The following is a 56247-nucleotide window of genomic DNA, read 5'->3' on the forward strand; positions in this document are numbered from 1 at the left end:
CGCCCCGCCTGGCTGCCCGCTCGCTGCGTCAGAGGCCCCTCCCAAACCTGGATCATCCGGCCTTGGCCGCCTTCCTCCCGGGCCAACCCCCTGATTCCTGGGGGCTTTCGTCCCGGGCGGAAATCCGGCACTTCGCCGCGACGCGTCACCCAGCGGTCGAGAAGATTTCTTCCAGAGCGGCCGGGAGGCTGGTCTGCCACGCGGGGTAATTATGGCCCCCGCTGTAGGGCCGGTAGGTGGCGCGGTGCCCGGCGGCCTGGAGGACGGGCAGGATGCGCTCGTTGCCGTCCTGGAGCCCTTCGAAGCGGCCGCAGTCCATCCAGACATGGAGGGGCGGCTGGCCCGCGCGGCGGGCCAGGTCGAAGACGACCATGTCGGTGCCCTCGATGGCGAAGGCGCCGGACTGGGACAGCACGCGGCCGAAGACGTGGGGCAGGCGCTGGGCCGCGTAGAGCGCCATGAGGCCGCCCAGCGACGAGCCCAGCACCGCGTGCGCGCCCGGCGTGCGCTGCTCGTCCACCAGGGACAGGTGCTCGCGGGCCAGGGGGAACACGCGCTGGTGGAGGAAGGCCACGGTGGCCTCGCTGCACGCGTACTCGGCGGTGCGGGCCGGGCCGCCGTTGGACACGAAGGCCATGGCCACCGGGCGCATGCGGCCCGCGGCGATGAGGTTGTCCACCACCGTGGGCAGCTGCACGCGCTTCAGGTAGTCGTCGCCGTCCAGCACCACCATCAGCGGCACGGGGCCCTTCACGGGCGGCGCGTAGAGGGACACCGCGCGCTTCCTCCCGACGACCCACTCGTGCGTCTCCAGCTGGTGGCGCGTCACGCGGCCCCTGGGCACGTTGCGCACGCGCTTGCCCAGCGGCGTGGCTTCGCCCCTGGGCATCCAGAAGCAGTGGTTGAAGCCGCCGAAGCCGTTGTCGGAGCGGCGCGGGTTGAGGACGTCGCGCACGCGCCGGCCCTTGGCGTCCTGGAGCGCGTATTCGACGTAGGCGTCCTCGGGCAGCGCCAGCGAGCGCGCCCACAGCCCCTTGCCCACGCGCTCCAGCGGCAGGGGCGTGCCGCGCCAGTCCTGGAAGTCTCCCTGGAGGAAGACGGGGCGGGGGCCCTTCCACACGAAGGTGGCGGTGTCTCCGTCGATGAGCGGCGTGCCCTCCTTGCGCGCGCGGGCTTCCAGCGTCCGGGTGTCATCCATGCGTGGCTCGCTCCACGGGAGGGGACAGCAGGTCTCGCAGCGCTCCGGTCAGGTCGGGGTAGCGGAACTGGAAGCCCGCCTCCAGCGCGCGCCGGGGCATCACCCGCTGGCCCTCCAGCGCCACGCGCGCCATCTCTCCGAAGCGCGCCTTGAGGACCAGCCCCGGCACCGTCAGCGCCGCGGGCCGCTCCAGCACCGCGCCCAGCGTGTGCGCGAAGGTCGCGTTGGTGACGGGCTCCGGCGACGTGGCGTTCACCGGGCCGGACAGGGTGGGGTGCTCCAGCGCGAAGCGCATCAGCCCGAAGAGGTCTTCCCTGTGGACCCAGCTGACGTACTGCTGGCCGTTGCCCACCTTCGCGCCCGCGCCCATCCGGAACACCGGCAGCATCCGGTGCAGTACGCCGCCCGCCGGGTGCAGCACCACGCCAATGCGCAGGCGCACCGTGCGGATGCCCGCTTCCTCCGCGCGCACGGACTCCCTCTCCCAGTCCTGGCACACGTGGGCGAGGAAGTCGTCGCCGGGCGGGTCCTCCTCCGTCAGCGTCTGCCCCGCGCGGTGGCCGCCGTAGAAGCCCACCGCCGACGCGCAGACGAAGTGCCGCACGCACCCGGCCTGCTTCATGGCCTCCACCAGCACGCGCGTGCCCTCCGCGCGGCTCTGATGGATGCGGTGCTTCGCCTCATGCGTCCAACGTTGGTCCACCGGCTCTCCGGCCAGGTGCACCACCCCCTCCGCCCCCGCGAGCGCGTCCGGGGACAGCGGGGTGCTCCCATCGAAGTAGGAGCCCGTCACCCCGGAGGGCAGCCGGCCCAGCGCGTGCTCCACGCTCCGGCTGAGCACGTGCACCGTGTGGCCGGCCTCCAACAAACCTTGAACAAGGCCTGGACCGAGGAAGCCGGTGGCACCGGTGCACGTCACCCTCACGGTGGGTCCCCCGCGACGCCGGCCGAGGTCGTCAGGTCCTGGCCCACCAGCTGGCTCAGGGCGACGAAGAAGCGCTCCTGCTCCTCCGGCTTCATGCGGCCGGAGTGGCGGTAGACGGGCGTGCCCTCCGCGTCCAGCAGCATCACCGTGGACGTCTTCGTGGGCAGCTTCAGGGGCGCCTGGCCCAGGGTGCCCTTCAGGTCCACCAGGATGGGCACGCCAGCCTTCTTCTCCTCGTCACGCACGTACGACAGGGCGATCTCCCGCGCGGGAAAGAAGTCGTATTTCTCCAGATTGGCCACGGCGACCACGAACGCACTTTGAAGAAGGCCGCGCTCCCGTCCCCGGGTGAACAGCTCCGTCTTCAAGGGGGCGTTGAGTGTCGTGGAGTCCTTGTCCTCGTAGAAGAGGATGACGGGTTTCCCACGCCAGCGCGCCAGTTGGATCCGGTCCCCGCTGGAGGTGCTTAACGTCGCGTCCACCGGCTCCGGTTCGGGGGAGGCGCCGCTCGCGCTCCCTGCCGCCAGGGTCACCGTCAACGCACCTGTGATCCACGCCTTCATCGGGAGCCTCCTGTGTACAAGGTTTTTACAAACCTTAGACATAGTCTTGACAATCTCTGGACGCAAACGCTACCTCTAGGTGCGAAGGCTGCCGCCGCCGTGCTCCCGACTTCGGAGATCCGCTGTATGGCCACCCTGCTTCCCAACGTGCAGCAGACCTCCGCCGGAGCCGCGCCCCCTGAGCACGCCTGGCTGCAGCTCGTGCAGGCGCAGGTGGAGTCCGCGCTCGCCCAGCTCTTCGAGCTGCCGGACGAGCAGGGCCTGGACGCACGTTGGACACAGGCGGCGGCGCAGGCCCGGGCCTATGCGCTGCGGCCGGCGAAGCGGCTGAGGCCGGCGCTGGTGCTGGCGGGGCACGGGCTGGCGCGCGGAAGCACCTCCGTGCCGCAGGGACTGTGGCGCTTCGCCGCGGGGCTGGAGCTGCTGCACACGTTCCTGCTCATCCACGACGACGTGGCGGATCAGGCGGAGCTGCGGCGGGGCGGGCCGGTGCTGCACCGGATGCTGGCCCCGGGCCGTCCGGGCGAGGACCTGGCGGTGGTGATGGGCGACCACCTCTTCGCGCGCTCGCTGGAGGCGATGCTGGAGTCCGGGCTGCCGGGCGCCTCGCGCGTGGCGCGCTACTACCTGGGCGTGTGCCGGCACACGGCGGCGGGGCAGTACCTGGACCTGGACCTGGCGCGCGTGCCGCTGGCGGAGGTGACGCTCTTCCAGACGCTGCGCGTGGCGCACCTCAAGACGGCGCGCTACGGCTTCTGCGCCCCGCTGGTGTGCGGCGCCATGCTGGGCGGCGCGGACGAGGCGCTGCAGCAGGGGCTGGAGCGGGTGGGGCGCTCGGTGGGGCTCGCGTACCAGCTGCGCGACGACCTCATTGGCCTGTTTGGCGACGCGGCCGTGGCGGGCAAGGCGTCCGACGGCGACTTCATGCAGGCCAAGCGCACCTTCCCGGTGGTGGCCGCGTACGTGCGCGCCACGCCCGAGGGCCGCGAGGAGCTGGAGCGGCTGTGGGCGCTGCCGGTGGAGTGCAAGGACGACGCGGCGCTGGCCCGCGCGCGGGAGCTGGTGGAGCACTTCGGCGGCCGGGCGGCGTGTGAGCGCGCGGTGGAGCGGGCGTCGCGCGCGGCGCGGCGGAGCCTGCAGACGCTGCCCAACCCCCATGGCCTGAGGGACCTGCTGGACGCCCTCATCACCCGGCTGTCGCGTCGCGCTTCCTGAGGACACCGTCATGAGCGCACAGGGCAAGCGGGTGGTGGTGGTGGGCGCGGGGGTGGGAGGACTGGCCGCGGCGGCGAGGCTCGCGCGGCAGGGCTTCGACGTCCAGGTCTTCGAGAAGACGCACGGCCCGGGAGGCCGCTGCAACCAGCTGAAGGTGGACGGCTTCACCTGGGACGTGGGCCCCACCGTCGTGCTGATGCCGGAGGTGTTCGAGGAGACCTTCCGCGCGCTGGGCCGCCGCATCGAGGACTACCTCACGCTGGTGCGGTGCGACCCGAACTACCGGGTGCACTTCCGCGACGGCTCCGACGTCACCTTCACGTCCGAGCTGTGCACCATGGGCCGCGAGCTGGAGCGCATCGAGCCGGGCTGCTTCCAGCGCTACCTGGCCTTCATGGCCCAGGGCCGCGAGCAGTACCGCATCAGCCTGGACCACTTCGTGGGCCGCAACTTCAACGGGGTGAGCGACTACTTCTCCCCGGGCGTGCTGGCCAGGATTTTCAAGGCGCGCGCGCACCGCCGCATGTACGCGGACGTCAGCCGCTTCTTCCAGGACGACCGGCTGCGCGCGGCGATGACGTTCCAGACCATGTACCTGGGCGTGTCTCCCTTTGAATCGCCCGCGGTGTATGGCCTGCTGCCCTTCACCGAGCTGGGCGTGGGCATCTGGTTCCCGAAGGGCGGCCTGTATGCCATTCCGCTCGCGCTGGAGCGGCTGGCGCGCGAGGAGGGCGTGACGCTGCACTACGGCCGCGCGGTGGAGCGCATCCTCACCGGGGGCGGGCGCACCACGGGCGTGCGGCTGGAAGGCGGCGAAGTGGTGTCCGCGGATGCCGTCCTGTGCAACGCGGACCTGCCGTACGCGTACGAGAAGCTGCTGGACCCGAAGGACGCGCCGTTCAAGCGCGGGGAGAAGCTCCGCTTCACGTCCAGCGGCTACATGCTCTACCTGGGCATGAAGAAGCAGGTGCCGGGCCTGCTGCATCACAACGTGATGTTCGGCCGGGACTACGCGGGCTCGTTCGACGACATCTTCCAGCGCTTCCGCGTGCCGGAGGACCCCAGCTTCTACATCAACGTGCCCACGCGCACGGATCCGTCGCTGGCGCCGGAGGGAAAGGACTCGCTCTACGTGCTGGTCCCGGTGCCGCATCAGCACGCGGAGCTGGACTGGAAGGTGGAGGGCCCCAAGGTGCGCGCGAAGGTGTTCCAGCGCATGGCGGAGCTGGGCCACCCGGACCTGGAGGCGGACATCGAGGTGGAGCGCGTGTTCACCCCGGATGACTGGGCGGGCACGTACAACCTGGCGCGCGGGAGCGCGTTCGGGCTGGCGCAGAACTTCTTCCAGATTGGCCCCTTCCGTCCGGCCAACGTGGACCCTCGCGTGAAGAACCTCTTCTTCGTCGGGGCCTCCACGCAGCCGGGCACGGGGCTGCCCACGGTGCTCATCTCCGCGCGGCTCGTCACCGAGCGGCTGACGGCGTGGGCGCGCAAGCAGGGCGTGACGCTGTCTCCGCGCGCGGGCGCTCCGGTGGAGGTGGCGGCATGAGCGTCACCGCCTCGCCAGCGCTGATTGAGCAGGGCTACCAGCGGGCCCGCGTCGTCACCCGCCACCACGCCAAGAGCTTCTTCTTCGCGTCGTATCTCCTCTTCGGGCAGCGGAAGAAGGCGGCCTTCGCGCTGTATGCCTTCTGCCGGCGGCTGGACGACCTGGTGGACGCGGGCGAGAGCGCGCTGCCGGGCGAGGCGCCCATGGACCTGGCGACGCGCCTGGCCCGGGCTCGCGAGCGCGTGGCGGAGGTGTACCTGCCGCTGCCGGAGCTGGCGTCGAAGGAGCTGGGCCCGCCGTCCGCGCGTCAGCCGTCCGCGGACGCGCCGTCGCCCTGGGACGTGAGCGAGTTCGCGGCGCTGCGCCACTCCATCCACCACTACCGGATTCCGGAGCAGCCCTTCCAGGACCTCATCTCCGGCATGGAGATGGACCTGACGAAGGTGCGCTACGACACGTGGGCGGAGCTGGACCTGTACTGCTACCGGGTCGCGGGTGTCGTCGGGTTGATGCTGACGCCGGTGCTGGGCTGCGAGGACGCCCGGGCGGTGGAGCCCGCGGCGGACCTGGGCCGCGCGATGCAGCTCACCAACATCCTGCGCGACGTGCGCGAGGATCTGGAGCGCGGCCGGGTGTACCTGCCCTCGGAGGAGCTGCGGGCCTTTGGCATCACCGGGGACGACCTTCGCGCGGGCCGGGTGGACGCGAAGTGGCGCGACTTCATGCGCTTCCAAATCCAGCGCGCGCGGGCGTACTACGCGCGGGCGGCGGCCGGCGTGCACTACCTCACCGGCTTTGGCAGCCAGCGCATGGTGCGGCTGATGGGCTCCATCTATGGCGACATCCTGCGCGACATCGAAGCGCGGGACTACGACGTGTTCAGTGGCCGCGCGCACACGACGACGGGTCGCAAGCTGGCGCTGACGGCGAAGGTGTTCCTGAACCCCCGCGCCGCGCTGCCGGAGGCCGCCATCGCGCTGCCTGCGTCACCCGCGCCGGTGCCGCTCTTGCCCACGGGCACGGGAGGCTCGCCGTGAAGACCTCTCGCGTGGCGGTGATTGGCGGAGGCATTGGAGGGCTGACGGCCGCGGGCCTGCTGGCGAAGGAGGGCCACGCGGTGACGCTGTTCGAGGGCGGCCCGTCGCTGGGGGGCAAGGCGCAGGCGGTGACGGTGGAGGGGCTCACGCTGGACACGGGGCCCACGCTGCTCACGTTGCCGGCGCTGGTGCGCGGCACCTTCGAGCAGCTGGACGCGCTGGACCTGTTGCCGCCGTTCACGGAGCTGGAGCCGCAGTGCACCTACCACTTCGCGGACGGGTGCGGCTTCACGGCGTACAAGGACCTGGAGCGCATGGCGGAGAGCGCGGCGGAGCTGCGCCCCGTGGAGCGCAAGGGCGTGCACTCCTTCTACGCGGAGGCCGCGGCCATCTGGCGCGCGGCGGGCGAGCCCTACCTGGAGGCCCCCTTCGAGGGCATGGCCGGCTTCATGACGCGCGTGGCCCGCCGGGGCATTGGCGCGATGCTGGCGGGGATGAAGCTGGACACGCTTCACCAGCTGGCGGCGAAGCACTTCCAGACCTACCACCTGCGGCAGTACGTGGGCCGCTTCGCCACCTACGCGGGCGGGTCTCCATACGCGTCCAGCGCGGCGTTCGCGCTCATCCCGCACATCGAGCATGCGTACGGTGTGCACCACGTGCGCGGTGGCATTGGCGCGCTGGTGGATGCGCTGGGGCAGGCGGTGCGGCGGCTGGGCGTGACGGTGCACCTGGACACGCGCGCCCGCTACGAGCGCATCGCCGGCGGCTACCGCGTGGAGCCCGTGGGCGAGGTGTTCGACAGCGTGGTGGTGAACGCGGATCCGCTGGCGTCGCTGCGCCGCGAATCGGAGCCGCTGTCGCTGTCCGGGTTCGTGCTGCTGCTGGAGGTCGAGGGACGCACGGCGGTGCCGCACCACACGGTGCTGTTCGGCGGGGACTACCGGAAGGAGTTCGATGAGCTCTTCGCGGGTCAGCTGGCCACGGACCCCACGGTGTACGTGTGCAACCCGTCCGCCACGGATTCGAGCATGGCGACGCCGGGCCGCACGGGGCTGTTCGTGATGGTGAACGCCCCGGCGATGCCGGTGGAGCAGGGCGCGGCGGAGCAGGCCCGGCGCGAGTGGGAGTCCGGAGCGGCGCGCGTGCGTGAGCAGATGTTCGAGAAGCTCCTGCGGTACTACCCGGCATTGAAGGGTCGCGTGCGGGTGGTGGGGCAGCGCTCGCCGGTGGACCTGGCGGCGCGCGGGGCTCCGGGCGGCTCCATCTACGGCTTCCTGCCGCACGGCCGCTTCGGTCCGTTCCGCAGGCCGCGCATCCGGGGCGGCACGCCGGGGCTGTTCTACGCGGGTGGTGGCACGCATCCGGGCGGCGGGGTGCCGCTGGTGATGCTGTCGGGCCGGTTCGCGGCGCGGATGGCGTCCGACCACCTGAGGGAGGGCGCATGAAGTCCGTGCTCGCGCAGAGTGTCCTGCCGGAGGTGGTGGAGTCGTGCGCGCTGCCCGCGCTGCCGGACGCGGCGGGGGCGTACCGCTGGTTCTACGCGGACGTGACCGCTGGCCCATACAGCGCGGTGTGCATCTTCATGCTGGGGTCGCTGTTCTCGCCGCGCTATTCCGTCGCGGCGCGGCGCGGAGGGCATCCGCTGGCGTACAGCGCGGTGAACTTCGCGCTCTACCATCAGGGTGTGCGCAAGTTGTGGGTGCTGAGCGAGTACCCGAGCGTGGACCTGCAGGGGCCGGGACGGCTGCGGATTGGCCGCTCCACGTTGACGCACGCGGTGGACGGCACGGTGCGCATGGACGTGGACGACGGCACGGCGCCGTGGGGCCGCCCGGTGCGCGCCAGCCTGACGCTGCGGCCGCTGACGGGGCGGGGCGCGGAGGTGCAGCTCATGCCGGGCCTGCCGCACTACTGGCAGCCCCTGGCGCCCCGGTCGGAGGCCCGGCTGGAGGTGTCCACGCTGGGCGTGACGGCGGAGGGCATGGGCTACCACGACACGAACCACGGCCAGGAGCTGCTGGGCGCGCGGCTGTCCGGCTGGCACTGGGCGCGCACGCACCACGCGAACCAGACGGTGGTGGACTACCACCTGCCGGACGGCGTGGCGCCGGTGCGCATGGTGGCGGGGGCGAACGGCGTGGTGTGCGAGCGCGGCCCGGCTCCGGAGACGCGTCCCACGAACCTGACGGGCTGGGGCCTGCGGGTCCCCGCGAGGCTGCACACGGGCAACGAGGTGGTGGGCGAGCCGCGCCTGCTGGAGTCGTCGCCCTTCTACGCGCGGCTGGAGTCGAGGCGGGACACGCTCGACACGATGGGCGAGGTGGCGGACTTCCGCCGCTTCCATTCCCCGTTCATCCGCTGGATGGCGCACTTCCGCACGCGCATGGGGAGGACGGCATGAACGCGCTCGGCTTCTTCACGCTCGGGTGGACGGTGATGGCCGGTGGCTTCAGCGCGGTGGCCCTGGCGCGGCTGCATCGCCGTGCGTCCGTGACGACGGGGGGCTCGCTGCCCTCCGTGCTGCTCCTGCGCCCCGTGGACGCACCGACGCCACTGGAGCTGGAGAACCTGGCGCGGACCATCGACTACGCGGGACCGCTGGAGCAGGTGGTGCTGTCTCCATACCGTCCTCGCCTGGCCGAGGGCGTGCGCTGGCTTCCGAGCGACCCCGTGTGCCCCAACCGGAAGGTCGGCCACCTGCTCTACGCACTGGAGACGCTGGACGTCCGGGGGCGCGTGGTGCTCGCGGTGGACGCGGACGTGGCGGTGACGGGCGCGCTGGTGGAGGGACTCGCCGCTCCGCTCGCGGCCGGTGCCGCCTTGAGCACCGCGGCTCCCACGCCCGTGGGCGCGGTGGACGCGGCCGGCCGCGCGATGGCGGGGCTGCTTCGCTACACGCACCACAGCTTCCGCGCGCTGCATGCGATGAGCGCGGGCGCGCAGGCCGTGTGTGGCAAGGCCCTGGGGCTGTCACCGCGCGCGGCGGAGGAGCTGGCCGGGCTGTCGGACCACATCGGCGAGGACCTGGAGCTGGCGAAGCGGCTGCACGCGCACGGCCTGGACGTGGCGCTGAGCCCCGCGCCCGCGTGGGTGCCCGTCGCGCACGGCACGTCCTGGCGCGTGCCGCTGGAGCGCTTCACGCGCTGGATGCAGGTGCTCGCGAGCCACCGGCCCGGCCTGTATCCCACCGTGCCGCTGCTCTTCACGCCCACCGTGCCGCTGCTGCTGCTGGCCGCGTGGCTCCATGAGGGCGCCGTATGGCTCGCGGTGGCGGCGCTCGTCGCCGTGCGCACGCTCTTGTCGCTGCGCCTCGCCGCGCTCAGCCGCGTGCCCGAGGAGACGGACACGGGCCACGCGCTGACGGACTGGTTGCAGGGGGAATTGCTGCTGCTCGCGGCCTTCGTGGCTTCGCTGACGCGGCAGGGACGGGTGACCTGGCGCGGCCATACCTACGCGCTGGAAGCCGGGGGACGCATGGTGCGCGTGACGCCGCAATGGAGTGGAGGCCCGGGATGACCTACGCGCGCTTCCTGGGCCTCTTCGTCGTGCTGCCCATCCTGTTCCTGCTCGTGCGCTACCGCCGCACGCTGTCGTGGCGGGGGCTGGCGCCCATGGGCCTCTTGCTCATCATCGTCTACGCGGCCACGTCGCCGTGGGACAACATGGCCGTGAAGTGGGGCCTGTGGGGCTTCGACCCGGAGCGCATCTGGGGCGTGAAGCTGGGCTGGCTGCCATTGGAGGAGTACCTCTTCTTCGGCCTCCAGACGCTGCTCGTGGGCCTGTGGGCGCGCGACCGGCTGGAGCGCGTGCTGGCCCGGAAGCCCGTGCTCCAGGAACAGAAGCCCGTCCCCGTGAAACGGACCCTGGGGCCTCGCGAGGTGTCGCCATGATGGAGACGCGCTGGGCGTACCTCATCCACCTGCTGGCGTGGACGCTGCCGGTCATCGCCCTCCAGCTGGCGGCGCTCGTGATGCACTACAAGTCCCGCTCGGGCGAGGTGCTGCGCGCGGTGCTGCCGCCCGCGTTCGTCATCGGCGTGTACCTGTCCATCGCGGACCACCTGGCCATCTCCACCGGCATCTGGAACTTCGGCGAGGGCCGCCACGTGGGCGTGTACATCGGCGCCGTTCCGCTGGAGGAGGTCCTCTTCTTCCTCATCACGAGTGTGCTGGTGTCGCTGGGGCTCGCGCTGTTCACGGCGCTCCTGCGGCGCAGGGAGGCCCGGGCGTCTTGATTCGCGCGGCCAAGGGTGGGCCCTTCGGGTGGGCGGTGGACCGGTACATCGGGTGGAAGGTCCGCTCGACGTTCCGCGGCCTGTGGGTGCGCGGCGAGCTGCCCTCCGACGGCGTGGGCCGGCTCGTCTACCTGAACCACTCCAACTGGTGGGACGGCTTCGTGCTGCACCAGCTCTGCCAGGTGGCGGGCTGGGACGGCTACTGCCTCATGGACGAGGACAACCTGCGCCGCTACCCCTTCCACACGAAGATGGGGGCCTTCAGCATCCGCAAGCAGGACGCGATGTCGTCCCTGTCCTCGCTGCGGTACGCGAAGGAGCTCTTGCGCAAGCCGGGCGCCGCAGTGTGTGTCTTTCCGGAGGGCGAGCACCGGCCCTTCGGCCAGCTGCCACTGAAGCTGGAGCGCGGCGTGGAGCTGCTGGCCCGCGCGGCGAAGGCGGAGTGCGTGCCCATCGCCATCCGCTACGCCTTCTTCGAGCACGAGCGGCCGGACGTCCTGCTGGAGGTGGGCACCGTCCACGAGGCCGGGCCGCTGGAGCGCTTCCAGGGCAACCTGGAGGCCCTGGTGCGGCGGGTGTCCGGGGCCACGAGCCTGGAGGGCTTCACGCAGAAGCTGGCGGGGGCGCGAGGCGTGGCGGAGCGCTGGGACCGCGCGCGAGGCCTGGCCCCATGAGCCTGCGCATCCGCACCATCGCCCGGCTCACCGGCATCCGCGAGGCCACGCTGCGCGCCTGGGAGCGGCGCCACGGCTTCCCGCGCCCGGAGCGCAGCGAGAACAACTACCGCGTGTATTCACGCGACGAGGTGGAGGCCGTCCGCCGGGTGGCGAAGCTCATCGAGGAGGGCCTGTCGGTGAGTGAGGCCATCGCCCAGGTGCGCGACGAGCCCCGGCCCTCCGTGTCTCCCCGGCTGCGAGGGGTGGAGCGCTTCTGGGCGGCGGTGATGGCGCTGGACGAGGAGGCCGCGGACGCGGCGCTCACCGAGGCCCTGGTGGGGCTTGACGCCCTTGCCTGTTGCGACACGGTCCTGGTCCCGCTGCTGCGGGAGATGGCCTCGCGCCTGGACGTGGCGCGCGAACACCTGGCCTCCGCGCTGGTGCGGCAGCGGCTGCGCATCCTGCTGGCGGGGATGGAGCGCGTGGGCGAGGGCCCCCGGGGGCTCCTGGCGTGCCCGTCGAAGGACCACCACGAAGGGGGGCTCCTGGCGCTGGGCGTGCATCTCAAGGCGCGGGGTTGGCGGGTGACGCTGCTGGGCGCGGACACGCCGTCAGAGGCGTTGCAGGGGGCGTGCATGCAGGTACGCCCGGACGTGGTGGCGCTGTCGTTCATCCGCCGCCGGGATGCGGAGGACTTCGTCGCGGTGTTGTCCGATGCGATGCACGCGTGCGCGCCGGCGCCGGTGGTGGTAGGCGGGCCCGGAGCGCGGGAGCACCTGAAGACGCTGTTCACCCTGGGCGCGCAGTACGCGGAGTCCGCGGAGGAGCTCATCGCCGTCTGGCAGCAGGCGCGGAACGCGCAGAACCGACCATGAAGCACTATCGCATCCACATCGCCGCGGAGCTGTCAGGCGTCCGCGTGGAGCTCATCCGGGCCTGGGAGCGCCGCTACGGGGTGCTCGCGCCGGAGCGCACGCCCGCGGGCTACCGCGTCTACACCGACCGGGACGTGGCCCTGCTCAAGCGGCTCAAGGCGCTGACGGACGAAGGCGTGTCCATCAGCGAGGCGGCGAAGCTGCTGCCCCAGCTGCGAGCGGAGATGGACGCGGCGCCGCTCCCGGTCCCCCAGGGCGCCGAGGAGCAGACGGGGTCGCAGCCGGAGGCGTGGCGCGCGGCGGTGATGGCCGCGGCGGAGGCCTATGATCAGCCCCGGGTCGCGAGGGTCCTGGACGAGGTGCTGGCGGCGCTGCCGCCGCTGAAGGCCTTCGAGGACGTGCTGGTGCCGGTGCAGCGCGAGGTGGGGGAGCGCTGGCACGCGGGGACGTTGACGGTCGCGCAGGAGCACCTGGTGACGCAGGTGGTGCGCGAGCGGCTGGTGAGCCTGCTGCACGGCGCGCCCCGGGGAGGGCGCAGGCACGCGGTGCTGGCGTGTTTCCCGGAGGAGGAGCACGAGATTGGCTTGCTGGGCGCTGCGCTGCGGCTGCGCCACTCGGGCGTGCGAGTGACGCTGTTGGGGCAGCGCGTGCCGGCGGAAGGTCTGGGCGAGATGGTGGCCCGGGCAAAGCCAGACGTGGTGGGCCTGTCGGCGGTGACGAACCGGGGCGCCACGGTGTTCGAGGACGTCCTCACGCGCATCCGGGATGCGCTGCCCAAGGGGATGTCCGTCTGGGTGGGAGGCCCCGCCGCGCAGTCGCACGCGGAAGTCTGCGAGCGCCTGGGCGTGAGGCTCTTCGCCCACGAGGACGACTGGACGCGGATGGCGGGCTGAGCGCCCGCTATTCCGGATCCAGGCTCCAGGCGCCTTCGTCCCAGCGTTTCAAGGTCTGCCCCGCCTTGAACGGCACGAGTCCTTCGCCTCGGGCCGCCTCCATCAAGACCTCGCGTGCCTCATGCGTCCGGTAGCGAAGCAGGTAGGCCGCGGCCATGACCCGCACATCCATCCTGGGATGCCGGAAGAGCACCGTGAGCGCTTCGCGGCCGGCATCCCCATGCGCCCGGAGTTGCTCGAAAGCGGAGATGTACTTCCTCGCGCGTCGGTTTCCGGCCTTCGCGTCGCCCTGCCAGATGGCATTGGTCTGGGCGGCGACGTTCTCCGCGAATTGACTGACAAGTACATGCAAGCTCACGCCGGCCCCTTTCCTGGTGCTCCCAAGACAGTTCTATTCAACCGGAGGAAGGGTTCCGTTCTTCCAAGCATCAAGAGTCATGGCAGCACTCACGCTAAGCAGCGTCGGCGGAGGTTCCGCCAACAGGGCACGCGCACATTCTGCCTCGCTGGGGGCAAATCCCAGGGCGGCCGTCGCGGCCCAATACCGCGTCCCAGGCTCCGGATCAGTCAGCAATACCAGCAGGCATTTCTCCGCATCGGGCCCACGGGTACGCAGTTCTTTCCTGACAGCTGCCGCGAGAAGGTAGTCCTTGTTGGCAGCCCGGGTGTCGCGCGCATTCAGCAAGCGCCCGTGCCTGGCTGAAACCTCGCGAAAGCGCGAAAGCAACTCCTCTGTCCCTAGCGCCTTGAGATCACGTGTCTTCATGCTCAAGCCGAACGCTTATCCCGGATCCAGGTCCCAGACTCCTTCGTCCCAGCCTTTCAACGTCTGTCGGGCGCCAAAGGCAACCAGTTCTTCGCCTCTTGCTGCCTCCTCCAGCACCGCTCTCGCTTCTGTCGTGCGGTAGCGGAGGAGGAAGGCCGCCGCCGTGGCCTTTACGTCCATCCTGGGATGTTTCAGGAGGACACATAGCGCCTCCCTTCCCGCGTTACCTTGGGCACGGAGTTCATCGAAAGCCGCGAGGTATCGGTCGCCATGCCTGTCTTCAGGAGCCGCGCCCACCTGGAAGATCGCGTCCGTCTGTGCCGCGACATTTTCTGCAAACTCCCTGACCAGGCCCTCCAGCGTCATCGCCAGGGTCCTTGGAGGCACTTCAGCCCTCTGGCCGTGGAGCGCTCATTCACGGTGTGCCCTGAGGCCCCGTCACGCGCTCGAAATTCACTCCCAGGTTCCCGACTTCCTCCAGCGCACGCTTCAACTCGGCCGATACGATGAGCGCGGAGGTATATCGTTGGATGCGAAAGATCCGGGCGCCTTCTGTCCTGGCAGGGTTGATACGCAGGCCGTAAATCGCGCGGTACGTTCCGGCTCTCTCGGGTGCAACTCCATCTGAAGGGTAGATTTGAACTTCCCTGGAGTTCTTTTCATCAACACAGCTGAAACATCTGGTTGCGTTGATGATGTAGAAGTCTCTGTTTTCCCCTTCAATTTTGATGGGGAATACCTGGATGTCGTCGGGCGCCAATCTTCGAAAGACATTTGCGGCCCGCTCATCTGCGATGGGGGTTCTTCCCGAATTCGCCACCGAGAAGGAGCGCCGCGGCCCTTCATGGAAGGGCCTGCTCTTGAGCGGCCCTGGATCTGGCAGGAGCCTTCCGTCCCCGAACATCCAGGGGTCGTCGAGTTCACCTCCAGATGCCGGAGCAGGCAGCTCCAGGGCCCACTGAGGAACGTCCGCAATCCCTATGTCGTAGAAATTCTCGTCGGTCATCCGCTAACCCTTTCCTGGCGCGATGAGGAGTCGTAGCTCGGAACCCGGCGTCAGCAGGTCATTCGCGATCTTCGCAAGTTCTTCGAGCAATCGCCCGCGGCAGACGTCTTTGCTCCTGCATTTTCCAAGCGCATCATTCAGCCTTCGCAGAACATCCTCGTGGTACTTGCTCGGATGTGGCCCCTGATGTCCACTCAGACGTATCTTGTTGGCGACATCGTCCAAGGACAGCCCAGCACGGGAGAAGATCTCCTCGCACACGGGTGTCCAAGGCCCTCCGGACGCAGAGGAGATTGAGTTCTTGTTCGTGCAGATGTGATGAACCGGCCCCTCGGCGTCACCTGGAATCTGGCCGTTCGAGTACATCGCGAGCGCCGCCGCTGCTCCAGGAGCCAACGCGACGTTGAGCACGCCAGCAGCAGGCAGCGCGATGGACGTCACACCCCCATTCAGCGCGGTCCCAAGCTGAAACCCTGCTTCAGCTTGTCCCCGGAGCGCGGCCTGGGGGAAGCCCGGGAGCTTGGGGCCCTGGGCCGCCATCGCGTTCCTTCCGCCGAGCGCCGCCGTGACGAGCAGCACCAGGACTCGCGTGCCGTTCGTGCCGAGCACCTTTCCGAACCGGTGGCCGATGTCCTGCAATTCGATGACGCTCGTCGCCGTCCCTGCATCGTCCCAGAGCCGCACGAAGCCCCGTCCCATCTCCCAGACCGGCACGATTCCCAGATAGGCCACCAGGGCGGCTGTCAGCGCCACGGCGATGACCTTGGTGACGGGCTCGGGCAGCGTCATCGTGAGAAGCACGCTCAGCGCGGCCGACGTCACCATGGCCTTGAGCGCCGCCGGGTTCAGCAGCTTGCCTAACTCCGCCTCGACGCTTTCCCAGACGCCATCGAGTGCGAAGGACAAGGCCATGAGCGTCCGGTCCTTGCGTGAGAACGGCAGCCCCGTCCCGCCCACCAGGGACAGGCAGTCCTCCGCCTCGGGGCAGAGGCGCGCGTACAAGGACTCAGGCGAACTCCGCGAACCGGAATCCGCCAGCCCCTCCGAGGAGGCGAGCAGCGTCCTGGAGCGCACCCACCCTCGCGCATCCGCCGCTTCCGTCTCACGGAAGGTCACGTCCATGCGCATGTCCAGGATGAGCCGCGTGAGGGCGGACCTGAACGCGTCCTCGCCCACCTGGACCGGGGCCGCCTCCACCGGCTCGTGGACGACCCGCTGCCCGCTCCCGGTATCGATGTGGACGACGCGACGGGTCGCGCACCCCGTCGCGAGCAGCAGCAACAGCGAGACAGCTCCGGCCAGCTTCATGACACCCTCAAGAGCAGGAGGCGCGGCATCCTGGCCTTGGGGGACGGTGACTTCAACGGCTCCTCAGTGCGTCAGCGCCTCCAGGGCCTTCGCCTGCGCGTCGATGAAGTGCCCGTAGTCCGACTCCACCTGATCCGAATAGGCACAGGCGAACTCGGTGACGGCTTCGTCGAAGTGGTCCTTGGTGCCCAGGTATCCGGCGATGAGCGCGGCGTCTCCGGTGCGCGCGTGGGCTCGGGCCAGGGTGGCGCCGCAGGCGTCCGCGTAGTCCTGGAACACCGGCGCCTCCATCTTCTCCGCGTCCAGCGAGCCCTTCATGTCACGCAGCTGGCGCACGTAGAAGGCACCCATGCCCTCCACCTCCGTCCAGCCGAGGAACAGGTCGGAGAAGGCCTGCATGCGCCGCTGCCCCACCACCACGCGCTCTCCCGCGCTGTGGAACTCGCTGGGGCCCAGGTAGGGCTCCAACACGGACGCCTTGGCCTCCTTGAGCTGCAACACCAGCGGATCCTCCCCGCCGTTGCCCTCGCACAGCACGACGTAGGCCTGCAGCCCCACGCTGCCCACGCCCACGACCTTGAAGCCCCACTCCTTGCGCTGGTAGCGCAGGCACAAGTCCCTCACCGCGCCGTCCAGCGACTCCAGGTAGCCCACCGTGAGCCGCTTGATGCGCCGCTCCAGCTCCGCCGGAGACACGTCCATCTTCACCGCGCTCAAGGGGAAGAGCAGGGGCGGCTGGTAGGCCAGGTGCCGCTGTCCGTTGCGCTCCACGGTGAGCTTCTCCACCGCGTGCGCGCTGGTGTGGCGCTTCGCCTTCTCCACCGCCTCCGCGGCGAGCTTCGCCGTGTCGTCGGAGTCGGAGTTCTTCAGCTCCTTCGCGTCCACGTGCAGCGACCAGACCTCCAGCAGGCTCCGGGTGGTCAGCTCGTGCATGGTGAGCCGGTAGGACTCCACGGCCTTGCGCGCGGCCTTCCTGCCGCAGCGGGCGCCCAGGCCGTTCTGCTTCGCGGCCACGACGAAGCTCGCGGCCAGTCGCTTCACGTCCCATTCGAAGGGCCCGGGCAGCGTCTCGTCGAAGTCGTTGAGGTCGAAGACGAGGTTGCGCTCGGGCGTGCCGAAGAGGCCGAAGTTGGCCAGGTGCGCGTCGCCGCAAATCTGGCTGCGCAGGCCGCTGTGCGGCGTGTGGGCCAGGTCGCGCGCCATGACGAAGGGCGTGCCGCGCAGGAAGGCGAACGGAGACTCCGACATGCGCTCATGTCGCACGGGCACCAGCCACGGCAGCCGCGTGGCGTCGGACTCCTTCAGCTGCGCGAGCGGATCCCTTCCCCGGAAGGCCTTCCACTTCGCGTGGCTGCTTCGGGGACAGCGCTTGCGAAACGCGCGGCCCGCCTCCATGCGCTCCTCCACGGAGCGGAAGTCCACGGCCTGCAGCCGCGAGGGCTTCAGCTTCCGGGGCGCGCGCCGCGTGCGCTGCTGTTTCTGGTTGGATACGAGGGGAACCTTCGCGGCTCCCAGCTCGGAAGTACCGTCCGCATCCATGGGGTGTGTGACTCCTCGCCTCAAAGGTGAGGCCGCCCCCTGGAAACGGGAAGCGTCCGGGGCTGGAAACTCCCCCGCCCCTGGAACCCTGGCCGGATGCAGTGTTCACCCGTAAGCGCGCTTCAGGCCGCGGCCAGCAGGTCCCGCAGGATGTCCCGCGCGCGCGTCCACAGCAGCGAGCCGCCCTCGTCCGGCAGGAAGTGGCGGACCGCGCGGGGAAAGCGCGTCGCGAGCAGCGCGCCTCCATCCGGCGAGTGCACCGGACTGGTGTCCTTCCCGCCGTACCAGAGCCGCACGGGCACGGGGATGGCTTCGGGCGGCACGGGCCACCGGCCCATGGCCAGCGTGAGGTCTCGCGCGTAGCCGCTGGCGCCTTGCGCGAAGCCCTCGCGCAGCGCCTGGCGATACGCGGACGCGAAGGCGGGCTCGCGGTAGCGGGCGCGGTCCTCCGGGCCGCTCATGCCGTCGACGAGCGCCCACATGCCGTCCGCGTCCGCGCGCGCCGCGAAGCCGGCCTCGATGCCCGCGCGGTCCGCCTCGATGGCGGCGACCATGCCCGCGACCTCCGGAGGCAGCAGGGCACGGGTCGCGGGGTGGGCGAGCTCGTCCTGGCCCGCCACGAGCGCCATCGCGGACACCCGTCCTGCCCCCGCCAGGGCCACCGCGAACGGAGCGCCCTGGGAGAAGCCCACCACGGCGGGCCGCGACAGGCGCAAGGACTCCAGCACCGCCGCGACGTCCGCCGTCCAGCGGGAGAAGTCCTTGAGCGGATCCGGCTGGGACAGGCCCAGCCCCGCACGGTCCACGCAGAGCAGCCGCACGCCCAGCTCGCGCACCGCCTCCGCGCCAAAGCCCAGCGAGCTGCTCGTCGCAGCTCCGGTGCAGAAGAGGACCGGCACGCCGTCGGGCGCGCCCCACTCCGTCCAACCCACCCGCCGCCCGTGCTCCCGCTCCAGGTGGCCACTGCGCTCCGGTTCCGTCAGGACAAGCGTCATGGGCGCAAGCCTGCGAAACGCCAGGGATGGAGTCCAGCCGGACATGACGCGGGCATCTGCTTCGTCCTCTGGGTAGAGTTCCGCTTCATGCAGCGCAAACTTGCAGCCCTCGCAGGAGCGCTGATCCTGACCGCATGCTCCGAAACGCCATTCCCTGTCTCCGCGACCCAGCCCGTCCGCAAATGGGTAGGGCCCCAGGTGAATGTGCCAGGCGGGGGCCAGTTCCGGACCGTCATCTACTATGGACCGTGGCAGTGCAGCTCTCAGCTCATGACCTACTGCCAGGAGAAGTGCGCCGGAAGTGGGCATGTGCTTCAGGGCTGTATGTGGTTGGCGGACGTGAAGATGGACTTCGCGGGCACCCTGGTCAGGGCTGGGAGCCGCTTTGGCATGGCGCACTGCTGCTGCAACTTCGGGACGCTCAGTTCGCGGCAGACGGAAGTCGCCCGGAGTCGTTGGAAGAACGGACGCGAGGGGTTCCGCGAACAGTGGGCGGAGCGCTTCGGGGCGTGGCCCACCGAGGCCAACGGGAAGCCCTTCGAGGGGCACCACATCCGCGACCTCTGGCATGGCGGCAATCCCACGGATTGGGACAACGTCCTCCCGTTCCCCAAGGACATCCACCAGGACCTCTTCGGTCTCTATAACCAGTGCTACGCGAACGAGCCTCCTTGGACCCAGGTGGGCCCGGACCATCCCTATGGAGAGTAGGCCCATGTCGATGAGGGAGATGCTCGAAGAGGTGTCACGCCTCCACCACGCGCGCCCGCCCGCGACGCCGGAGCAAATCGAAGCATTCGAGCGAAGCGTGGGATGGCGCTTGGATCCGGACCTGCGCGCCTTCTATCTGTACTGCGACGGTGCGGACCTGTTTGACCCGGTCGACCCTGCCTTCTCCTTCCTTCCCTTGAATCGGATTCGCCGGGCGCGAGTGGTAATGCGCAAGGACGACACCGACCGCGCGGGGCCCGCGTCCTGGTACACCATCGCTGAAGTGCAGGACAGCAACTACATCCTGCTCGACGTGGGGCAGCAGCAGGACGGCAGGTATCTCATCCGCGATGGCTACAACGAAGCGTTCCCGAACCCGGACTACTGCCGTGAAATCGCCAATTCGTTCTCCGAGTTTCTCGGCGGAGCGCTCCGCTCCAATGGGCGCTGGTTCTGGCTCCGCGAGGACGCGTAGGCGCCTCTGGCGCTAAACCGTCCGTGGCGTGAGCGGGATGCCGCCCTTCGGGCGCAGGGTGATGGCGGGCAGCACCTCCGGCGCGGGGCCTGGCGCGGCGTCGAAGTGGAAGCGCTGGAGCACCGTGGCCAGCACCAGGCGGAGCACCATCAGCGCGGAGCCCGCGCCAATGCAGAGCCGGGGACCTCCTCCGAAGGGACAGTACGCGAAGCGCGGGATGCGCCGCTCCAGCCCGTCCGCCCAGCGCTCGGGACGGAAGGCCTCCGGCTCCGGAAAGTGTCTCGCGTCCCGGTGCAGCGCCCACTGGGACCACGCGACCACCGTCCCGGCGGGCACGAGGACGCCGTCCATCCGGTCGTCTGCCTCCGCCACCCGGCTCATGCCCCACGCGGGCGGATACAGACGCAGCGACTCCTTCACCACCTGCTCGCAGTAGGGCAGTGAAGGCAGGTCTTCCACCGTGGGCTCGCGGCCTCCCAGCACCGTGGCCAGCTCCCTTCGCAGCGTGGCCTCCGCCTCCGGATGGCGCGCCAGCAACCACAGGCTGAGCGCCAGCGCGGCGGCCGTCGTCTCGTGCCCGGCGATCATCAATGTCAGACATTCATCGCGCAGCTGCGCGTCCGTCAGGTGCTCGCCGTCCTCGGCCTGCGCCTCCAGCATCAGGCCCAGCAGGTCCTCTCCCGGCGCTCCCTGCCTCCTGCGGCGCTCCACCACGTCGTCCACGACGGCGTGCAGGGTGCGCAGGGCGGCCTGGAACCGCCGCTGCCCGGGCGTGGGCAGCCAGGCTGGCAGCGGGAGGGGCGTGGCGAAGAGGAACTGGGCATGCAGCATCACCGCCTCCATGGCCCGCCCCAGCTCCCGCGCCTGCGCGGAGAGGTCCGCGCCGAAGAGCGTCCCGGCCACCACGTCCAGCGTCAGTGACATCATCTCCGGGTACGCGTCGAAGGACTCTCCTTCGCGCCGGGACGCCAGCCAGGTGTTCGCGGCCCGCACCGCCACGCGCCCGTGCGCGGCCAGCAGGTTCTTGTGGAAGGCCGGCTGCATCATCCGCCGCCGCCGCATCCAGAAGTCGCCGTGGCTGGTGAACAGGCCGTGGCCCACCACCGCCTCCAGGGCGCGCTTCTGGAAGGCGTCCTTCGGGTAGTTGCGGAAGTGCTTCACCAGCACGTGCTCGATGCCCTCCGACGTGTTGAGCAGGTAGACGTCCGTCCCCACGAAGCGCGTGCGCACCACCGCGCCCCGGTCCGCGTAGCGCAGGAAGAAGCCCAGCGGATCCTTGCGGTACTCCAGCCCCTGGCCCACCCACGGCAACCCCGAGGGAAGCCGGGGCGGAAGGACCGCGGAGTCAGAAGAGGCGGAGGGCATGCGGGGCGTGAGTGTAGCCGAGACGCCCTCCGTGACGGCTCACCAGGGCTGGAAGAGGGAGTGGTCTCCGCTGTCCTCGTCGTACTGGCCGAGGGTCGCGGCGGCCCACCGCAGGTAGTTGAGGAGGAAGGCCCAGGCCTCCGCGCCCGCGGCGACGGAGAGCGTCATCAGCCGGGGGGCCTCGGTGGGGATGAAGCCCGCGACGCCCTCGGCGACCATGCCGCCGAAGCTCAGCACGTTGGCGCCGAACTTCTCCGTGTCCCAGAAGTAGGAGTGGTACGGCACCTCGGGCGACTTCTCACGCGCCAGCTCCAGCACGTAGCTGGTGAGGGACAACACGAGGCCGCAGATGCCCGTGACCCCGAGCAGCCCGCTGTCCACCTTCTCCATTCCCCTCGCGAACCCCGTCGCCTCCGTGTCCGCCTTGCGGGTCCAGCTGCAGAGCGCCACGAGCCCCGTGGCCACGGCCTCCAGCGCGGTGAGGAACCACAGCATGCGGTCCAGGTCCTGCTGGGCCGGAGCCTCGTCGAAGGGGAAGGTCCCCGCCACCGTCACCCACGTCGCGGCGGTCTGGCCCGTGGCGAGCAGCCGCTTCGTGACAGGGCTCTTCGCTTCAATCCCTATCGCCAGGAGCAGCGTGTAGAGGATGGACGACACGGTGGACATCACTCCGCCCACGATGGAGTAGTGATACGCCTGCGGGCCAATCACGTTGCGCTCGATGGACGTCTTCGCCAGCACCAGCGTGGGGGAGGCCCGCCAGGGCAGCTGCTCCGGCTGGAGCCGGGCCTGCTGCTTCTGGGCCGGAGCCTCGTTGGGGAAGGGCGCCTCGCCGGTGAGCAGCTTGAAGACGATGGTGGCCGGGATGGCCACGAGCAGGGAGAGCGCACCCAGCATCGTCAGGGAGTCCTCACCCGTGAGCTTCTTGTACAGCCAGCTCAGCACCGGGATGTTGAACGGGCGCAGGAGCACCTCCTCCAGCAGCGCCTCGCTCACGTCGGCGATGATCTCACACATGCCCACGAGCAGGTCCCTCGCGGCGGCGAGCAGGGCCTTCGCCGCTTCGCCCGCCAGCACCTGGATGATGGAGTGCAGGCTGGCGGTGCCCTGCTGGAACAGCGTCTGGAGGTCCTTGCACAGCGACACCACGCTGGCTTCGACGTCCGACAGAATCTTCCCCACCGTCTGGATGAAGTCGGTGATGGCCTGCGCCACCGGCGTGCCGGACTCGTCGGACGTGCTGTCCGCGAAGCCGCCGTGGGACACCTGGTAGGTGGAGAAGGTCGCGCCCGGGCTGGTGGTGAGGCAGTCGTAGCCGGACTGCTGCTCCGGCGTCTCCGCCGCCTGCGTCTGGGACACCACCTGCTGTGTCGTCACGTCCGGCATGCCCAGGGCCTGCTGGCAGACGCCGTCCCACTTCGCGATGAGGTCGTCGAAGAACGTCGTGATGGACGCCTCCATGCCCTTCATGCGGCCCGCGAGCGCGCGGACCACGTCCTGGGTCATCGCCTCCATGGCGCGCTGGGTGGCCAGGATGTCATCCCAGGCGAAGAGGAAGCCCAGGAACGCGATGATGTCTTCAATCAGCACCTTCAGCTGCTGGAACAGCCAGCTGATGAGCTGGAGTGCTTCCTTGAGGGTCCGGATGACGAACGTCACCACCTGCTCGCCAATCTTCACGAAGAACTGGAGCAGCGTCTTCGTGCCGCTGACGATGGGCTGGATGACGTACTCGTAGACGGCGCCCGCGGCGCTCTTGAGCGCCTGGAGCACGTCTCCCGCCGCCGTCTCGATGGCGTTCGTCACGGTGCCCAGCACCTTGAAGGACGTCTGGGTCTTGGCCATCGCCGTCGGCGCCGTCGTGGCCGCCGGCTCCACGGGCGCCGCCGAGCCGTCCGAGGGCAGGCTGCCCATGTTGTCCATCAGCTGCTGGAGTGACGCCTGCACCTGCGCCACCAGGTCCGGGTCGGCACCGGGGGGCACCACGGGCGTGCCGTCCGGCTTCTTCCACTGGGACAGGTCCTGGCCCTTCAGCTTCGCGGCCAGGTTCGCGCGCAGCTCCGCGCTGGGGTCCGCCGTCACGTCCTGGGCAAGGAACGGCGCGCTGAAGCGGAACACGGGCGTGCCCACGTCGGACACCTTGTTGATGAGCGTCACGGTGCCGCTGGCGTCTGTCTTCACCTCCACGCGGGTGGAGGTGTCCAGGTCCGTCCAGTAGCCGTTCACCATCACGCGCGACCACTCGGAGGCGTTTACCTGCACCGCCTGGCCCGCCAGGGGCTTGCCCTGCGCGTCCGAGAAGCGCACCACCGTGGTGTAGCTGGGGAACTCCTGCCCGTTGGCCAGCGCGGGCAGCACCATGTCCGTGTTCTGCCAGGCCGTGGTGTCCGGGTCCTGCCACAGGTACGTGATGAGGCTGTTGTCCGTGGAGGTCACGAACAGCTCGCCCGTGGAGCGCTTCTGGTTGCGGCGCGGCGCCAGCCGGGCCACGTGCTCGCGCTGCTGGAGCGGCGCGGACCAGCCGCCCGTGGCGCCTACCGCGTTGTTCAATGTGAACAGCCGCTGGCTGCCGTCCACCGCCCACACGCTGACGCGCTGGGAGTCCTGCTGCGCCAGCACGGAGGTGACTCCGGGCAGCACGTCCGCGGACGCGATGGACAGCGCGGTGCTCTTCGCATTCTTCAGGCCGGAGGAGGGGAACCACGACAGCCCGTCACCGCCCACGTACAGCGCGCTCAGCCCCTGGTTCCGCCGGTCCTCCAGCGCCCACAGGCAGCGGGCCCCCGCGGGCGCCGTCACCGACAGCGAGTGCGTGGTGCTGGTGGCCGGGTCCAGGAGGCTGGTGAAGGTGAGGCACCGCTTGCCGGTGTTGTCGTCGTACAGCGACCAGGTGCCCCGGTAGGAGATGCCGGTGATGGAGGCGCGCGCCACCACCACGTCGTGCAGCGTCTGCATGTCCTTGGGCGGCGCCCAGTTCACCCATGCGTTCGCCGTGCTGCTCGTGGACGCGTCCACGAAGTAGCGGCCGGTGGTGCCGTTCGTGTTCTTCACCTCCGCCACCAGCAGCGGCGCCTCGCTGGCGCTGACGAAGTCACCCAGCAAGAGCCGCTGCACGGGCATGCCCGTGGGAGCGCCGTTGCGCTGGACCCACGCGGTGTTGAGCGTGTTCCACGGCGCCCCGTCCTGCGTGGGCGTGAGCGGCGGGGAGACGAACACGCGGCTGCCTCCCGCGCCGTCGTCCATGGCCACCGCGATGATGACCTGGCCCGAGGGGGCCTGGACCACCGCGTAGCCCTGCACGTCGTGGTTGGAGTCCGGGCTGAGCTCGACCTGGCGCCAGCCGGTCGTCACCGTGGTGTCGCGCAACATCACCCACAGCGTCTTGCGCGCGGTGTTCGCGGCGGACGCGCCCACGCTGAACACCAGCGGCGAGCCGCCGGTGTCCTCCGCGGAGGCGAGGGGATAGGCGGCGTCCACGGAGGTCGCGGCCAGGTAGTTGTACATCAGGCTGGAGGAGACGGTCGCCGAGGCAGTCTGGGAAGTCTGGGACATGATGGATGGATTCCTGGGAGGTCTTTGGGAGGGATTGACGCTTCAGCCGGGGAACGACACGTCCACCTGGACGGCGCCTTCCTTGTTGAAGACGAACTGGCTGTAGTCGTGCGCGGAGCCCGTGGGCAGCACGACGCAGTCCTCGACGTCCAGCGACATGGAGGCGTTGTCGCGGAAGGACGCGGCCAGGGCGTTGGCGAAGTCATTCGCCTTCTGCGTGATTTCGTCCTGCGGCGACGTGGAGGACCAGTTGAACAGCTTGTTGATGGCGTTGAAGACCCAGCCATCCAGGGTCTTGTCCACGTCCGGCGCCGGGGCCTTGCCCAGCACGATGCTCACGGACGTCACCAGCCTGCCGCCGTTGCCGGCCGCGATGGTGATGGTGCCCGTCCAGGGCTGCACGTAGGTGGCCTTGCCCAGCACGTCCTTCATGCCCAGGCCGATGAAGTCGAGCGGATACTGGCTGACCTCGATGTTCACCTGGAACTGACCCGACAGCGACAGCGTGCAGCGGTCCGTCTGCGTGAGGTTGGGCTGGACGGTGAAGACGATGCCCTCCGTGCCGGCCACGTACTGGTCGAAGCCGTTGTTCACCTGGACGAACTCGCCGCGTCCGCCGTTCTTGCTGGAGTTGTTCTTCGTGCCGACGCACTGGTACGTCAGCGGCGCCAGCCGGAGGGTGGAGGTGCCGGGGATGCCGGAGGCCCTCAGGATGGCGGGCAGCACCGTCGGCTTGAGGTAGCCCTCGCCCAGTGTGTCCTGGCTGAGGAACAGCCGCGCGCGGGCCTCCGCCGGGCTGCCGTCCGGGTTGGTGGTGGCGGCCAGCGGCGCGGTGAAGCCGAAGCGCGAGTTCCACGCCGGCTCCTTCCGGCCCCGGCTCATCATGCACACGTTGAGCGTGCTGAAGTTCCCGTTGGTGCTGTAGCGGGTCGTGCGCTCCTTCGCGAACGTGGGGACGATGCTCGCGGGTTTGCCCGGCGCCTGCGTCGTGTACGCCACGTCCATGTGGCCCACGCCGGCCAGCGTGGCCTGGAGCGCGCTCTGCGCGGCCTGGCTGAGCGCCACGGTCTGGTTGCTCGCGTTCACCACCTGGAGCGCGCGGAACAGCGACGGGTTGGCCAGGTCCAGGAAGAGCCGGTAGACGGAGTAGTTGAGCGACTGGAGCCCCTGGATGTGCTGCTTCGCCTCCGACGTGGCGGCCAGCGTGTTCGGGTCCGTCACCTGCGCCTGCGACAGGTCCAGCGACACGATGACCGTCATCCCCGACAGGTCCTGCGTCTTCGTCGCGCCGCCTTCCACGTACTGGAGGGTCGCGGTGGCGAAGGGCAGGTGCACGTCCAGGTGGGTCGTCTGGTCGTCGGGCACCGACACGGCCGGGTCGTTCATGGCCGTCACGCTGAGCTGCGCGCCGCCGCTGGCGGTCTGCGTGAAGGCGGACGGGATGAGCTGGTAGTAGCGCAGCGCGTGCAGCTGCTTGTTGATGAGCCCCACGGACAGCGCCCACACCAGGTCCCACTCGTGCGGCGCGCGCGGCTTGAAGTCCACCCGGTACGTGGTCGCGTGGTGGTCTCCGCTCTTGTCCGTCTGGGTGATGACCACCGGCGCGAGGCTGGAGTTGGTGGTGGCGGTGTAGTGCTCCTCGTGCGCCGGGCCGCTGGCGAAGTCCCAGTAGAAGGAGAGGGGCACCTGCTCGTTCCCCGTCTCCAGCGTGTACGTCACCGTGCCTTCAGGACCTGGGGAGACGGAGTTCTTCTGCTCGATCTTGAAGGTCGTGCTGGAGCCCGCCGCGATGCTGGTGGCGGGGGCGGATCCGCTGAGCGCGCCGTCCTTGTAGTCCGGGGTGCCCCGGTTATCGATGGGGCAGCCGGAGTTGTTCTGGATGGTGAGGGTCGTGGAGATCGTCATGGCAGGACCTGGCGGGTGGGGGACATGCGCCGTGAAACAGGACCTGCTTCACGGACACGCCTGCTCCAACTGCAAGGCCAGGACCAGACCGCAACCTCGCGTGATCACATCCAGGGCTCGCGCACGCCCGCGAAACTGCGTGCTGACTGGACGCGCCTGCGTCGTGCCGCGCGCTACTCGCCCAGCGCCGGCCGGAGCTGGCCGCTGTTGATGGCCAGGGACAGGTTGCGCTCCATCGCCTCCACCTCTTCGCGCGGGCCGGCGTTGAGGGCCTGGTGGAAGCGGCGGTGATCATCGTCCGTCCAGCGGCCCCGTGAGTGTGAGCTCCTTCAGTCAACGTCTGAAGGGGTTACGCCGGGGAGCGCGGTTATTTCCGCGTGGCTTTTCGGTATCGTCCGGGGACATCCCCTTCGTCAGGAGCGTCCGCATGGGCAGCTATCTGGACTTCTACCGCCGCTCCATTGAAGCGCCGGAGGCGTTCTGGGCGGAGCAGGCGCGCCTCATCGACTGGGAGCGGCCGTTCGACGCCGTGCTGGACGGCTCGCGGCCGCCCTTCGCGAAGTGGTTCGCCGGCGGGCGCACCAACCTGTGCCACAACGCCGTGGACCGGCACCTGGCCACCCGCGCGGAGCAGCTGGCGCTCGTCTTCGAGTCCACGGAAACGGACCAGCGCCGCACGTACACCTATGCGCGGCTGCACGCGGAGGTGAACCGGACGGCGGCCATGCTGCGCTCGCTGGGCGTGAAGCGCGGTGACCGCGTCATCATCTACATGCCCATGGTGCCCGAGGCCGTCTTCGTGCTGCTCGCCTGCACGCGGCTGGGGGCCATCCACTCCGTGGTGTTCGGCGGCTTCGCGGCGCACAGCCTGGCCATGCGCATCGACGACGCGAAGCCCGTCCTGCTGGTGACGGCGGACGCGGGCATGCGCGCGGGCCGCGTCGTCCCCTACAAGCCGCTGGTGGATGAGGCCCTCACGCTCGCGAAGCATCCGCCCGCGCGCGTGCTGGTGCTGGACCGGGGGCTCGTCCCCAACAGCCCCGTCACCCCGGGGCGCGACGTGGACTTCGCCACGCTGGGCCGCGAGCACGAAGGGGCCCAGGTGCCGGTGGAGTGGCTGGAGTCCTCCGAGCCCAGCTACATCCTCTACACGTCCGGCACCACCGGGAAGCCGAAAGGCGTCCAGCGCGACACGGGCGGCCAAGCGGTGGCGCTGGCCGCGTCCATGCGCCACATCTACACGGGCCAGCCTGGCGAGGTGATGTTCACCGCCTCCGACATCGGCTGGGTGGTGGGGCACTCGTACATCGTCTATGGCCCGCTGTTGAACGGCATGACGACGGTGCTCTACGAAGGGCTGCCCATCCGGCCGGATGCCGCCGTCTGGTGGAGGCTCATCGAGCAGTACCAGGTGAGCGTGATGTTCACGTCGCCCACCGCCATCCGCATCCTGAAGAAGCAGGACGCGGCGTTCCTGAAGCGCCACGACACGTCCAGCCTGCGCTACCTGTTCCTCGCGGGAGAGCCGCTGGACGCGCCCACGCACGCGTGGATTTCAGACGCGCTGCCGTCCACGCAGGTGTTGGACAACTACTGGCAGACGGAGACGGGCTGGCCCATCCTGGGACCCGTCCCCGGCGTGGAGCCGCGCAAGCGCAAGCTGGGCTCACCGGGCGCGGCCATCTACGGCTACCGCGTGAAGCTGGTGGACGGGCTGAGCGGCGAGGAGGTCGCGGCGCCGAACCAGAAGGGCGTGCTGGTGATTGAGCCGCCGCTGCCGCCGGGCTGCCTGTCCACGGTGTGGGGCGACGACGCGCGCTTCGTGTCCACGTACTTCGAAAGCTTCGACACGCCCCTCTACAACACCTTCGACTGGGCCACGCGCGACGAGGACGGGGACTACTTCATCCTGGGCCGCACGGACGACGTCATCAACGTGGCGGGTCACCGGCTGGGCACGCGTGAGATTGAGGAGGCCATCAGCGGCCACCCGGCCATCGCGGAGGTGGCGGTGGTGGGCGTGAAGGACGAACTCAAGGGCCAGGTGGTGATGGCCTTCGCCGTGCCCAGGGACCCCGCGCGCCTGCAACGCGAGGAGGACCGGGACGCGCTCTCACGCGAGGTGATGGACACGGTGGGCCGGACGCTGGGCGCCGTGGCCCGCCCCGCGGCGGTGTACGTGGTGGCGAACCTGCCCAAGACGCGCTCCGGGAAGCTGCTTCGCAGAAGCATCCAGGCCGTGGCGGAGGACCGCGAGCCGGGAGACCTCACCACCATCGAGGACCCCGGCGCGCTGGAGGGCATCCAGGCCGCGCTCAAGGCGCGGCCTTCGAAGGCTTGAAGCGGAAGGGAAAAACCCGGCGCGGCCCCAGGGCCGTGGAGGCCGCGCCGGCCTTGCGACGATGGGTGACGGATGCGCAGGGAAGACCCGGGTTCCCGTGAAGCGGCCACCGCGGGAGGTTCAGCCCTTCCGCGGCTTCGCTTCGCGCTTCACACCGGGTGCTGCCGGGTCCCTGGGCAGGTGCCTCAATCCCATCCATCCGAGCGCCGCGACATGGCGGGCCACGTTCTCCGTGGAGAAGGCCTTGCCCTCCGCGGCCCACCAGTGGCCCACCTGCGTCACCATGCCCACCAGCGCGTTGGCGTAGATGGGCGCCACCTTGGGCGGGTAGCCGGCGCGCTCGAACTCGCTGCGGAAGACGTCGCTCACGCGCTGGGCCAGGTCGTCGATGACGCGCGTCAGCCCACGCCGCGCCGCCGCCGTGGGCGAGTCCCGCGTGAGCACCGCGAAGCCCGCCGGCTCCTCCTTCACGTACGCCATGAACGCCAGCACCGCGTCCTCGAAGCGCTGCCGGGGCGTGCCCTGCGCGATGCTCGCGGACACGCGCGTCACCAGGTCCTCCAGCTCCCGGTCCACGATGGCCGCGTACAGCCCCTCCTTCGCGCCGAAGTGTTCGTAGACAATGGGCTTGGACACGCCTGCCTGATGGGCAACCTCTTCAATCGAGGTCGCCTCGTAGCCCTTCGAGGCGAAGACCGACCGGCCAATCTCCATCAACTGGATCCGGCGTTCCGCGCCCGTGAGCCGCTGTTTCTTCTTCAAGTTGACCTCGAACCTACCCGACAGTAACTTACTGAATCGAAACCTACCGTACCGTAGGTAGAACCAGGAACCGGCACCGTCATGAAATGCTTCGCTTCAAGATGTGTCGAGTCCACTGCGGAGCGCGGATGAGCGCGGCGGTGCCGGGCATGGAGAAGCCGAAGCTGCGGGGCGTGCTGCACCAGTGGGCGGCGCCGTTCGCGGTGGGGGCGGGCGTGGTGCTGGTGGCCATGGCGCCCACGCAGCGCACGTCGGTGGCGTCCGCGCTGTACGCGCTGAGCCTGGTGGGGCTGTTCACCATCAGCGCGACGTACCACCGGGTGAACTGGTCGCCGAAGGCCCGCGCGTGGATGCGCCGGGCGGACCACGCGGCCATCTTCCTGCTCATCGCGGGGACGTACACGCCGGTCATCCTGCTGGGGTTGCCGCCCGAGGTGGGCAACCCGCTGATGGCGTGGCTCTATGCAGGCGCGCTGCTGGGCATCCTGCAGTCGCTGTTCTGGGTGGGCGCGCCCAAGTGGGTGACGGCGGCGCTGGCCATCGGGGTGGGGTGGACGATGATGCCGTACTTCGGCGACGTCTTCCGCGCGGTGGGCCCGGCCGCGACCGTGCTCATCATCGCCGGAGGCCTGGCGTACACGCTGGGGGCGCTCGCGTATGCCTTCAAGCGGCCCAACCCCCTGCCCGGCGTCTTCGGCTACCACGAAGTGTTCCACGCGATGACGCTGGTGGGCGCGGCGCTGCACTTCGCGCTGGTGCTGCGCATGGTGCGCGCGGCGGGGTAGGGCGCGGCTCTTTAGCCGTCGTAGGTCTTGTGCCGGGCCACGGTTCCCTTTTCGTGCGTATGGGCGGAAATCCGGCGATGAGGTCTTCTACGCGGGCTCCATCGCGAGGCCCGGCACGGGCTCCGAGCTGCACGTGCACTGGGAGCTGATGTTCACGCGCGCGCTCTACGACGCGGATCCGCTCTCCCAGCAGCGGCTGCTGGACACGGTGGCGGACCTGGTGGAGGCGGGGACGCTGCGGACCACGATGACCCAGGACTTCGGGCCGCTCACGGCCGCGAACCTCCGGCGCGCGCACGCGGCGGTGGAGACGGGCCGCACGCTGGGCAAGATCGTCCTCAGCGGCTTTCCCTGAGCGCTCCCGCTGGGGCTTCGGGTGGCCGTGAGGATGACCCGCCCGGCGGGGGTGGCCCTTGCCTGCACGGCCGGTCGCGAGCCAGCGGGACGGTGCACATCTTCGCCCCGGGTGAAGGGAGCGATGGCGCATGAAGAAGACGGTGGCGGACCAGTTCGTGGAGGTCCTCGCGCTCGCGGGGGTGAAGCGCATCTATGGGGTGGTGGGCGACAGCCTCAACGCCCTCACCGAATCGCTTCGCCGGCGCGGCGACATCGAATGGGTGCCCATGCGCAACGAGGAGGCCGCCGCCTTCGCCGCGGGCGCGGAGGCGCACCTCACCGGGCAGCTCGCCGTGTGCGCGGGGAGCTGCGGCCCCGGCAACCTGCACCTCATCAACGGCCTGTATGACTGCCACCGCAGCCGGGCGCCGGTGCTGGCCATCGCCGCGCAGATTCCCTCCATGGAGCTGGGCACCGGCTACTTCCAGGAGACCCATCCCGAGTCCCTCTTCAAGGAATGCAGCCACTACTGCGAGCTGGTCTCCGGCCCCAACCAGATGCAGCGCACGGCGGAGATCGCCGTCCGCAACGCGGTGGGCAAGGGCGGCGTGGCCGTGGTGGTGCTCCCCGGCGACATCGCCATGCAGAAGGCGGAGGACGCGCGCGCCCCCACGCCGGAGTCGCTGCGCCCCTCCCAGTCCCAGCTGATGCCCGCCTCCGAACAGGTGGAGCAGATGGCCGCGCTGCTCAACCGCGGCGGACGCGTGACGCTGCTGTGCGGCGCGGGCTGCGAAGGCGCGAGCGCCCAGGTGGTGGAGCTGGCGAAGCGGCTCCAGGCGCCCGTCGTCTCCGCGCTCCGGGGCAAGGAGTTCCTGGAGAAGGACAACCCCCACTTCGTCGGGCTCACGGGGCTCATCGGCTACGCGTCCGGATACTGGGCGATGATCGACTGCGACGTGCTCCTGATGCTGGGCACGGACTTCCCCTACCGGCAGTTCTATCCAGACAGCGCCGACACCCGCATCATCCAGGTGGACGTGCGCGCGGAGAACATCGGCAAGCGCACGCGCGTGGACCTGGGCGTGGTGGGCAGCGTGTCCGCCACCGTCCAGGCGCTGCTGCCCCGCATCGAGCCGAAGCGCGACGCGAAGCACCTGGAGCAGGCGCTCGCGCACTACCGCAAGACGCGCGAGGAATTGGATTCGCTGGGGCAGGGCACCGTGGGCCGCAAGCCCATCCACCCGCCGCAGGTGGCCCGCGCGTTCGACCTCCAGGCGGCGGACGACGCCATCTTCACCTGCGACGTGGGCCTGCCCACGGTGTGGGCCGCGCGCTACGCGACCATGAGGGGCGGCCGGCGGCTGGTGGGGTCCTTCAACCACGGCTCCATGGCCAGTGCGCTCGCGCAGGCCATTGGCGCGCAGAAGGCCTTCCCGGAACGGCAGGTCATCGCCTTCTCCGGCGACGGCGGCTTCACGATGTTGATGGGGGACTTCCTCGGCCTGGTGCAGCTGGGGCTGCCCATCAAGGTCGTGGTGTTCAACAACAGCTCGCTGGGCTTCGTGGCCATGGAGCAGCAGGTGGGCGGCATGCTCGACACGGGCACGGCGCTCCAGAACCCGAACTTCGCCGCGCTGGCGGAGGCCGTGGGCGTCAAGGGCCTGCGCGTGGAGGACCCGGGGCAGGTGGATGAGGCCGTCCAGCTGGCGCTCGCGACGCCGGGCCCCGTGCTGGTGGACGCCGTGGTCAGCAAGGCGGAGCTGGTGATGCCTCCCCGCATCACCGCATCCATGGCCGCGGGCTTCACCCTGTTCGGCATCAAGGCCCTGCTCAACGGCCGCACCACCGAGGTGCTGGAGCTGGCGCGCACCAACCTCTGGCGCTGAAAACCCCCTGGCCTTCCCAGGGGGGTGATGTCCCTCCACCTGACCGCGGAGCCTTCCGCGGCGCTACGTACCAGGTGCTGCGGCTGCGCGGCCGGGCGTACGGCCATGTAGGCGGGCTGCCTCACCGCTAAAAAGCGCGGGGCCTGTCGATTCATAGGGGCCTGATTCGACGTGGGGTAGAAGGCCCGCGATTTTCGACTGAACGGAGCACGCCATGGACGCCACCCTCTCTTCCTCCACCGCCGTGGAGGCCACCCCGAAGAAGAAGTCACTTGCCCGCTTCGCGCCGACGGCGGCCCGCGTCTTCATGGGGCTGGTGTTCTTCGTCTTTGGCCTGAACGGCTTCCTGGAGTTCATTCCCATGCCCAAGGACCTGGACCCGGCGGACCCGGCGGTGGCCTTTGGCGTCGCGATGAAGGCAACGGGCTTCCTGTTCGCGCTGGTGAAGGGCACGGAGACGGTGGTGGGCCTGCTGCTGCTGGCCAACCGCTTCGTCCCGCTGGCGCTGGCGCTCATCGCGCCGGTCATCGTGAACATCTTCCTGACGCACGCCTTCCTGGCGCCGTCAGGCCTGGGCATGGCGGTGATGCTCCTGGCGGCGGAGCTCTTCCTCGCCTGGTCCTACCGGGCGGCGTACCGCCCGATGCTCGCGATGAAGGTCAACCCAGGCTCTTGAGGCCGATGACGAAGCGGTACTTCACGTCGCCCTTCTCCAGCCGCGCCCAGGTGTCACCCGCGTTCCGCGCCTTCCTCGACGTGGCCCGCGAGGTGACGGCCGGAAGGGCGTGAGGCTCAGTCGCGCGGCGGGCCGCGGCGGCGGTCCACCACGCCCGTGGTGAACGGCAGCTCCGTGGAGGCCTTCGTGCTCTGGACGCGCAGGCTCATGGCCCCGGCGCTCTCCGCGGGCAGCCCCGCCCAGGTGCGCAGCCGCTCCAGCGCCAGGGCCTGATCCGCCTCCGGCAGCGCCTGGATGTAGGAGCCGTGGTTGCCGCCCGGCTGGAAGAACCGGTACGAGTCGTTGCGCGCGCTCACGCTGAACGCGCCCGTGGACCACGGGTCGTTCTCTCCGTAGACGAGCAGGATGCGCTCGCCGAACGCCTTCACCCAGCCCTCCACGAGCGGCATGGCGAACGGGTTGAAGGGATACGGCCGCATGTCGAAGGGCACGAGCGCCCGCGGGGTGTAGCCCCCGGGATAGCGCTGCACGCCGCGCAGGTGGCTCTCGTCGGAGTCGTAGCTGCCCAGCTGCGTGGCCGCCTGGAAGTCGTAGGGCGCGTAGTAGTCCAGGTCGGCGTCGCTCGTGTACGTGATGCCGACGACCTCATCCATGAAGTCCACCAGCGCCTGCGCGGGGCCCCCCGGCGGCGGAATCACGTCGCACAACGACGCGTCGCCGTACTGCCAGAACGCGAAGGGCAGCTCGACCGTGACGAACTCCATCGCCTTGTCCACGCCCAGGAAATTGTAGGTCCGGCCATACGCCGCGCCCGTCGCCTGGAACAGGGGCTCCACCTCCGCGCGCCGCGCCAGCGCCTCGCGCTGGAAGGTCTTGATGCGCTCACGGCACGCGGGCGTGCCCAGCTTGCTCAGGAACTTCACGTAGCGCGGGTCCTGCGGGCCGTGGCTGTTGGGCGCCACGTAGGCCACGGTCGCGTCCACGTCGCGTGGGAAGAAGGCCCGGTGGTAGAGCGACGTCATGCCGCCCTTGCTGGCGCCGGTGCTGATCCACTTGCCCGGGAAGAGCGGCTTGAAGGCCTGGACGACGCGGTGGTGGTCCGCCGCCGCCTGTTCGATGCTGAGCAGCTTCCAGTCCGCGGGCTGCGGGATGGAGGGCGTGAAGAAGCGGTGCTCCACCAGCAGCTGGTTGCTCTGTAGCAGGTAGGTGGGCTCGAACTGGGCCGGGGACGTGCTGATGCCGTAGCCGGTGCTGGCCAGCACCATGGGCAGCTCCGCGCTCCGGTAGAGCAGCGTCATCCGCTGCTGGAAGCGCGTGCCGTTGGGCTTCAGGTGGTCCGCCGGCTGGTCATGGTTCAGCACGAAGAACCGCACGCCCGGCGCCGGCGCGGGCCGCTCCTGCACCACCGTGAGGCCGGGAATCGCCTGCAATCGCGCCAGGATGTCCGGCGCCGCGTCCTGTGTCTGGGATTGCGCCTGGACGCCCGGCGCGCTCGGGGGAACGGACTCGTTGGACAGCTCACTGCCGCCGCAGGCCTGGAGCCCCCATGCCAGCGCACACGCCAGCACCGCGGGACGACCGAAGAAACGTGACATGGGTGAAGCCCTCCTTGTTTGAAAGACAGAACGAACATGCCGTTCATGTATTTCAAGCGAAGGACTTCCCAGGTGCGCCGGGCGTAAGGTCTGGCCCCATGAACGTCTATGAGATTCGCGGAAGCTTCGGTCTGGACAACCTGGTGCGCGCGGAGCGGCCGGACCCCGTGCCCGGACCCTTCCAGGTGCGCGTGCGGGTGAAGGCCACGAGCCTCAACTCGCGCGACCTGATGATGGTGGAGGGGCGCTACAACCCGCGCCAGAAGCTGCCGCTGGTGCCCAACTCGGACGGCGCGGGCGTGGTGGACGCGGTGGGGCCGGGCGTCACCCGCGTGAAGCCTGGCGACCGGGTGATGACGCTGTTCGCGCAAGGGTGGCAGGCCGGTGAGCCCACGAAGGCCATCACCGCCACCACGCTGGGCGGACCGCTGGACGGCGCGCTCGCGGACACGATGCTCCTGCACGAGGACGGCGTGGTGCCCACGCCCGCGTACCTCACCGACGAGGAGGCCGCCACGCTGCCGTGCGCGGCGGTGACGGCGTGGAGCGCGCTCGTCACCCAGGGAGCGCTCAAGGCCGGGGACACGGTGCTCGTGCAGGGCACGGGCGGCGTGTCCATCTTCGCGCTGCAGATTGCCCGGCTGTTCGGCGCGCACGTCATCGCCACGTCCAGCCGCGACGACAAGCTGGAGCGGGCCCTGAAGCTGGGCGCGCAGGAGGGCATCAACTACGTCACCACGCCGGACTGGGAGAAGGCGGCGCGCACGCTCACCGGCGGCGTGGGCGTGGACCACGTGGTGGAGGTGGGCGGCTCGGGGACGTTCGAGAAGTCACTCAAGGCGCTGCGCGTGGGCGGCACCGTGTCCGTCATCGGCGTGCTGTCCGGCGGCGCGGGCTCCGTGTCCCTGGTCCCCATCCTGATGCAGAACCTGCGCGTGCAGGGCGTGTTCGTGGGGCACCGTCAGTCCTTCGAGGCGATGGCGCGCGCGTTCACGCTCAATGACCTCCACCCCGTGGTGGACCGCGTGTTCCCCTTCCCGGAAGCGCGCGCCGCCTTCGAGCACATGAAGCAGGGCGCGCACTTCGGGAAGATTGTCATCAAGGTGAGCTGACCCACGCGAAGTGGAAGTGGGCCTCCACCGTGGCGGTGGTGGTGCTCCTGGGCAGGGCCGGGAAGGGCGCTGCCTTCTTCACCGCGGCCAGCGCGGCGGCGTCCCAGGCCTTGGAGCCGGACTCCGTGAGGACGGCGCTGGAGACCAGCTTGCCGTCCTTGTCGAGCACGGCCTGGACGATGGTCTTCTTGCCCAGGGCCGGCGTGCCCTTGGGGCCCGGCTGCTTCCAGGCCTTCGCCACGCGCTGGAAGGCCTGCTGCTGGTAGGCGGGGCTGTCCACCGAGCCCTGGAAGTAGGTCTGCAGCTGAGGACTGCCGCTCGCGGCCAGGGCCCCGGAAGACAGGGCCAGCGCGAGCACCACCACGGCGGTTTTCGGGAAGCGGAGCATGGGCCGAATATAGGGCCCGCTCAGCTCCTCGGCTGGGGGCTGCGGGGCGGCAGGGGCTTCGTTTCGGGCGGCTTGCCCGCGCCCTTCTCCGGCTGCCAGGACAGGTCGTACACGGCCGCGTCGCCCGCCGCGCGCATCAGCACCACGGAGGCGCCGTGCGCGCCGCTCATCTCCAGGCCGGCGGTGAACAGGCCCCGGTAGAAGCCGGCCACCACCACCGGGCGGCAGGTGAGCACGTAGCGCGTGGGGCCCGTCTGCTCCAGCCGCGCCTCCAGGTAGTTGGTGCCCGTGCGCAGGTTGCGCGTCATCCGCTCCAGCATCCGGTGCGGGCCCAGCAGCCGCACCCCGGCCAGGAGCGCGCTGCCGATGAGCGTGGCCCCGTAGCCCTCCAGGAAGCGCCGGCCCACCACCTCCGCGCCGTCGTCCAGCGTGGCCGAGGGCGCGAGCACGGACGCCGCCAGCTTCAGCGACCCCACCCACACGTCCAGGGGATAGGCCACCGCCAGCTTCCCGCGCGGGTCGATGCCGACGTCGCGCAGCCGCCGCGCGCACGGTTCGTCCAGGTGGTCACCCAGGGCGCGAATCAGCCCTTCGAAGCTCTGCTGGAAGACGAGGCGTTCGGGGGTCGGCATGCCCTCCCACGCTACCCGTGTGGGCGGGGCGGCCTCAACCCGGCGGACTCCCAGGACTCAAGAAGTCCGCGCGAAAGTGTCCGAAAACGCAGTGCGGCACGCGGTCCGGCGGGTCGGCCGACGCGGCTCGACGCGTCGAAGAGGGGCGCGGGAGCGGGTGCGGTAGGGTCGTGGGCCATGCCGCACGACCCTCTCGCCGACATCTCCACGGCCGCGATGCAGGACCGAGGCGCCTCCCGGGGGGCTCCGCGGGTCGTGCCCGCGCTGACGGTGGTGTCCCATCCGGTGCCCCGGCGCGTGGGGGACCGGCGGCTGCTGGACGCGCTGGTGGCGGGGCGTCCGGTGGCCCTGTCCCGCAATGCCCCGGACTTCGCTCCGCCGGGCAGCTCGCTGGGGCTGCCGCTGGCGGATCCGTTCGTGAGCCGCAAGCCGCTGGAGCTCTCCGCGCTGCCGGGCGGAGGCGTGCGGCTGACGGTGCCGGAGGACGGCACGCACGTGGTCGCGGCGGGCGCTCCGCTCCAGGGTGCCCGGGACTTCGGGCCGCCGGAGCTGAAGGACGGCGTGGCGCTGGAGCTGTCGGGCCGCGTGGTGCTGCTGCTGCACGCGGTGGAGCTGGACGGCCCTGTCGCGGCGGACACGCTGGGCATGGTGGGCGAGAGCGCGGGCCTGCGGCGGCTGCGCGGGCACATCGCGCGGGTGGCGGACCTGGACGTGTCGGTGCTCATCCGGGGCGAGACGGGCACGGGCAAGGAGCTGGTGGCGCAGGCCATCCACCGGCTGTCCCCGCGCGGGGCCGGGCGCTTCGTCAGCGTCAACCTGGGCGCCATCCCCAAGGAGCTGGCGGCGGCGGAGCTGTTCGGTTCGCGCAAGGGCGCGTACTCCGGGGCCACGCAGGACCGCGAGGGCTTCTTCCGCGCCGCGCACGGCGGCACCCTGTTCCTGGACGAGGTGGGCGAGGCGCCGCCGGAGGTGCAGGTGATGCTCCTGCGCGTGCTGGAGACGGGGGAGCTGTACCCCGTGGGCGCCAGCCAGCCGGTGAAGGTGGACGTGCGGCTCATCGCCGCGACGGACGCGCACCTGGAGGAGCAGATCCGCGACGGGCGCTTCAAGGCGCCGCTGCTGCACCGGCTGGCGGGCTACGACCTGCGCGTGCCCGCGCTGCGCGAGCGGCGCGAGGACGTGGGCCGGCTCTTCTTCCACTTCGCGCGCGAGGAGCTGGCGGCGCTGGGCGAGGCGGCGCGGCTGGACTCGGAGGATCCGCACGCGGAGCCGTGGCTGCCCGCGCCGCTGGCGTCACGGCTGGTGCGCTCGGCGTGGCCGGGCAACATCCGGCAGCTGCGCAACCTGACGCGGCAGCTCGTGATTGGGAGCCGGGGGCAGGCGCGGCTGCAGGCGGACTCGCAGCTGGATGAGCTGCTGGGAGTGTCCGTGTCCGCCGTGGCTCCGGTTCGAGCAGAAGCGGCTCCGGAAGCGGCGGTGCCCCGGCGCAAGGCCTCGCAGGTGACGGAGGCGGAGCTGCTGACCGCGCTGCGCGCGAACGCGTGGGACCTGAAGGCCACGGCGGACGCGCTGGGCATTCCGCGCCCGTCCGTCTACGACCTCATCGAGCGCAGCCCGAACCTGCGCACCGCCGGGGACCTGGGCGCGGAGGAAATCACCCGCTGCTTCGAGGCCTGTGGCGGCGACCTGGACGCGATGGCGCGCACGCTGGAGGTGTCGAAGCGCGCGCTGGGGCGGCGGTTGAAGGAGCTGGGGCTGGTGGCGAAAGGGACGTGAGCCTGCGTGCGTGGCACGCTTGCTGCTGAGTCGCGTCGTCCGTCCTCATCCCCCTGGAGGGTTCCCCATGCGAAGCCGCGTTCTCTTGTCCCTGTGCATCTCCGGACTGCTGCTGGCCTGTGCCCGCGGTGCTGCCCGTTCCACTCCTTCCGAAGCCGCGCTGTCCGACGATGGGCCGGTGTCCCCCTGCAATCAGGAGCCGACACGCCTCGACACCGACGTCCAGGTATTCATCACCGCCAGCCCGGCCAACAAGGTGCACTTCAGCACCACGGACGTGAAGGTGGGGGCCGGGCAGACGGTGCAATTCGTGTCCCAGGTGAATCAGGACCGGTGCATCGTCGTGGCTGACGCGGGGCTGCTCGCGAGCGGTTCGCAGAACCCCCTGACGGTGGCCGCGTGTGGGACCGCCTCGTGGACGCTGCTCGCCACGGATAAGAGCAAGGATGAAACGGCGCTCTGGTCCTGCCCGACGACGAGTGACGGCGGCTGCTCCCACTGCGCTGATGCCCAGAGCATCCGGGAGACCATCAACGGCAAGCTGGAGGTCACCAGCGGAGGAGGGGTCTGACGCGCGGGCCACCCGTCAGGGCTTGCGAGCACTGGCGGTCTTCGCGGGCTTGCGTGGCGGCTCGGCCGGGGCCCCGGGGCCGGTCCTCGCGGTGACGGCCCGGAGCTCATCGAGTCCAAGCTGGATGTGCCGTGAGAGGTCCTGCGCCTTGGGGTCCTCGAGCCAGCGCTCGAACGCGACCTTGAAGACGGCGATGCCCGCCTCGCCGGCCAGGCTCGCCGCGGGCTCGGTGACGCCGCGCTTTCGCAGGGCGGCCGCGGAGGCCGAGGCGAGCGAGGCCAGCTTGATCAGCTCGCGCTCCCGCAGCTCCGCGTGCACGGCGAGGAGCGACTGTCTCGCCCGCGCGTGGTCACGGCGGTCCTTGAAGAAGGGAGTCATCGACTCCAGGGCGGCGGCGACCGCGTCGAGCGGCGCGGTCCCCGGGGGCGTGTCCGCGATGCAGGTGACGATGCGCTCATGGAGCGCTTCCGAGCCCCCGAACAGGACCTCCTTCTTGTCCGCGAAGTAGCGGAAGAAGGTCCGCTCCGTGAGCCCCGCGCGCGCGGCGATCTCCTCCACCGTCGTCCGGTCGTACCCGTTCTCCTGGAACAGGGTCATCGCGGCCTGTGCAAGCCGGTCTCGTGCGTTGGGTTCCCAGCGTCCCATGCGCTGGAGTCTAACCTGATTGCAGTCACTGACATCACTTGTTATGCCTGATGTCAGCAGCTGACATCAAGGGGCTTTTCCATGCGCGTATTCGTGACCGGTGCTTCTGGCTTCATTGGCTCGGCGGTGGTTCCGGAACTGTTGGGGGCGGGGCATCAGGTGGTGGGGCTTGCCCGCTCGGACGCTTCAGCCCGGGCCCTGGAGGCGGCGGGGGCCGAGGTGCATCGGGGTTCGTTGGACGACCCGGACAGCCTGCGCGCGGGTGCGGCGAAGGCGGACGGGGTCATCCACCTGGCGTTCATCCACGACTTCTCCCGCTTCGAGGACTCGGTGCGTGCCGACGCGCGAGCGATTGAAGCCATGGGCCAGGCGCTGGAGGGCTCCCAGCGGCCCTTCGTCATCGCGGCGGGGCTGCTGTTCCTGGCGCCAGGACGCATCGCCATGGAGACCGACGCGGCGGCTCCGTCCGGGCGCGGCGCATCGGAGTCGATGATGCTCGCGCTGGCCGGGCGGGGCGTGCGCACGTCCATCGTGCGGTTGTCGCCGACGGTCCATGGCAAGGGCGACCACGGCTTCGTGCCGCACCTCATCGCGTCCGCGCGGCGGACGGGCGTGGCCGCCTACGTGGGGGAGGGGACGAATCGTTGGCCGGGGGTGCACCGGTCCGACGCGGCCCGGCTCTTCCGGCTCGCGTTGGAGCGGGCCCCCGCGGGCTCGAGGCTCCACGCCGTCGCGGACGAGGGCGTGCCCGCCCGGGACATCGCGAGCGTCATCGGCCGCCGGTTGGGAGTGCCGGTCGCTTCGAAGACGCCAGCGGAGGCGGACGGGTTCCTCGGCTTCCTGGGGCCGCTCTTCGCGCTGGATGCGCCCGCGTCGAGCGCCCGCACCCGTGAGCTGCTCGGCTGGAAGCCCGAGGGGCCCGGGCTCCTGGCGGACCTGGAAGACGGGCACTACTTCGCGCCGGACGCCGGCACGGTCCTGTGAGCGCGACGGAGCGGACGTAGGGGCTGCCCGTCCGAGGCGACCCGCACGAAACCTGTCCGGCAGCCGGACAGGTGCGGGCCTGCCCTCACTCCGGTGGCAGCTTCGCGAGTGCTCGCCGCAGGTCCTCGCGCAACAGGCTCGCGTCCTTCCACCGGGGACGCGCGGTGAGCACGGCCTCGGTCAGTGACAGTCCCTGCTGGAGGTGGGCGCGTGCGTCCGGGCCGGCGACAGCCGCGCCCCATTCGCGAAGGAACGCGCCGTAGGCCAGGCGCGGCTCCAGGTTCTCCGGATCCAGCTCCAGTGCCTTCTGGAAGTCGCTTGCCGCGGCCTGGAAGGACGCGTCTTGCCGGGCCCGGAGTGCCCTCACTTCGCCGCGCCAGCGCCAGGCCTGCGGCAGCGACGGGTTGAGCTTCAGCGCTCGTTCCAGGGCCTCCGTGGCCTGCGTGAGCGAAGGACTCGGGTCCTTCCCGTGCTTCAGCGCATACGCGGCCACGGTGTGGTGCACCTGGCCCAGGTTGGCCCACGGCTCCGCGAGCCCGGGCAGCAACGTGGTGGCCTGCTGAAGTTCGGCCTGGGCCTCCTTCGCGCTTCCGGTGGGATCCTGGTCGCGCAGCAGGCGCCAGGTCGCGCGCCACATGCGCACCTCTCCCAGGTTGTTGTGCGCGAAGCCCACCTTGGGCGCGATGGCGATGGCCTGCTGGAAGGCCTGCTCCGCCAGGTCCAACGACGGCTCCGGTGATTCCCCCCGGTCCCACGCCTCGCGGGCCTGGTCGAGCAGGACGGTGCCCACGCCGTTCTGGAGCGGCGGCAGCTTCGCGTTGATGGCGATGCCCCGGCGGTAGGCCTCCAGCGCGCGGGCAAGCCCTGGCCCTGCGTCACCCCCATGGTCCCGCAGGCGCAAGGCGAGCGCGCGATGCACCTCCGCCAGGTAGAACCACGCGACGACGTGGCCCGGGTCGAGCGTGCTCGCGCGCTCCAGCGCCGTCCGCGCCTCCTCCAGGTCCGCGTCCTTCGACGGCGCGCGCGGATGGTCGGCGCGGTTCACGTAGGCCGTGCCCAGGTTGATCCACGCATCCGGCCGCTTCGCGTCCAGCGCCAGCGCCTGCCGGTAGGACTCGATGGCCTTCTGCCGGAAGGGCAGCGAGTCCCCACCGCGTCCGTCCTCTGAATCCGCCCACACCTTGAAGACGAGCCCCAGGTCCAGGTGGAAGTCGTGGTCGCGCGCGGCCTCGGGGATGGCGTCGAAGGCGGCGACGGCGGCCTGGAGTTGTTCGCGCGGATCCTCGTTCCGGTCCTGCCGGTAGCGGGCCCACTGCCACCAGACCATCGCCAGCGTGTGGCGCGCCTCCACCTTCCCGGGAGCAAGCCGCAGCGCCTCCTTCGCCGCGTGGAGCGCTCGCGTGAGGAGCGGCTCCATGTCGCCTCCACCGCTGAGGCTCGCCTGGGCGAAGCGCCGGTGCAGCCGGGCCTCCAGCATCCAGGTGTCCGCTTCATCCGGAGCCGCCGTGCGTGCGCGTGACACGGCTTCCATGCCGCGTGTGTACGCGGGCAGCACGTCGCCCTTGCCGGACAGCTCCAGCAGCAGCGCCTCCTGCTCCAGCTCCGCGCGGGCCCGGTGCACGGCGGACACGCTGCGGCCCATGTCCGCCGCGGCTTCATAGGCCCGGCGTCCGGCCTCCAGGTCGTCCCGGGCCGCGTCGCGTTCACTCGCCAGGGCATGGCGCATGGCGCGAGCGAGCAACACGTCCCCCCGGAGCAGCGGCGCTTCGTGGAACCACGGCAGCCGTGTGCCCAGCGCGTCCAGCGACCTCAGCGCGTCGTCGAAGCGGTCCTGGTGGAAGGCGCGCAGGGCCTCCGCATATTCCGGCGCGGCCACCTCCGCGCTCCGGCCCTGCTCCAGGAAGGCCAGCGCCGGGTCCCGGGAGTGCGTCCAGGCCTCGCGCCGCTTCGCCTCGCGGCGGGCCGCGTCCGGGATGCGGTCCGCCTCCAGCCGCTCACGCTGGTAGCGGTGGCCAAGCACGAGCGCGAGCGCATACGCCACGCGGGGCTCCCGGAAGCCCTTGGCCCAGGCGGCCTCCAGGTGCGTGAGCGCGGCCTCCTCGTCCCCCAGCGCGAGGAACCCGCGTCCCAATGCGTAATGACCCGGAGCTTCCGCGACGGGACCGGCGTCGCGCATGGACGCTTCAATGTCGCGCATGCGGGCGCGCATCTCTTCACGGTCTGGCCGCGTGTCGTGCAGCGGCGCCTGGCCGGAGTAACGCGCCTGGGCCTCGATGCGTTCAACGCCTTCGGTGAAGCGCCGGGTCAGGGCCTCGCGGCGCGACACCTCCCGTTGGGCCACCACGCCCTGACCCACGGTCCCTGCCACGGCGAGCCCGGTGATGCCCGCGACGACGACGGCCACCCGGTGACGGGCCACCCACTTGCGCACCCGGTACGCGGGGCCCGTGCGCGCGAGGACCCGGTCCCCTTCGAGGAACCGCGTGAGGTCATCCGCCAATGCTCGCGCGGAGCCGTAGCGCCGCGAGCGGTCCTTCTCCAGGCACTGGAGGACGATGGCCTCCAGGTCCGCGGGAATCCCCGCGTCCAGCTCCCGGGGGCGGCGAGGCTCCTGGGTGGCGATGCGGCCCAGCACCTCCAATCCATTGGCACCGGTGACAGGCGGTTGGCCGGTGAGCAGGTGGTACAGCGTGGCGCCCAGGCTGTAGACGTCCGCGCGCCGGTCCAACCGGGTGACCTCACCCCGGGCCTGCTCCGGGGACATGTACTGGGGCGTGCCCAGCACGGTGCCCGTCGCGGTGGCGCCATCGTCGCGGGTCCAGTCGCGCGCGAGGCCGAAGTCCATGACGTAGGGGCGCAGGGCGCCGTCCTCGCCGCGCTCCAAGAGGATGTTGGAGGGCTTGAGGTCCCGGTGCACCAGCCCCGCCAGATGGGCCGCGTGCACGCCCAGCGTGGCGTCCCGGAGCACCAGCGCCTTCTGCTCCACGGACAGCGTCCCGGCGAGCGTGTGCAGCGGTGCCCCCGCGATGTACTGCATGGCGATGTACGCGCGGCCCTGGACCTCGCCGACCTCGTACACGCGGCAGACGCGCTCGTGGTCCACGCGGGCCTGGGCGCGGGCCTCGGAGATGAAGCGGCGGGACAGCTCCGGGTCCTCGTCGCGCACGAACTTCAGCGCCACGTCACGGTGCAGCCGCAGGTCCCGCGCCAGGAAGACGCGGCCCATGCCGCCCTGGCCCAGGAAGCGGATGGGCCGGTAGAGCGTCCAGTGCGGCACCGGAAACGCGGGACCGTCCACCCCGGAGCCTGGCGCCGCGCCCGGGGGCAGGGTGTCGTCGGCGGTGCCCGGAGGAGGGGCCAGGGCCAGGTTCCGGCGCAGCGACACGAGCGAATCGCCGGTGAGCCGCCCGCGCTCCACGAGCAGCTGCAGGGGAGAGACGCCGCGCCGCGCCGCCTCTTCGCGCAGGGCGTCCACGTCATCGCGGGAGAGCAGCCCCTCGGCCAGGGCCAGGCGCAGCTCCGCTTCGTTCGCTTCAAGCACGCCGGGAGCGTACCGGAGCGCCCGTCCCCCGCGCACGGCGGCGCGGCGCGGCTTGCGGTGTCCGGCCGCGCGTTCCCAAGATGCGCGCATGAGCTCCATGTGGGTCCTGGAAACGCCGCAGCCTCCGCCGGACGCGCGCATCGCCTATGGCGAAGCCCCGCAGCAATTCACCGAGCTGCGCAAGCCCAAGGGCAAGGGCCCGCACCCCGTGGTCCTCTTCGTCCACGGCGGCTTCTGGCGCGCCGAGTACGGCCTGGAGCACGCGGGCCACCTGTGCGCGGACCTGACGAAGCGCGGCTTCGCGACGTGGAGCGTGGAGTACCGGCGCGTGGGCCAGGACGGCGGCGGCTTCCCCGGCACGCTGGAGGACGTGGCCTCCGCGGCGGACCACCTGATGAGCGCGGCCCCGTCGCTGGGGCTGGACCTCTCCAACGTGGTGGCCATGGGCCACTCCGCGGGCGGACACCTGGCCATGTGGCTGGCCGCGCGCCACCGCCTCACGCCGAAGCAGGCGCTGTACCGCGACGCCCCGCTGAAGCTGAAGGGCGTCGTGTCCCTGGCCGGCGTGCTGGACCTCGCGCAGGGCGCGGCGCTGGACCTGGGCAAGGGCATCGTGAAGACCTTCATGGGCGGCACCCCGGAGGAAGTGCCAGAGCGCTACGCCGTGGCGTCCCCCGCCGCGCTCCAGCCGCTGAAGCTGCCGCAGGTCCTCATCCACGGCACCGAGGACGACACCGTCCCCCTGAAGGTCAGCGAGGGCTTCCACGCCCGGGGCGTCCAGCAGAAGGACCCGGTGCACCTCGTGCCTCTGAAAGGCGCGGGCCACTTCGAGCTCATCGACCCGCGCTCCAAGGAGTGGCCCCGCGTGGTCCAGGCCGTGAAGAACCTGCGCTGAAGCAGCCAGCCGGCCGGGCCCTCCGTTCCCCGGCCGGACGGGGAACCGGGAGGAGCGCCCGGTGCCCGCCCGCGCCGTGGAATGCGCACCCTGTCCTTCGGTCCGAAGACCGGGAGGAGGGAGACCGCATGGCGACGATGGACGTGATGCGTGGGCCGGGGATGGAGCGGCTGTCTCGGGGCGCCAAGGATGCCGCGAACCACCCGTGGGCGAAGAAGCTGGGCCGCATGGGCTACGCGGCGAAGGGCTGCGTGTACGCCATCATCGGCGTGCTCGCGCTGAAGCTCGCGGCGGGCGAGGGCGGACGCGCCACCGACAGCCACGGCGCTGTCGCCACCGTGGCGCACGGGCCCTTCGGCATCGCGCTGCTGTCGCTGCTGGCGGTGGGCCTGGTGGGCTACGTCATCTGGCGCTTCGCGCAGGCGTTCGCGGACACGGAGGACAAGGGCTCGGACGCGAAGGGCCTCGCCGCGCGCGCCATGTACTTCATCAGCGGCGTCATCTACGGCTCGCTGGCGCTGTTCGCCGTGAAGACCGTGGTGGGCGCGTCACAGGGCAAGGGCAAGGGCACCCAGGGGTGGACGGCGACGCTGATGGAGCAGCCCTTCGGCCGCGTCCTGGTGGTGCTGGTGGGGCTGGGCATCATCGGCTTCGCGCTGAAGCAGTTCCACACGGCGTGGAAGGCGAAGTTCCGGGAGAAGCTCTCGCTCACGGGCCTGGCGGCGGCGCATCAGCACCGCATCGAGCGGGTCTGCCAGTTCGGCATCGCCGCGCGAGGCGTGGTGTTCACCGTCATCGGCGGGTTCCTGGTGCTCGCGGGCGTGGACGCGAACCCCGGTGAGGCCAAGGGCCTGGGAGAGGCCCTGGCCGTCGTCGCCCGCCAACCCGCGGGCGACGTGCTCCTGGGAGTGGTGGCGGCGGGCCTGGTGGCCTACGCCGCCTACCTGTTCCTCCAGGCGCGCTACCGCCAGCTCTAGAAGAGGTTCCAGAGGTACTGGTTGGTCACCTCGTGGTGGAACTGGATCTCCGACTCCTTCACGCGGGTGCCCAGCTGCTTGGGGCAGCGGTCCGCGGAGGCAATCTTCAGCTCCGCGTACTTGCCCTGCACCTGCTCACCCAGCGCCTGCGCGACGAACTGGCTGCCCTTGAAGAAGCGCACCGCGTCGTAGATGTTGTCCGGCAGGAAGCGCGTGCGGCTGCGCTTGGTCTCCGCGTCCTCCTGCGGCTGCGGGCCCTCCAGGCCGGTCTTCAGGAGCGTGAAGAGCACCATGTACGGGTTCGCGTCCGGCGCCACGGAGCGGCACTCGACGCGCGCGCTGCGCTCGTTGCCGAACGGGATGCGCACCATGGCGCCGCGGTTGTTCGCGGAGGCCTTGATCTGGTTGGGCGCCTCGTAGTGCGGATCCAGGCGGCGGTACGCGTTCACGCTGGAGTTGAGCACCAGGCAGATGTCATTCGCGTTGTTCAGGATGCGGTCGATGAACTCCCAGCCCATGGCGGACAGGCCGTCCTGGCCGCCCTTGTCGTAGAACAGGTTCTTGTTGTTCTTCGACAGCGACATGTTGATGTGCATGCCATTGCCATTCACGCCCGTGACGGGCTTGGGCAGGAAGCTGGCCGTCAGCCCCTGCTGCGCGGCGACCTGGCGGCAGAGCAGCTTGTAGAGCTGGATCTGGTCGGCGGCGACCAGCGCCTCGCTGTACGAGAAGTTCATCTCGAACTGGGAGGGCGCCACCTCCGGGTGGTCCTTCTCGTTCTGGAAGCCCATGGCGCGCTGCGCTTCCGCGGCCTTGTCGATGAAGGTGCGCAGCCCGTCGCCCGGCAGCGCGTGGTAGTAGCCGCCGATGGAGATGAACTCGAACTTGCCCTCTTCGTGGTAGTGGCGCTCGGCGTCACGGTTCTTGAAGAGGAAGCCTTCGATTTCCGGCGCCGCGTGGAACACGGTGCCGTCCTTCTGGAACAGCGCCTCCGTGGCGCGCTTGAGCTGCCCGCGCATGTCCGAGTGGTACGGCGTGCCGTCGCGCTCCAGCACCTCGCAGAACGCCAGCACCTTGCCGGGGCCGAAGATGTCCGAGGGCAGCCAGTAGAACGCGCTCCAGTCCACGTTCAGGCGCAGGTCGCTCTCCGCCTGCGCGGAGAAGCCGCGGATGGAGGAGCCGTCGAAGGTGAGGTTGTCCGCGCTCTTGAGGAGGAACTTCTTGTCGTAGTCCAGCATGTGCAGCCGGCCTTCGAGGTCCGTGAAGCACACGGTGACGGCCTTGATGCGCTTCTCGTCCGTCAGGTACTTGATCCGCTCCTCGCGGATCTTGTCCGGCGACTCGCGGCGGAGGCGCTGTTCCTTCACCCGGAGGTTGAGCTCCTCCAGCTCGTCGTAGGGAATCTCCAGGAAGTCCCGCAGCGGCTTCTGCTCCATGGTCCTGCCTCCAGGCGTGTCCCCGGTTCCGGAATACCGGCGGAGACATCAAATGCACGGGCGCAGGTATTTACATTCCGCCACGCGAAATCAAGCCTAATTTCGGCGGACTGAAGGCTAAAGGTCATGTCAGGCCGCTCACGCATGGCCTTGCGTCAAGGGACGGGGGGCCTGACGCCACGGCCAGTGGACACTGCGCGCCGCGCCGCGTTGGCCGGGTGTTCGCCGCTGGACGCGCGGGCTACGGGAGGGGGAGCAGGCCCGGTTCGGGCAGCGGGGTGCCGGCGGGCCAGAGCACGTACGAGGCCCCCCGGGAGTGCTGCCAGGCGCGCCACAGCTCGGCGCGGGGGTAGGTGGCGTGGGTGGTTTCGTTGGAGCCGAAAGCAGGGTCGTTGACCACGACGTCGCCGGTGTCGGTGAAGCCCCGGACGACGATGAGGTGGCCGTCGGTGCGGCGGGCGGCGCCGCCGGGGAGCTCGCCGGGTTCGTAGGCGATGCTGATGCTGACGGGGATGCCGGCGGCGATGAGGCGCTCCACGGGGGCGAACGAGTCGAAGCGGGCGACGAGTCCGTGCAGCGCGCCATTGGACATGCTGGCGGCGTAGGCGGTGTTGAAGGCCCAGTTGCCGGTGCCCTTGTAGACCCAGTCATAGGTGTGGGCGGCGGCGGTGGGCACGGGGTGCTCCAGGTCCGCGCGGCCCAGCTTCCGGCTCCAGTAGCCCAGGAGCATGGTGGTGGAGGTGGGGGAGCACCAGACCTCGCCGCCGTCGGGGTAGATCATCTGCGAGTAGCCCGGCACGTCGAGCACGACGCCCCACGCGGTGCGGTCCGACGGGAGGTCCCTGGGTGTCCGGCGCGTGTCGGTGACGGCGGCGGCGAGCGCGCGGACGCGGGGGCTGGTGTCCGGGCGTTCGGAGAAGAGGTGGACGGTGACGCGCAGGGCGTCCGCCCGGCGCTTGAGGTTGAGGGTGTCGGTGAGGACGTTGCCGTCGTCATCGCCCTGGCCGTCCACGCTGTGACGCGCGACGGTGGTGGTGTCGAAGGCCCAGACGCCCAGCTCGTAGTCCTTCGTCCAGGTGCCTTCGACGCGGGCGGAGACGGTGAGCTTCACCCAGGTGCCGGGAGGCGTCTGGGCGTCGAAGGACGGCACCACGCTGTCGAAGCCGCCGGGGACGGACTGGACCTCGGAGGTGGCGGTGCCGACGCGGAAGGTGCCGCCATTGTAGAAGCTGCCGCCGTCGAGCCAGCCGCCAGCGGGGAACGGGTCGGTGCCCTCCTTCGCGGTGGACGGGTCCAGTTCCAGCGCGCCCTCCGCGGTGACGCGCGTGCCGTCACGCGAGAAGCGCGCGAGGTCCCCTGTCACGGCCGTCTTCTGCCACAGGCGCGCGGGCGAGCCGGTCTCCGGCGTTGCGTCCGTGGACGGTGACGGTGGCGAGGAGGCACAGGCCCAGATGCAGGTGGCCAGCAGGACAGCGGAGAGGACGCGAGCGCGGGCGTTCACGGCGTGGAGTGTCGCAAACGCTCGCGCGGGGGCTCAAGTCGGATTCCTGGAAAGTCAGGCTGAGCGGACAGATGGCGGGCTCAGTGTGCTTCGAAGTCGCAGGTCTCCGTGCCTCCCTTCAGCACATGGCTCTCCAGCTCGCGGACCTCTCCTGAGGGGAACACGTGGAAGACGTGCTGCGTGATGGGGATGTCCCGGTCGCATTGGATGCCCCGGAAGCCGATGACGCCGTAGCTGCCGTCCGGGTTCGTCTTCACGCCCCCTTGCTCCACGTCGTAGCAGAGGAAGTCGTAACCCATCGCGTAGACCCTGAGGACCGCCTCCTGCTCCGTGTCGATGGTCCCCAGCGCTTCCTTGAGGGTCTCCGGCCTGGAATGGATCCGCACCTTGTCGCCCTGGGTCGTGAGCAGGAAGCGGTAGGAGCACTTGCCTTCGAAGCAATAGAAGTGGAAGCCCTCGGGTGGCCGTGACGCAGCCACGGCGGCCTGACACGCGGGGACGTCACGGGCCGTCGCGCAGGCCTCACCCCAGAGGGTGAGTGCGGAAGAGGGTGGATCCTCCTCGGAGCGGGTCACGTTAGCGACGCGGACCTGGACCGCGTCCAGCCCTTGCGCGGGACGCAGGTCGTCGAAGAACGGATGGCTGCTCCCCCAGAACGCGCAGGCGACCTCCTTGTAGCCGTCCGTGTCCGCCGTGGAATCACAGCCGGCCAGCAGCAGCGTCATGCCCGCCAGGGCGCGTGAGAAGAAGGGGCTCATGCCCAGAGGTCCTGTTCCAGCGTGTCCAGCAGCGCCAGCGCCGCCTCCGGCGTGGGCATGCCCGCCAGCGTGATGATGCTCGCGTCGAGCGGCACCGCGACCTCCTCACGCAAGAGCGCCACCGCGCGCTTCTGCGCCTCGCGCAGCGTCTCGCGCTCCTCGGCGGACAGGCGCGGCCGGGCCCACTGGTCGATGTCCCACGACAGCGCCGCGTGCCGCGTCTCGTCCTCCGCGATGCGCACCATGGCCTGCCGCACCTCCAGGTCGCGCGCGTGCAGCGCCTGGTGATGCGCGAGCAGCGCGCCGTACGTCTCCCGCACGCAGCCCTCCACCGCGTTCTCCAGCGCCACGTCCACCAGCGAGCGCAGGGGCAGCTCCTCCACCACCGGACGCTGGGGCGTGCCTCCGAAGCGGCGCGCGATCCGCTCCGTCACCTGCGCGTGCTGGACCTCCTCCATGGCGCTGCGGCGGGCCGCGTCCTGGAGGCCCACGTCCGCGCCGTGCAGCGCCAGTTCATCCCGCAGCCGCAGGAAGGCATGCACGGACGCCGCCTCCAGGCGGGCCGCGTCCGCGAAGTAGCTCCCCAGGGTCTCCGGGTTCTCGCAGGCCTCCGCGGCCTGCAGCCCCACGGGCCGCCGGCCAATGACGCAGTTGGGATCGCCCTTCTCCAGGATGTACTTCTCCAACTGCCTCACGTCTCCAGAGCGGGACACCCGCACCCGGTGCTGTGTGAGGTCCGTGCTGGCGCCGCACGAATGGCCCTGCGTGCCGATGACGTCGAAGCTGCCGTCCTTGTTCTGCTTCACGGCGCCGCGCTCCAACTCGTAGCAGCTCAGGTTGTAGCCCGCGGCGAAGGCCCGGAACGCGGCCTCCTCCACCGTGTCGATCGTGCCCAGCAGGTCCTGCACGGAGGGCTCGGTCGTATACGTCGTCACGGTGTCGCCGGACGTCGTGAGCAGGAAGTACTCCTGACAGAAGTCAAAGCAGTCGCGATGGAAGCCCTTCGAGGTGCTCGCGTCCTCCACGGCCGTCTGACAGGCGGGGACGTCCGTGGCTGTCGCGCAGGCCTGTCCCGAGGACGAGCTCCCGAAGGAGCGCGCATCCTCCCACGGGACGTTGCTGTAGAAGCCCCGGAGCTGGACGAAGTCCTGCGCGGAAGAGAGCGTCAGGTTCCCGAACGACAGACGGTGCTCCTCACACGCGACCTGCGAAAAGCCCGTCAGGTCCGCGCTGTTCCCCAGGTTGACGCCACAGCCCGCCAGCACCAGCGGCGTGGCGAGCGACGTGCTCAGGGCCCGCGAGAAGAGACGGCGCAGTCGATGGATGTTCAAGGAGGCTCCCGGAAAGGACGTGTGCCCGGGACCTTGAGCAATGCGGATGCCAGACGGCCTTCCGAGGCGAAGCCCCTGTCAGGGGGGCTCGGAAGGCCGGGAGGGGCTCGGAAAATTGAGGGGGAACAGGACCTAGGTGCCGCGCTTCCGGGCCGCGCCACGGCGTGCCCGGGGCCGTTCGATGAGCGCGGCCAGCCCGTCCAGGACGCGCTCCAGCCCGAACGCATAGGCGTGGTCCGGGTCATACGCGGCGCCATGGGCCTTGCCCGCCGCGGAGCCCACCCGGGACGCCAGCGGGTAGCGCTCCGGGTCGGACATGCGCGCGAGCAGGGGCGCGTTCGCCTCCCACCAGGCCCCGTCACCCATCCGTGACTCCAGCCGCGCGGCGCGCTGGTCCAGGGCCGCCCGGGCGGAGGACTCCACGAAGCCCAGCACGAACGTCAACGCCGCGTCCTGCGCCACGTCGTCCAGCCCCACGCCTTCCAGCGCCTGGAGCTCGTATTCGTACTTCGCCATCTGCCCGGGCCCCAGGGGAGGCCGCGAGGTGGACACGTCCGCGAGCCAGGGATGCCGGGTGAACAGGGCCCGGTTGTCATGGGCCACGGCCTCCAGCCTCGAGCGCCAGTCCGTCCCCTTCGGCTTGCGCCGGACCATGCCCGCATAGACGGTGTCGAGCATCACGTCGATGAGCTCCGCCCGCCCGGGCACGTACGTGTAGAGCGCCATGGGCGCGATGCCGAGCTTCCCCGCCAGCGCCCGCATCGTCACCGCGTCCAGCCCGCTCGCGTCCGCCAGCGCCACCGCCGCGTCCACGACGGCGCTGACCGTGAGCCCCTGCTTCGGACCCCGCTGACCTTGGGAAGGCCGGGAGTCCCGCCACAGCAGCTCCAGCGTCCGCGTGGGGTCTCCCATGCTGCTGCGATGCGATGCCATGCGCCGGATTCTTCCAACGCCGCCGCCTTGACGTGCAACTCCGTACGGCGTACGTAGATTGGGTTTCCTGGAACCCGTGGTGAGGAGGACTACCCATGCGAGTCACCGCTTCCGCCGTGTCCCTGAATGTCGATGACGTGGAGGCCTCGGCCTCCTTCCTGAAGCGCCACTTCGGCTTCACGGAGGCGATGGCCGCGGACGGCTTCGTGTCCCTGGCCCGGCCCGACGTGGGCTTCAACGTCATCTACCTGCGCACGGGCCTGAAGACGCTCAAGCCGGAGTCCCTGAAGACGCGGCGGGCGGACGGGCTCATCGTCGCGTTCGTCGTGGAGGACATCGACGCGGAATACGCACGCATCCAGGCGGAGGGCGTGAAAATTTTGACGCCCATCGAGACGGAGGCCTGGGGCGAGCGCTACTTCCAGGTCGCCGACGCGAACGGCGTCATCGTCCAGCTCGTCCAGTGGATGCACGCGCCGGGCGCCGCCGCTTCCTGAGCGCCAGGCACCCGGGCAGGTCGTCCGTCGCAAGGCCCCGGAGGCGACGCGCGAGGCAGCCAGGGCGTTTGCCGGATGTCAGACCGGGTGGATAGCGTGCAGCTCATGCCGGACATCCGCCTGCCTGCCGAAGCGAAGTACAAGAACGAGCTGGACGCACTCGCCGCGCATGACGACAAGCCCCGCCCACCGGGTTGGGCGCTGTCGCCGCGCGCGGTGGAGACGTACATCCTGGGCAGCCCCAAGCCCGTGGGGGGCGTGGCCATCACGCCCAAGTACGTGGGCGACAAGGGGCTCATCCAGGTGTGCATCGCGACGCTCGCGTCGGACCGCGCGCTGATGCTCGTGGGCGAGCCGGGCACCGCGAAGAGCTGGCTGTCGGAGCACCTGTCCGCGGCCATCAGCGGCACGTCCGCGCTCGTCGTGCAGGGCACGGCGGGGACCAGCGAGGACCACATCAAGTATTCGTGGAACTACGCGCTCTTGCTCGCGCAGGGGCCCACGCCGGAAGCGCTGGTGCCGTCGCCCATCCTGCGCGCCATGCGCACGGGCAAGTTCGCGCGCTTTGAAGAAGTGACGCGCACGTCGCCGGAGATCCAGGACTCGCTCATCTCCATCCTGTCGGAGAAGCAGGTGTCCGTGCCGGAGCTGGGAGAAATCACGAGCGCCCAGCGCGGCTTCAACCTCATCGCCACCGCGAACACGCGCGACCGCGGCGTCAACGAGATGAGCGCCGCGCTCAAGCGCCGCTTCAACTTCGTCACCGTGCCGGTGGTGGAGGACCTGGAGCAGGAGATCCAAATCGTCACCAAGCGCGAGGCGGAGCTGCGCACGGACTACCAGGTGGGCGTGCCGCCGCCGGAGGAGCTGTCGCGCGTGCTGCTGACGCTCTTCCATGAGCTGCGCAAGGGCGTGACGAAGGACGGCAAGACGAAGGTGCGCACGCCGGGCGCGGTGCTGTCCACGGCGGAGGCCATCAGCGTGCTGTTCAACAGCTCCATCCTGGCGCAGCAGTTCGGCTCCGGGACGGTGACGTCGCACGAGCTGGCGGCGTCGCTGGTGGGCGCGGTGGTGAAGGAGCAGGAGGACGACGTGAAGGCGCTGCGCGAGTACATGGAGACGGTGGCCAAGGGGCGCACCGGCCCGTGGAAGGACCTGTACTCCGCGAGCAAGAAGCTCTTGAGGGGCTGATGGACCTGGCACTGCTCTCCCGGGTGCAGCACTTCCCGGTCCGTCACCACTCGCCGCGCACCACCGCGGTGCTCCTGAAGTGGCTGGAGCGCGTGAAGCCCTCCGTCGTCCTGGTGGAGGGGCCCTGCGACGCGACGGCGCTGGTGGACGTGCTGTGCGACGCGCAGACGCGCCCGCCCGTGGCCATCCTGGGCTACCGCACGGACGGCACCCCGTCCTCGTCGCTGTGGCCCTTCGCGGCGTACTCGCCGGAGTACCAGGCGCTGAAGTGGGCCCGGGCGAACGGCGCGCGGGTGGAGTTCATCGACATCCCGGTGGGCGTCAGCCTCGCGGTGGACCGCCAGGCGCCCGGCCTGGGCGTGGAGACGGAAGGGACGGAAGAGGGCACGGGCGTCCCCGACGAAGCGATGCCGCTCACGGAGGCGTTCGCGCGCTCGCAGGGGCACCGCTCCTTCGAGGAGTTCTGGGAGGCGTCCTTCGAGGCGCCGGACTGGAGCCCGGAGCAGTTCCGGCCGGTGCTCACCGCCTGGGCGGACGTGGTCAACGCGGGGCCCCGGCCGGGCTACCACCGCCAGCGTGACGCCTTCATGGCGCGCAAGGTGCTGGAGGTGGTGGCGGGGGGCGTGGCGCCGGAGAAGGTGGCCGTCGTCGCGGGCGCGGCGCATACGGCGGCGTTCCTCGCGGGGGACGTGGATCCGAAGGAGGAGGCGAAGCTGCCCGAAGCCGGGCCGTGCGCGGTGACGGTGATTCCGTACAGCTTCCCGCGCCTGGCGGAGCAGCTGGGCTACGGCGCGGGCAACCGGGCGCCGCACTTCTACCAGAAGGCCCATGAGGCGAACTGCGACTTCCGGCGGGCCACGCTGGAGGTGCTGCTGGACTTCGCGGCGCACCTGCGGATGCGAGGCTTCTCCGCGTCGCTGTCGGACGTGCTGGAGGCGTACCGGCTGGCGGTGACGCTGTCGGACCTGCGCGAGAAGAGCGCGCCGGGCCTGGACGAACTGCGCGAGGCCACCGTGGCCACGCTGTGCCGCGGGGACGCGACGCACGTGGACAGCTTCCTGTGGAAGAGCGTCATCGGCCACGAAGTGGGGCAGGTGGCGAGCCGCATCGGGCAGAACTCGCTCCAGGCGGAGTTCTGGCGCGAGGTGGGCGAGCGGCGGCTGCCGCGCACGGACAGCCCGGAGACGTTCAGCTTGAGGCTCAACAACCCGGTGGAGGTGGGCTCCTCCGTGTTCCTGCACCGGCTGCGCGTGGCGGGCATCCCGTACGCGTCGCTGTCCGGGACGGGCTCGTCGCGAAAGAGCAGCGCGGAGGGCGAGGCCGGTGGCTACGCGGCGCTCACCCGCGTGCGCGAGGCCTGGCAGGCGCAGTGGACGCCGTCCACGGACGTCGCGCTGGTGGAGAAGATTGTCCTGGGCGACTCGCTGGAGGCCGTGACGACGCGCGTGCTCCAGGAGCGGCTGACCCAGGCGAAGACGACGGCGGAGGCGGCGGACGTGCTGCTGGAGTCCGTCATCACCGGCTGCTCGCAGACGGTGGCCCAGGCGCTCAAGGTCTGTGACGCGCACGCGGCCACGGACGCGGACCTGCCATCGCTGGCGAACGCGGCGCGGGCGCTGTCGGGGCTGATGGCCTATGGCACCTCGCGCGCGCACTCGGACGTGGGTGACGAGGCGGTCGCGGCCCTGGGGGAGAAGACCTTCAACCGGGCGCTGTTGCGCGTGCGTGAGGCCAGCGCCTGCGCACCGGAGGGCGTGCCCCCGGTGCTGGACGCGCTGCGCACGCTGCATGAAGTCGCGCTGTCCCAGCCTCGCGCGGACAAGGAGGGTTGGCTCGTGGAGGCGCGTGGGCTGATGGAGAGCCACGCGGTGCACCCGGCCACGTCGGGGCTGGCCACGGGCCTGTTGTACCTGGCTCGCGAGCTGCCG

At 70.4% G+C, this 56247-nt stretch carries 51 protein-coding genes (1 of these 51 only partly in view); 27 read left to right on the forward strand and 24 right to left on the reverse strand.

Annotation, left to right across the window (positions count from 1 at the left end; translation table 11 throughout):
• Positions 1 to 145: 145 nt before the first annotated feature.
• Genes D7X96_RS08015 through D7X96_RS08025 form a run of 3 tightly spaced genes read right to left on the reverse strand, consistent with a single transcriptional unit; the run spans position 146 to position 2686 of the window.
• On the reverse strand, positions 146 to 1198 hold the full coding sequence (locus D7X96_RS08015) for an alpha/beta hydrolase-fold protein (RefSeq protein ID WP_121769395.1): 1053 nt from the start codon (positions 1196 to 1198) through the stop codon (positions 146 to 148).
• On the reverse strand, positions 1191 to 2123 hold the full coding sequence (locus D7X96_RS08020) for a TIGR01777 family oxidoreductase (RefSeq protein WP_120546088.1): 933 nt from the start codon (positions 2121 to 2123) through the stop codon (positions 1191 to 1193). Before D7X96_RS08020 ends, D7X96_RS08015 begins: the two co-directional genes overlap by 8 nt.
• Positions 2120 to 2686 carry a TlpA family protein disulfide reductase gene (locus tag D7X96_RS08025; RefSeq protein WP_199747008.1) on the reverse strand — a complete coding sequence of 189 codons (567 nt, stop codon included), beginning with the start codon at positions 2684 to 2686 and terminating at the stop codon, positions 2120 to 2122. The genes D7X96_RS08020 and D7X96_RS08025 overlap by 4 nt, the downstream gene beginning before the upstream one ends.
• 126 nt (positions 2687 to 2812) lie before the next feature.
• On the opposite strand from D7X96_RS08025, the gene D7X96_RS08030 reads away from it, so the two are divergent.
• The 11 genes from D7X96_RS08030 to D7X96_RS08080 are packed head-to-tail and all read left to right on the forward strand — an operon-like array spanning position 2813 to position 13148.
• Positions 2813 to 3901 (forward strand): polyprenyl synthetase family protein, encoded by a 1089-nt coding sequence (locus tag D7X96_RS08030; RefSeq protein WP_120546086.1) that lies wholly within the window; start codon positions 2813 to 2815, stop codon positions 3899 to 3901.
• Positions 3902 to 3911: 10 nt separating this feature from the next.
• A complete protein-coding gene (locus tag D7X96_RS08035) occupies positions 3912 to 5450 on the forward strand; it encodes a phytoene desaturase family protein (RefSeq protein ID WP_121769396.1) in 1539 nt (512 codons plus the stop codon).
• The gene (locus D7X96_RS08040) at positions 5447 to 6487 is read left to right on the forward strand and encodes a phytoene/squalene synthase family protein (RefSeq protein ID WP_121725159.1); all 1041 of its coding nucleotides are present in this window, start codon (positions 5447 to 5449) and stop codon (positions 6485 to 6487) included. The genes D7X96_RS08035 and D7X96_RS08040 overlap by 4 nt, the downstream gene beginning before the upstream one ends.
• Entirely contained in the window at positions 6484 to 7935 is a 1452-nt protein-coding gene (locus tag D7X96_RS08045) for a phytoene desaturase family protein (RefSeq protein WP_120546083.1), read from the forward strand. The genes D7X96_RS08040 and D7X96_RS08045 overlap by 4 nt, the downstream gene beginning before the upstream one ends.
• Positions 7932 to 8891: a carotenoid 1,2-hydratase family protein gene (locus tag D7X96_RS08050; protein WP_121769397.1), complete on the forward strand. Its 960-nt coding sequence runs from the start codon at positions 7932 to 7934 to the stop codon at positions 8889 to 8891. Before D7X96_RS08045 ends, D7X96_RS08050 begins: the two co-directional genes overlap by 4 nt.
• The gene (locus D7X96_RS08055) at positions 8888 to 10006 is read left to right on the forward strand and encodes a glycosyltransferase family 2 protein (RefSeq protein WP_120546081.1); all 1119 of its coding nucleotides are present in this window, start codon (positions 8888 to 8890) and stop codon (positions 10004 to 10006) included. Before D7X96_RS08050 ends, D7X96_RS08055 begins: the two co-directional genes overlap by 4 nt.
• Positions 10003 to 10380, forward strand: a complete 378-nt coding sequence (locus tag D7X96_RS08060) for a lycopene cyclase domain-containing protein (protein WP_120546080.1) — start codon at positions 10003 to 10005, stop codon at positions 10378 to 10380. The genes D7X96_RS08055 and D7X96_RS08060 overlap by 4 nt, the downstream gene beginning before the upstream one ends.
• A complete protein-coding gene (locus D7X96_RS08065; protein WP_120546079.1) occupies positions 10377 to 10724 on the forward strand; it encodes a lycopene cyclase domain-containing protein in 348 nt (115 codons plus the stop codon). The genes D7X96_RS08060 and D7X96_RS08065 overlap by 4 nt, the downstream gene beginning before the upstream one ends.
• Positions 10721 to 11398: a lysophospholipid acyltransferase family protein gene (locus D7X96_RS08070; RefSeq protein WP_120546078.1), complete on the forward strand. Its 678-nt coding sequence runs from the start codon at positions 10721 to 10723 to the stop codon at positions 11396 to 11398. The genes D7X96_RS08065 and D7X96_RS08070 overlap by 4 nt, the downstream gene beginning before the upstream one ends.
• Positions 11395 to 12255 carry a MerR family transcriptional regulator gene (locus D7X96_RS08075; RefSeq protein ID WP_121769398.1) on the forward strand — a complete coding sequence of 287 codons (861 nt, stop codon included), beginning with the start codon at positions 11395 to 11397 and terminating at the stop codon, positions 12253 to 12255. Before D7X96_RS08070 ends, D7X96_RS08075 begins: the two co-directional genes overlap by 4 nt.
• The gene (locus D7X96_RS08080; protein ID WP_121769399.1) at positions 12252 to 13148 is read left to right on the forward strand and encodes a MerR family transcriptional regulator; all 897 of its coding nucleotides are present in this window, start codon (positions 12252 to 12254) and stop codon (positions 13146 to 13148) included. Before D7X96_RS08075 ends, D7X96_RS08080 begins: the two co-directional genes overlap by 4 nt.
• Before the next feature lie 7 nt (positions 13149 to 13155).
• On the opposite strand, the gene D7X96_RS08085 is transcribed toward D7X96_RS08080, so the two are convergent.
• From D7X96_RS08085 to D7X96_RS08115, 7 genes are all read right to left on the reverse strand, one after another.
• Positions 13156 to 13506, reverse strand: a complete 351-nt coding sequence (locus D7X96_RS08085; protein ID WP_121769400.1) for a DUF2019 domain-containing protein — start codon at positions 13504 to 13506, stop codon at positions 13156 to 13158.
• A 33-nt stretch (positions 13507 to 13539) separates the two neighbouring features.
• On the reverse strand, positions 13540 to 13914 hold the full coding sequence (locus D7X96_RS41740; RefSeq protein WP_147468261.1) for a DUF2019 domain-containing protein: 375 nt from the start codon (positions 13912 to 13914) through the stop codon (positions 13540 to 13542).
• 15 nt (positions 13915 to 13929) lie between these two features.
• Positions 13930 to 14280, reverse strand: coding sequence for a DUF2019 domain-containing protein (locus D7X96_RS08095; protein ID WP_121769402.1), 351 nt, complete (start codon positions 14278 to 14280; stop codon positions 13930 to 13932).
• Between the two features lie 49 nt (positions 14281 to 14329).
• The gene (locus tag D7X96_RS08100) at positions 14330 to 14920 is read right to left on the reverse strand and encodes an imm11 family protein (RefSeq protein WP_199747262.1); all 591 of its coding nucleotides are present in this window, start codon (positions 14918 to 14920) and stop codon (positions 14330 to 14332) included.
• A 3-nt stretch (positions 14921 to 14923) separates the two neighbouring features.
• Entirely contained in the window at positions 14924 to 16228 is a 1305-nt protein-coding gene (locus D7X96_RS08105; RefSeq protein ID WP_121769403.1) for an AHH domain-containing protein, read from the reverse strand.
• Positions 16229 to 16291: 63 nt separating this feature from the next.
• Positions 16292 to 17767 (reverse strand): DUF2252 domain-containing protein, encoded by a 1476-nt coding sequence (locus D7X96_RS08110; protein ID WP_121769404.1) that lies wholly within the window; start codon positions 17765 to 17767, stop codon positions 16292 to 16294.
• 122 nt (positions 17768 to 17889) lie between these two features.
• Positions 17890 to 18762, reverse strand: coding sequence for an alpha/beta fold hydrolase (locus D7X96_RS08115; RefSeq protein WP_121769405.1), 873 nt, complete (start codon positions 18760 to 18762; stop codon positions 17890 to 17892).
• Positions 18763 to 19101: 339 nt separating this feature from the next.
• Between D7X96_RS08115 and D7X96_RS08120 the strand changes: the two genes are divergently transcribed.
• Complete coding sequence (locus tag D7X96_RS08120) at positions 19102 to 19473, forward strand: hypothetical protein (RefSeq protein ID WP_244219495.1); 372 nt, start codon at positions 19102 to 19104, stop codon at positions 19471 to 19473.
• Between the two features lie 4 nt (positions 19474 to 19477).
• Positions 19478 to 19948, forward strand: coding sequence for an SMI1/KNR4 family protein (locus tag D7X96_RS08125; protein ID WP_121721898.1), 471 nt, complete (start codon positions 19478 to 19480; stop codon positions 19946 to 19948).
• 12 nt (positions 19949 to 19960) lie between these two features.
• On the opposite strand, the gene D7X96_RS08130 is transcribed toward D7X96_RS08125, so the two are convergent.
• From D7X96_RS08130 to D7X96_RS08140, 3 genes are read right to left on the reverse strand one after another with little or no spacing between them, the layout of a single operon-like run.
• A complete protein-coding gene (locus D7X96_RS08130) occupies positions 19961 to 21313 on the reverse strand; it encodes a cytochrome P450 (RefSeq protein WP_121769407.1) in 1353 nt (450 codons plus the stop codon).
• Positions 21314 to 21352: 39 nt separating this feature from the next.
• Positions 21353 to 24865, reverse strand: a complete 3513-nt coding sequence (locus D7X96_RS08135) for a hypothetical protein (protein WP_121769408.1) — start codon at positions 24863 to 24865, stop codon at positions 21353 to 21355.
• 42 nt (positions 24866 to 24907) lie between these two features.
• The gene (locus D7X96_RS08140; RefSeq protein WP_121769409.1) at positions 24908 to 26770 is read right to left on the reverse strand and encodes a hypothetical protein; all 1863 of its coding nucleotides are present in this window, start codon (positions 26768 to 26770) and stop codon (positions 24908 to 24910) included.
• 427 nt (positions 26771 to 27197) lie between these two features.
• On the opposite strand from D7X96_RS08140, the gene D7X96_RS08145 reads away from it, so the two are divergent.
• Positions 27198 to 29111, forward strand: coding sequence for a propionate--CoA ligase (locus D7X96_RS08145; protein ID WP_121769410.1), 1914 nt, complete (start codon positions 27198 to 27200; stop codon positions 29109 to 29111).
• A gap of 120 nt (positions 29112 to 29231) precedes the next feature.
• On the opposite strand, the gene D7X96_RS08150 is transcribed toward D7X96_RS08145, so the two are convergent.
• On the reverse strand, positions 29232 to 29873 hold the full coding sequence (locus D7X96_RS08150; protein WP_167510812.1) for a TetR/AcrR family transcriptional regulator: 642 nt from the start codon (positions 29871 to 29873) through the stop codon (positions 29232 to 29234).
• Positions 29874 to 30001: 128 nt separating this feature from the next.
• Here D7X96_RS08150 and trhA point away from each other — a divergent pair, with 128 nt between their 5' ends.
• From trhA to D7X96_RS08170, 4 genes are all read left to right on the forward strand, one after another.
• A complete protein-coding gene (trhA, locus tag D7X96_RS08155) occupies positions 30002 to 30658 on the forward strand; it encodes a PAQR family membrane homeostasis protein TrhA (protein ID WP_167510813.1) in 657 nt (218 codons plus the stop codon).
• A 133-nt stretch (positions 30659 to 30791) separates the two neighbouring features.
• Positions 30792 to 31013, forward strand: a complete 222-nt coding sequence (locus D7X96_RS08160) for a zinc-binding dehydrogenase (RefSeq protein ID WP_233609433.1) — start codon at positions 30792 to 30794, stop codon at positions 31011 to 31013.
• A gap of 130 nt (positions 31014 to 31143) precedes the next feature.
• Positions 31144 to 32880: a ubiquinone-dependent pyruvate dehydrogenase gene (gene poxB, locus D7X96_RS08165; RefSeq protein WP_121769411.1), complete on the forward strand. Its 1737-nt coding sequence runs from the start codon at positions 31144 to 31146 to the stop codon at positions 32878 to 32880.
• Between the two features lie 214 nt (positions 32881 to 33094).
• Positions 33095 to 33556: a DoxX family membrane protein gene (locus D7X96_RS08170; RefSeq protein WP_121769412.1), complete on the forward strand. Its 462-nt coding sequence runs from the start codon at positions 33095 to 33097 to the stop codon at positions 33554 to 33556.
• Between the two features lie 116 nt (positions 33557 to 33672).
• Here the strand turns inward: D7X96_RS08170 and D7X96_RS08175 are convergent, their stop codons facing one another.
• Positions 33673 to 35151 (reverse strand): S28 family serine protease, encoded by a 1479-nt coding sequence (locus D7X96_RS08175; RefSeq protein WP_121769413.1) that lies wholly within the window; start codon positions 35149 to 35151, stop codon positions 33673 to 33675.
• A gap of 98 nt (positions 35152 to 35249) precedes the next feature.
• Here D7X96_RS08175 and D7X96_RS08180 point away from each other — a divergent pair, with 98 nt between their 5' ends.
• Positions 35250 to 36263 (forward strand): zinc-dependent alcohol dehydrogenase family protein, encoded by a 1014-nt coding sequence (locus D7X96_RS08180; RefSeq protein ID WP_120546058.1) that lies wholly within the window; start codon positions 35250 to 35252, stop codon positions 36261 to 36263.
• On the opposite strand, the gene D7X96_RS08185 is transcribed toward D7X96_RS08180, so the two are convergent.
• Both D7X96_RS08185 and D7X96_RS08190 read right to left on the reverse strand, forming a co-directional pair.
• Entirely contained in the window at positions 36250 to 36651 is a 402-nt protein-coding gene (locus D7X96_RS08185; RefSeq protein WP_120546057.1) for a TonB family protein, read from the reverse strand. The genes D7X96_RS08180 and D7X96_RS08185 overlap by 14 nt on opposite strands.
• A 20-nt stretch (positions 36652 to 36671) precedes the next feature.
• Complete coding sequence (locus D7X96_RS08190; protein WP_120546056.1) at positions 36672 to 37283, reverse strand: DUF2378 family protein; 612 nt, start codon at positions 37281 to 37283, stop codon at positions 36672 to 36674.
• 177 nt (positions 37284 to 37460) lie between these two features.
• Between D7X96_RS08190 and D7X96_RS08195 the strand changes: the two genes are divergently transcribed.
• Positions 37461 to 39059, forward strand: a complete 1599-nt coding sequence (locus D7X96_RS08195; protein ID WP_121769414.1) for a sigma 54-interacting transcriptional regulator — start codon at positions 37461 to 37463, stop codon at positions 39057 to 39059.
• 67 nt (positions 39060 to 39126) lie between these two features.
• On the forward strand, positions 39127 to 39630 hold the full coding sequence (locus tag D7X96_RS08200) for a hypothetical protein (protein ID WP_147442594.1): 504 nt from the start codon (positions 39127 to 39129) through the stop codon (positions 39628 to 39630).
• Positions 39631 to 39645: 15 nt separating this feature from the next.
• On the opposite strand, the gene D7X96_RS08205 is transcribed toward D7X96_RS08200, so the two are convergent.
• Positions 39646 to 40275, reverse strand: coding sequence for a TetR family transcriptional regulator (locus D7X96_RS08205; RefSeq protein WP_121769415.1), 630 nt, complete (start codon positions 40273 to 40275; stop codon positions 39646 to 39648).
• Between the two features lie 81 nt (positions 40276 to 40356).
• On the opposite strand from D7X96_RS08205, the gene D7X96_RS08210 reads away from it, so the two are divergent.
• Entirely contained in the window at positions 40357 to 41259 is a 903-nt protein-coding gene (locus D7X96_RS08210) for an SDR family oxidoreductase (protein WP_120546052.1), read from the forward strand.
• 85 nt (positions 41260 to 41344) lie between these two features.
• On the opposite strand, the gene D7X96_RS08215 is transcribed toward D7X96_RS08210, so the two are convergent.
• The gene (locus tag D7X96_RS08215; RefSeq protein ID WP_244219496.1) at positions 41345 to 44890 is read right to left on the reverse strand and encodes a serine/threonine-protein kinase; all 3546 of its coding nucleotides are present in this window, start codon (positions 44888 to 44890) and stop codon (positions 41345 to 41347) included.
• Here D7X96_RS08215 and D7X96_RS08220 point away from each other — a divergent pair.
• On the forward strand, positions 44889 to 45695 hold the full coding sequence (locus D7X96_RS08220) for an alpha/beta hydrolase family protein (RefSeq protein ID WP_121769416.1): 807 nt from the start codon (positions 44889 to 44891) through the stop codon (positions 45693 to 45695). The genes D7X96_RS08215 and D7X96_RS08220 overlap by 2 nt on opposite strands.
• A 128-nt stretch (positions 45696 to 45823) precedes the next feature.
• Positions 45824 to 46672 (forward strand): DUF1206 domain-containing protein, encoded by an 849-nt coding sequence (locus D7X96_RS08225; RefSeq protein WP_120546050.1) that lies wholly within the window; start codon positions 45824 to 45826, stop codon positions 46670 to 46672.
• On the opposite strand, the gene D7X96_RS08230 is transcribed toward D7X96_RS08225, so the two are convergent.
• The 5 genes from D7X96_RS08230 to D7X96_RS08250 all read right to left on the reverse strand — a co-directional run bounded on the left by D7X96_RS08230 (position 46669) and on the right by D7X96_RS08250 (position 52631).
• A complete protein-coding gene (locus D7X96_RS08230; RefSeq protein ID WP_120546049.1) occupies positions 46669 to 48108 on the reverse strand; it encodes a glutamine synthetase family protein in 1440 nt (479 codons plus the stop codon). The genes D7X96_RS08225 and D7X96_RS08230 overlap by 4 nt on opposite strands.
• Before the next feature lie 241 nt (positions 48109 to 48349).
• Positions 48350 to 49609 (reverse strand): C39 family peptidase, encoded by a 1260-nt coding sequence (locus D7X96_RS08235; protein WP_121769417.1) that lies wholly within the window; start codon positions 49607 to 49609, stop codon positions 48350 to 48352.
• Between the two features lie 80 nt (positions 49610 to 49689).
• Positions 49690 to 50367, reverse strand: a complete 678-nt coding sequence (locus tag D7X96_RS08240) for a hypothetical protein (protein WP_121769418.1) — start codon at positions 50365 to 50367, stop codon at positions 49690 to 49692.
• On the reverse strand, positions 50364 to 51698 hold the full coding sequence (locus D7X96_RS08245) for a ferritin-like domain-containing protein (protein WP_121769419.1): 1335 nt from the start codon (positions 51696 to 51698) through the stop codon (positions 50364 to 50366). Before D7X96_RS08245 ends, D7X96_RS08240 begins: the two co-directional genes overlap by 4 nt.
• 132 nt (positions 51699 to 51830) lie before the next feature.
• The gene (locus D7X96_RS08250) at positions 51831 to 52631 is read right to left on the reverse strand and encodes a TetR/AcrR family transcriptional regulator C-terminal domain-containing protein (protein WP_121769420.1); all 801 of its coding nucleotides are present in this window, start codon (positions 52629 to 52631) and stop codon (positions 51831 to 51833) included.
• A gap of 95 nt (positions 52632 to 52726) precedes the next feature.
• Here D7X96_RS08250 and D7X96_RS08255 point away from each other — a divergent pair, with 95 nt between their 5' ends.
• The 3 genes from D7X96_RS08255 to D7X96_RS08265 all read left to right on the forward strand — a co-directional run.
• Positions 52727 to 53128, forward strand: coding sequence for a VOC family protein (locus D7X96_RS08255; RefSeq protein WP_120546044.1), 402 nt, complete (start codon positions 52727 to 52729; stop codon positions 53126 to 53128).
• A 105-nt stretch (positions 53129 to 53233) separates the two neighbouring features.
• A complete protein-coding gene (locus D7X96_RS08260) occupies positions 53234 to 54319 on the forward strand; it encodes an ATP-binding protein (RefSeq protein ID WP_120546137.1) in 1086 nt (361 codons plus the stop codon).
• Positions 54319 to 56247: the 5' portion of a DUF5682 family protein gene (locus tag D7X96_RS08265; protein WP_121769421.1), read on the forward strand. 384 nt of this gene lie beyond the right edge of the window; the window shows 1929 of its 2313 coding nt (coding positions 1-1929); the start codon lies at positions 54319 to 54321; its stop codon lies off the right edge, out of view. Before D7X96_RS08260 ends, D7X96_RS08265 begins: the two co-directional genes overlap by 1 nt.

This window comes from Corallococcus interemptor (assembly GCF_003668875.1).
In the GTDB taxonomy this organism is placed as follows: domain Bacteria; phylum Myxococcota; class Myxococcia; order Myxococcales; family Myxococcaceae; genus Corallococcus; species Corallococcus interemptor.

Coding starts and splice junctions, on each gene's coding strand:
- D7X96_RS08095 (WP_121769402.1), bottom strand. CDS start 14,280: ATGACGCTGGAGGGCCTGGTCAGGGAGTTTGCAGAAAATGTCGCGGCA.
- D7X96_RS08240 (WP_121769418.1), bottom strand. CDS start 50,367: ATGAGCCCCTTCTTCTCACGCGCCCTGGCGGGCATGACGCTGCTGCTG.
- D7X96_RS08030 (WP_120546086.1), top strand. CDS start 2,813: ATGGCCACCCTGCTTCCCAACGTGCAGCAGACCTCCGCCGGAGCCGCG.
- D7X96_RS08015 (WP_121769395.1), bottom strand. CDS start 1,198: ATGGATGACACCCGGACGCTGGAAGCCCGCGCGCGCAAGGAGGGCACG.
- D7X96_RS08050 (WP_121769397.1), top strand. CDS start 7,932: ATGAAGTCCGTGCTCGCGCAGAGTGTCCTGCCGGAGGTGGTGGAGTCG.
- D7X96_RS08180 (WP_120546058.1), top strand. CDS start 35,250: ATGAACGTCTATGAGATTCGCGGAAGCTTCGGTCTGGACAACCTGGTG.
- D7X96_RS08060 (WP_120546080.1), top strand. CDS start 10,003: ATGACCTACGCGCGCTTCCTGGGCCTCTTCGTCGTGCTGCCCATCCTG.
- D7X96_RS08205 (WP_121769415.1), bottom strand. CDS start 40,275: ATGGGACGCTGGGAACCCAACGCACGAGACCGGCTTGCACAGGCCGCG.
- D7X96_RS08105 (WP_121769403.1), bottom strand. CDS start 16,228: ATGAAGCTGGCCGGAGCTGTCTCGCTGTTGCTGCTGCTCGCGACGGGG.
- D7X96_RS08250 (WP_121769420.1), bottom strand. CDS start 52,631: ATGGCATCGCATCGCAGCAGCATGGGAGACCCCACGCGGACGCTGGAG.
- D7X96_RS08175 (WP_121769413.1), bottom strand. CDS start 35,151: ATGTCACGTTTCTTCGGTCGTCCCGCGGTGCTGGCGTGTGCGCTGGCA.
- D7X96_RS08040 (WP_121725159.1), top strand. CDS start 5,447: ATGAGCGTCACCGCCTCGCCAGCGCTGATTGAGCAGGGCTACCAGCGG.
- D7X96_RS08145 (WP_121769410.1), top strand. CDS start 27,198: ATGGGCAGCTATCTGGACTTCTACCGCCGCTCCATTGAAGCGCCGGAG.
- D7X96_RS08230 (WP_120546049.1), bottom strand. CDS start 48,108: ATGGAGCAGAAGCCGCTGCGGGACTTCCTGGAGATTCCCTACGACGAG.
- D7X96_RS08215 (WP_244219496.1), bottom strand. CDS start 44,890: ATGCGCGCATCTTGGGAACGCGCGGCCGGACACCGCAAGCCGCGCCGC.
- D7X96_RS08130 (WP_121769407.1), bottom strand. CDS start 21,313: ATGCCCTCCGCCTCTTCTGACTCCGCGGTCCTTCCGCCCCGGCTTCCC.
- poxB (WP_121769411.1), top strand. CDS start 31,144: ATGAAGAAGACGGTGGCGGACCAGTTCGTGGAGGTCCTCGCGCTCGCG.
- D7X96_RS41740 (WP_147468261.1), bottom strand. CDS start 13,914: ATGAAGACACGTGATCTCAAGGCGCTAGGGACAGAGGAGTTGCTTTCG.
- D7X96_RS08125 (WP_121721898.1), top strand. CDS start 19,478: ATGTCGATGAGGGAGATGCTCGAAGAGGTGTCACGCCTCCACCACGCG.
- D7X96_RS08210 (WP_120546052.1), top strand. CDS start 40,357: ATGCGCGTATTCGTGACCGGTGCTTCTGGCTTCATTGGCTCGGCGGTG.
- D7X96_RS08220 (WP_121769416.1), top strand. CDS start 44,889: ATGAGCTCCATGTGGGTCCTGGAAACGCCGCAGCCTCCGCCGGACGCG.
- D7X96_RS08195 (WP_121769414.1), top strand. CDS start 37,461: ATGCCGCACGACCCTCTCGCCGACATCTCCACGGCCGCGATGCAGGAC.
- D7X96_RS08100 (WP_199747262.1), bottom strand. CDS start 14,920: ATGACCGACGAGAATTTCTACGACATAGGGATTGCGGACGTTCCTCAG.
- D7X96_RS08080 (WP_121769399.1), top strand. CDS start 12,252: ATGAAGCACTATCGCATCCACATCGCCGCGGAGCTGTCAGGCGTCCGC.
- D7X96_RS08115 (WP_121769405.1), bottom strand. CDS start 18,762: ATGACGCTTGTCCTGACGGAACCGGAGCGCAGTGGCCACCTGGAGCGG.
- D7X96_RS08140 (WP_121769409.1), bottom strand. CDS start 26,770: ATGACGATCTCCACGACCCTCACCATCCAGAACAACTCCGGCTGCCCC.
- D7X96_RS08225 (WP_120546050.1), top strand. CDS start 45,824: ATGGCGACGATGGACGTGATGCGTGGGCCGGGGATGGAGCGGCTGTCT.
- D7X96_RS08135 (WP_121769408.1), bottom strand. CDS start 24,865: ATGTCCCAGACTTCCCAGACTGCCTCGGCGACCGTCTCCTCCAGCCTG.
- D7X96_RS08055 (WP_120546081.1), top strand. CDS start 8,888: ATGAACGCGCTCGGCTTCTTCACGCTCGGGTGGACGGTGATGGCCGGT.
- D7X96_RS08035 (WP_121769396.1), top strand. CDS start 3,912: ATGAGCGCACAGGGCAAGCGGGTGGTGGTGGTGGGCGCGGGGGTGGGA.
- D7X96_RS08110 (WP_121769404.1), bottom strand. CDS start 17,767: ATGGATGCGGACGGTACTTCCGAGCTGGGAGCCGCGAAGGTTCCCCTC.
- D7X96_RS08170 (WP_121769412.1), top strand. CDS start 33,095: ATGGACGCCACCCTCTCTTCCTCCACCGCCGTGGAGGCCACCCCGAAG.
- D7X96_RS08075 (WP_121769398.1), top strand. CDS start 11,395: ATGAGCCTGCGCATCCGCACCATCGCCCGGCTCACCGGCATCCGCGAG.
- D7X96_RS08185 (WP_120546057.1), bottom strand. CDS start 36,651: ATGCTCCGCTTCCCGAAAACCGCCGTGGTGGTGCTCGCGCTGGCCCTG.
- trhA (WP_167510813.1), top strand. CDS start 30,002: ATGAGCGCGGCGGTGCCGGGCATGGAGAAGCCGAAGCTGCGGGGCGTG.
- D7X96_RS08260 (WP_120546137.1), top strand. CDS start 53,234: ATGCCGGACATCCGCCTGCCTGCCGAAGCGAAGTACAAGAACGAGCTG.
- D7X96_RS08065 (WP_120546079.1), top strand. CDS start 10,377: ATGATGGAGACGCGCTGGGCGTACCTCATCCACCTGCTGGCGTGGACG.
- D7X96_RS08200 (WP_147442594.1), top strand. CDS start 39,127: ATGCGAAGCCGCGTTCTCTTGTCCCTGTGCATCTCCGGACTGCTGCTG.
- D7X96_RS08025 (WP_199747008.1), bottom strand. CDS start 2,686: ATGAAGGCGTGGATCACAGGTGCGTTGACGGTGACCCTGGCGGCAGGG.
- D7X96_RS08190 (WP_120546056.1), bottom strand. CDS start 37,283: ATGCCGACCCCCGAACGCCTCGTCTTCCAGCAGAGCTTCGAAGGGCTG.
- D7X96_RS08255 (WP_120546044.1), top strand. CDS start 52,727: ATGCGAGTCACCGCTTCCGCCGTGTCCCTGAATGTCGATGACGTGGAG.